The organism is Gardnerella sp. c17Ua_118 (genome assembly GCF_055804255.1).
Genome location: NZ_JANUYT010000001.1, coordinates 1 through 57671, shown reverse-complemented (window position 1 = coordinate 57671; position 57671 = coordinate 1). Strand labels below are relative to the sequence as shown.

Annotated in this window: 43 protein-coding genes and 1 pseudogene (1 of these 44 running past the window's edge); 14 read left to right on the top strand and 30 right to left on the bottom strand. The window is 43.4% G+C overall.

The genetic code is table 11. The features are described from left to right. The 4 genes from NYP69_RS00220 to NYP69_RS00205 form a co-directional block, all read right to left on the bottom strand. Positions 1-741, bottom strand: the 5' portion of a protein-coding gene (locus NYP69_RS00220) for a TrmH family RNA methyltransferase (RefSeq protein ID WP_410294037.1). Its footprint begins 240 nt before the window's first position; the window shows 741 of its 981 coding nt (coding positions 1-741); the start codon lies at positions 739-741; its stop codon lies off the left edge, out of view. 84 nt (positions 742-825) lie between these two features. Continuing rightward, positions 826-1827, bottom strand: a complete 1002-nt coding sequence (locus NYP69_RS00215; protein ID WP_016797139.1) for a cation diffusion facilitator family transporter — start codon at positions 1825-1827, stop codon at positions 826-828. A 151-nt stretch (positions 1828-1978) separates the two neighbouring features. Further along, positions 1979-2968 carry a tRNA (adenosine(37)-N6)-dimethylallyltransferase MiaA gene (miaA, locus tag NYP69_RS00210; protein ID WP_032816129.1) on the bottom strand — a complete coding sequence of 330 codons (990 nt, stop codon included), beginning with the start codon at positions 2966-2968 and terminating at the stop codon, positions 1979-1981. Positions 2969-3040: 72 nt separating this feature from the next. After that, positions 3041-3637, bottom strand: coding sequence for a CarD family transcriptional regulator (locus NYP69_RS00205; protein WP_128813736.1), 597 nt, complete (start codon positions 3635-3637; stop codon positions 3041-3043). A 146-nt stretch (positions 3638-3783) separates the two neighbouring features. Here NYP69_RS00205 and glgB point away from each other — a divergent pair, with 146 nt between their 5' ends. From glgB to NYP69_RS00190, 3 genes are read left to right on the top strand one after another with little or no spacing between them, the layout of a single operon-like run. Continuing rightward, entirely contained in the window at positions 3784-6054 is a 2271-nt protein-coding gene (glgB, locus tag NYP69_RS00200; protein WP_473410434.1) for a 1,4-alpha-glucan branching protein GlgB, read from the top strand. 42 nt (positions 6055-6096) lie between these two features. Beyond that, positions 6097-6846 carry a response regulator transcription factor gene (locus NYP69_RS00195; protein ID WP_004131998.1) on the top strand — a complete coding sequence of 250 codons (750 nt, stop codon included), beginning with the start codon at positions 6097-6099 and terminating at the stop codon, positions 6844-6846. Next, on the top strand, positions 6818-7966 hold the full coding sequence (locus tag NYP69_RS00190; RefSeq protein WP_115761585.1) for a sensor histidine kinase: 1149 nt from the start codon (positions 6818-6820) through the stop codon (positions 7964-7966). Before NYP69_RS00195 ends, NYP69_RS00190 begins: the two co-directional genes overlap by 29 nt. Positions 7967-8038: 72 nt before the next feature. Here NYP69_RS00190 and NYP69_RS00185 read toward each other — a convergent pair whose 3' ends face one another. Beyond that, a complete protein-coding gene (locus NYP69_RS00185) occupies positions 8039-8776 on the bottom strand; it encodes a ComF family protein (protein WP_101889416.1) in 738 nt (245 codons plus the stop codon). 77 nt (positions 8777-8853) lie between these two features. After that, complete coding sequence (locus NYP69_RS00180) at positions 8854-9666, bottom strand: HAD-IIB family hydrolase (protein WP_473410433.1); 813 nt, start codon at positions 9664-9666, stop codon at positions 8854-8856. 118 nt (positions 9667-9784) lie between these two features. On the opposite strand from NYP69_RS00180, the gene NYP69_RS00175 reads away from it, so the two are divergent. Next, complete coding sequence (locus NYP69_RS00175) at positions 9785-10213, top strand: metallopeptidase family protein (RefSeq protein WP_004131993.1); 429 nt, start codon at positions 9785-9787, stop codon at positions 10211-10213. A 24-nt stretch (positions 10214-10237) separates the two neighbouring features. Here NYP69_RS00175 and NYP69_RS00170 read toward each other — a convergent pair whose 3' ends face one another. Together NYP69_RS00170 and NYP69_RS00165 are read right to left on the bottom strand one after the other, a co-directional pair. Continuing rightward, positions 10238-11863, bottom strand: a complete 1626-nt coding sequence (locus NYP69_RS00170) for a DUF5719 family protein (RefSeq protein ID WP_473410768.1) — start codon at positions 11861-11863, stop codon at positions 10238-10240. A gap of 72 nt (positions 11864-11935) precedes the next feature. Continuing rightward, complete coding sequence (locus NYP69_RS00165; RefSeq protein WP_415691502.1) at positions 11936-15250, bottom strand: glycosyltransferase family 2 protein; 3315 nt, start codon at positions 15248-15250, stop codon at positions 11936-11938. A gap of 100 nt (positions 15251-15350) precedes the next feature. On the opposite strand from NYP69_RS00165, the gene NYP69_RS00160 reads away from it, so the two are divergent. From NYP69_RS00160 to NYP69_RS00145, 4 genes are all read left to right on the top strand, one after another. Continuing rightward, positions 15351-16832: an LCP family protein gene (locus NYP69_RS00160; RefSeq protein ID WP_473410432.1), complete on the top strand. Its 1482-nt coding sequence runs from the start codon at positions 15351-15353 to the stop codon at positions 16830-16832. 133 nt (positions 16833-16965) lie between these two features. Continuing rightward, on the top strand, positions 16966-18315 hold the full coding sequence (locus tag NYP69_RS00155) for an LCP family protein (RefSeq protein WP_020757527.1): 1350 nt from the start codon (positions 16966-16968) through the stop codon (positions 18313-18315). A gap of 96 nt (positions 18316-18411) precedes the next feature. Further along, positions 18412-20187: an FtsK/SpoIIIE domain-containing protein gene (locus tag NYP69_RS00150; protein ID WP_346284345.1), complete on the top strand. Its 1776-nt coding sequence runs from the start codon at positions 18412-18414 to the stop codon at positions 20185-20187. Between the two features lie 154 nt (positions 20188-20341). Continuing rightward, positions 20342-20614: a WhiB family transcriptional regulator gene (locus NYP69_RS00145; protein WP_004131981.1), complete on the top strand. Its 273-nt coding sequence runs from the start codon at positions 20342-20344 to the stop codon at positions 20612-20614. Between the two features lie 8 nt (positions 20615-20622). Here NYP69_RS00145 and NYP69_RS00140 read toward each other — a convergent pair whose 3' ends face one another. From NYP69_RS00140 to NYP69_RS00035, 22 genes are all read right to left on the bottom strand, one after another. After that, on the bottom strand, positions 20623-22107 hold the full coding sequence (locus NYP69_RS00140; protein ID WP_004131977.1) for a sensor histidine kinase: 1485 nt from the start codon (positions 22105-22107) through the stop codon (positions 20623-20625). Between the two features lie 169 nt (positions 22108-22276). Next, positions 22277-24304 (bottom strand): dipeptide ABC transporter ATP-binding protein, encoded by a 2028-nt coding sequence (locus NYP69_RS00135; RefSeq protein WP_020973370.1) that lies wholly within the window; start codon positions 24302-24304, stop codon positions 22277-22279. 23 nt (positions 24305-24327) lie between these two features. Further along, entirely contained in the window at positions 24328-25317 is a 990-nt protein-coding gene (locus NYP69_RS00130; RefSeq protein ID WP_016797158.1) for an ABC transporter permease, read from the bottom strand. 12 nt (positions 25318-25329) lie between these two features. Next, positions 25330-26256 carry an ABC transporter permease gene (locus NYP69_RS00125; protein ID WP_016636289.1) on the bottom strand — a complete coding sequence of 309 codons (927 nt, stop codon included), beginning with the start codon at positions 26254-26256 and terminating at the stop codon, positions 25330-25332. A gap of 232 nt (positions 26257-26488) precedes the next feature. Beyond that, a complete protein-coding gene (locus tag NYP69_RS00120; protein WP_116438285.1) occupies positions 26489-28120 on the bottom strand; it encodes a peptide ABC transporter substrate-binding protein in 1632 nt (543 codons plus the stop codon). A 561-nt stretch (positions 28121-28681) separates the two neighbouring features. Beyond that, positions 28682-30349: a CTP synthase gene (locus tag NYP69_RS00115; protein ID WP_004131966.1), complete on the bottom strand. Its 1668-nt coding sequence runs from the start codon at positions 30347-30349 to the stop codon at positions 28682-28684. Next, entirely contained in the window at positions 30342-30824 is a 483-nt protein-coding gene (gene aroQ / locus NYP69_RS00110; RefSeq protein ID WP_162861550.1) for a type II 3-dehydroquinate dehydratase, read from the bottom strand. Before aroQ ends, NYP69_RS00115 begins: the two co-directional genes overlap by 8 nt. Positions 30825-30881: 57 nt before the next feature. Next, the gene (locus NYP69_RS00105) at positions 30882-32585 is read right to left on the bottom strand and encodes a bifunctional shikimate kinase/3-dehydroquinate synthase (protein ID WP_473410431.1); all 1704 of its coding nucleotides are present in this window, start codon (positions 32583-32585) and stop codon (positions 30882-30884) included. Then, positions 32582-33769 (bottom strand): chorismate synthase, encoded by a 1188-nt coding sequence (aroC, locus tag NYP69_RS00100; RefSeq protein WP_473410430.1) that lies wholly within the window; start codon positions 33767-33769, stop codon positions 32582-32584. Before aroC ends, NYP69_RS00105 begins: the two co-directional genes overlap by 4 nt. A 459-nt stretch (positions 33770-34228) precedes the next feature. Continuing rightward, complete coding sequence (locus NYP69_RS00095; RefSeq protein WP_004131957.1) at positions 34229-34678, bottom strand: A24 family peptidase; 450 nt, start codon at positions 34676-34678, stop codon at positions 34229-34231. 452 nt (positions 34679-35130) lie between these two features. Then, on the bottom strand, positions 35131-36288 hold the full coding sequence (mltG, locus tag NYP69_RS00090; protein WP_115761579.1) for an endolytic transglycosylase MltG: 1158 nt from the start codon (positions 36286-36288) through the stop codon (positions 35131-35133). Beyond that, entirely contained in the window at positions 36281-36811 is a 531-nt protein-coding gene (gene ruvX, locus NYP69_RS00085) for a Holliday junction resolvase RuvX (RefSeq protein ID WP_004131952.1), read from the bottom strand. The genes mltG and ruvX overlap by 8 nt, the downstream gene beginning before the upstream one ends. Before the next feature lie 63 nt (positions 36812-36874). Next, complete coding sequence (gene alaS, locus NYP69_RS00080; protein WP_473410429.1) at positions 36875-39556, bottom strand: alanine--tRNA ligase; 2682 nt, start codon at positions 39554-39556, stop codon at positions 36875-36877. 52 nt (positions 39557-39608) lie between these two features. Beyond that, positions 39609-39887, bottom strand: a complete 279-nt coding sequence (locus NYP69_RS00075; protein WP_020757849.1) for a hypothetical protein — start codon at positions 39885-39887, stop codon at positions 39609-39611. Then, on the bottom strand, positions 39887-40321 hold the full coding sequence (locus tag NYP69_RS00070; RefSeq protein WP_473410428.1) for a DUF948 domain-containing protein: 435 nt from the start codon (positions 40319-40321) through the stop codon (positions 39887-39889). Before NYP69_RS00070 ends, NYP69_RS00075 begins: the two co-directional genes overlap by 1 nt. A gap of 119 nt (positions 40322-40440) precedes the next feature. Then, complete coding sequence (locus tag NYP69_RS00065; protein ID WP_101889425.1) at positions 40441-41115, bottom strand: histidine phosphatase family protein; 675 nt, start codon at positions 41113-41115, stop codon at positions 40441-40443. A 102-nt stretch (positions 41116-41217) separates the two neighbouring features. Beyond that, the gene (gene galT, locus NYP69_RS00060) at positions 41218-43035 is read right to left on the bottom strand and encodes a galactose-1-phosphate uridylyltransferase (RefSeq protein WP_101889426.1); all 1818 of its coding nucleotides are present in this window, start codon (positions 43033-43035) and stop codon (positions 41218-41220) included. A 667-nt stretch (positions 43036-43702) separates the two neighbouring features. Continuing rightward, positions 43703-44329 carry a 30S ribosomal protein S4 gene (gene rpsD, locus NYP69_RS00055; protein WP_004113375.1) on the bottom strand — a complete coding sequence of 209 codons (627 nt, stop codon included), beginning with the start codon at positions 44327-44329 and terminating at the stop codon, positions 43703-43705. A 749-nt stretch (positions 44330-45078) separates the two neighbouring features. After that, positions 45079-45840: an ABC transporter ATP-binding protein gene (locus tag NYP69_RS00050; protein WP_422112723.1), complete on the bottom strand. Its 762-nt coding sequence runs from the start codon at positions 45838-45840 to the stop codon at positions 45079-45081. A 1-nt stretch (position 45841) separates the two neighbouring features. Then, positions 45842-47053, bottom strand: coding sequence for an ABC transporter permease (locus tag NYP69_RS00045; RefSeq protein WP_119529230.1), 1212 nt, complete (start codon positions 47051-47053; stop codon positions 45842-45844). Between the two features lie 21 nt (positions 47054-47074). Then, the gene (locus tag NYP69_RS00040; protein WP_102704705.1) at positions 47075-47509 is read right to left on the bottom strand and encodes a DUF4418 family protein; all 435 of its coding nucleotides are present in this window, start codon (positions 47507-47509) and stop codon (positions 47075-47077) included. Positions 47510-47924: 415 nt separating this feature from the next. Then, a complete protein-coding gene (locus NYP69_RS00035; protein WP_473412801.1) occupies positions 47925-50936 on the bottom strand; it encodes an ATP-dependent helicase in 3012 nt (1003 codons plus the stop codon). Positions 50937-51380: 444 nt separating this feature from the next. Here NYP69_RS00035 and NYP69_RS00030 point away from each other — a divergent pair, with 444 nt between their 5' ends. The 6 genes and pseudogenes from NYP69_RS00030 to NYP69_RS00005 all read left to right on the top strand — a co-directional run. Beyond that, positions 51381-51962, top strand: a complete 582-nt coding sequence (locus tag NYP69_RS00030) for a xanthine phosphoribosyltransferase (RefSeq protein ID WP_004574671.1) — start codon at positions 51381-51383, stop codon at positions 51960-51962. Between the two features lie 358 nt (positions 51963-52320). Further along, positions 52321-53613, top strand: coding sequence for a thiolase family protein (locus NYP69_RS00025; protein ID WP_119529228.1), 1293 nt, complete (start codon positions 52321-52323; stop codon positions 53611-53613). A 76-nt stretch (positions 53614-53689) separates the two neighbouring features. Then, complete coding sequence (locus NYP69_RS00020; protein WP_004574673.1) at positions 53690-53887, top strand: hypothetical protein; 198 nt, start codon at positions 53690-53692, stop codon at positions 53885-53887. Continuing rightward, on the top strand, positions 53866-55191 hold the full coding sequence (locus NYP69_RS00015) for a hydroxymethylglutaryl-CoA reductase, degradative (protein ID WP_116285637.1): 1326 nt from the start codon (positions 53866-53868) through the stop codon (positions 55189-55191). The genes NYP69_RS00020 and NYP69_RS00015 overlap by 22 nt, the downstream gene beginning before the upstream one ends. Positions 55192-55314: 123 nt before the next feature. After that, on the top strand, positions 55315-56742 hold the full coding sequence (locus tag NYP69_RS00010; RefSeq protein ID WP_116285635.1) for a hydroxymethylglutaryl-CoA synthase: 1428 nt from the start codon (positions 55315-55317) through the stop codon (positions 56740-56742). Between the two features lie 326 nt (positions 56743-57068). Continuing rightward, positions 57069-57671, top strand: a pseudogene (locus NYP69_RS00005) (hypothetical protein); the annotation flags it as partial.

Genomic DNA, 57671 nt, shown 5'->3' with positions numbered 1-57671 from the left:
AAACGACTTTGGCTTTTTATTTTCCGTGCCATAAATATCAGCAGCAATCACTTTAATCTTTGCATTTTTTGCCCAATCAAACCATTCGTTTTCGCTCATTTTTACTACTGGCAAGTGGAATAACGATCCTGCACTAGATCGAACAAGCTTTGAGTTAAATCGGCTTACGCAATCGTCAACAAAAACAACAGCATTGCATCCAGCTACGTCTGCAACGCGAATAATCGCGCCAGCGTTGCCTGGATCTCTTACTTGCCAACATGATGCAATTAATATGTTTTTGTTTTTGCAAGATTTAGTATCATCGCTGCTCTCTAGCCCAGCTTTATTAGCCTCACTAATCTTATTAAATTCTTTACTAAATTCTTCGTCTAAAACCTTAGAATCACAAAGCGCAACAATCCCCTGGCAATCCGTGCTGATTTTTCGCATAACTTCTGCCGTTGCAGGATGAACATAGCAATTATTTTTTAATGATTCGTCAACGATTTTAGCGATTACTTCTATAGGGCCACCATTACTCGTGACGCCACTATAACTACGATTACTGCCACTATTAACAGCATCTTGCAAAACATAAATGTCTAAAATCGATTTACGCGCGTACCTTACAGCTTCCCTAACGCTTTGCGGGCCTTCAACTAAAAAGCGCCCATCCACTCGCGATTTTGCGCGAATTATTGCACAAATGCGCTTAACGCGATCGCTATGCGCGTTGTCTATTAACTCTTTTAACGGCATAATATCACTCTACTTTACATGTATTTACATTTACATGTATTTACAACACACGTAACTGTTGCAATACAAAACTACTCAACAAAACTACTCGTGATGCTCCGACGAACTTTGAGTAGTATAGCCCTCTGGCTCCAACTGGAATGTTGTGTGCGAAACAGAAACTGGAAAATGCTCACGCAAACAATCTTGAAGCTGGCTTAAAATATCTGCACACTGCCCCATCGTCAAATCGCGCTCAACAACAACATGCGCCATAAAAATAGGCATTCCTGTAGAAACAGTACTTGCATGCAAATCGTGAACAGCAAGAACGTGAGGAACGTGCTCAAGATGGTCACGAACTTTTTCTATATCCAATCCTTCTGGAGTTTGCTCAAGCAAAACTTTTACAGCATTTTTAAGCAAGTGCAACGCTCTAGGAATCATCAAAATTGCTATAATTCCGCCAGCTACAGCGTCGAAACCGCTCCAATTTGTAGCTATCATAACTAATGCAGAAACAACTACTGCTACAGAGCCTAAAGCATCGTTCATAACTTCCAAAAACGCTGCTCGCATATTCATATTGTCTTTAGATTGAGAAACAAGAATTATAAGCGAAGCAATATTTGCAAGAAGACCTAGAATACCAAAGAAAAGCAGCTGACTTACACTGTGAATTTCATTATGACTTGCGCCAAAAAGACGCATCCCCGACTCCACAATCGCATAAACGCCTACAAAAAGAAGCACAAGAGCGCCAGCTGCAGCAGTAATCACTTCTAGCCTTGCCCACCCCCAAGTGCGCTTTGCATTAGGCTTTTTGCGCATTAAAATCGCAGTAACCGTAGATGCAGCTAAAACGGAAATATCCGTTAGCATATGACCAGCATCAATCAGCAAAGAAATCGAATTAGTTAAAATAGATCCGATTACTTCTGCCAAAAACACAATTGACGTTAACGCTAGTGATAGCGAAAGCTTATGCTGATGCGCGTGACTTGCGCTAATAGCATCTTGCAAAGAAGCGGCATTAGTTCCAGAAGTACTTAAATCATTCTTCTCTAAGATTTCACTGGAAGAGTTTGACAAATGATGATTATTCACACAAATCTCCTATGTTCATACAAATAAGTATCTCGATATCGTTTCTCAATATCATTCCCAATATGCCTTATACGCAATGAACCCCAGCCTAAGCTAGGGTTCACGCATAAACATCTAAAGATTAATTATCTAAAAACTTATTCTATTATTACTATTCGACAATTAACGCGCCAAGATGATGAGAAGTTGATTCAGCAATCAAATCATCTTTAAAATTACCATTATCCGCCGCGTCGATTATTTCCATAGCATCGTCAACAACATTTGATTTCAAAGCATTAATCCAATGAATACGCGAGTCTCTTCCAAACCAGCCCATTTGCTTGCGTGCAAGTCGCCTAGTTTTTTGCGCAATATCGTCAAATGCTTCGTCTTCACTACACAAACCGTCTAAATAGTCCATTATTTGCTTGTATCCCAAAGCCCTTATAGCAGTAACACCAAGCTTTGAGCGAATCTCTTTAACTTCGTTTACAAAACCCTGCTCGCGCATCATTTTTGTGCGAAGATCCACTCGTGCATCTAAATCTTCTCTACTTAAGTCCAATCCGATTTGCACGCAATCAATCAAATACTTGTATTTTGGCAAAGTTGCAGAATACGGTTTGCCTGTTAGCTCAATAACTTCTAGCGCGCGAATTGTTCGGCGCGAATTTCTTGGATCCATATTTTTAGCTGCAACGGGGTCTAGCTTTTGTAATTCTTCAAAAAGCGCCATTGCTCCTTGCGATTTTTCGCGCTCTTCCAAAGCTTTGCGAACATCAGGATTTGTGCCAGGAAAAGTTATATCGTCTACGGCAGCGCGAGCATATAGACCAGATCCTCCAACAAGAATCGGGCGAATACCTTTTTCTTGCAAATCGCGTATGCATTGCCTAGCAAGCGTTTGAAACTTTGCAACGCTCATTACCTCTTGCGGGTCAATAATGTCTATTAAATGGTGCTTAACCGCGCTTTGCTCTTCTTTAGTGGCTTTTGCTGTACCAATATCCATGTAGCGGTACATTTGATATGCGTCTGCGTTAATAATTTCCGCTTTTACACCACGTTCAGCAAATTTCTTTGCAATCGCAATACCAAGACTCGTTTTGCCAGATGCTGTTGGTCCTACAATCGAAATCACTTTCGGCGGTTTGCACACAATGCGCTCCTACGTAGCAAATTTAAGCTAATAAAATTTAAGCTAATAAAATTTAAGCTAATAAAAATAGACTTACTTCTTCTTAGCTTTTTTAGACTTTTCCGCAAGCAATCTAAGAGTATCTGCAGCTGCTTCTTCTGGAGCATGAGTATGGTGTTCCTCGTCTCCAGGCAAAGGATTAGCATATCCAAGATTCACATTAAGCAAACGTTCTGCTTGAGTCTCGTCAATCTTTTCCGATAATGCGATTTCCGATATAAGAATACTGCGAGCGCGCGCAAGCATGCGCTTTTCTCCAGCAGAAAGTCCGTGTTCATCAACGTCTCGCTGCGACAAATCGCGAACAACTTCCGCAATCTTATTAACATCGCCCGTGGCAATTTTCTCAACGTTAAGCTTGTATCTTCTAGACCAATTCATTTCTTTTTCAATGATTGGCGTACGCAAAATCTCAAAAACTTTAGCAACTTCTTTGGCGCCAACAATGTCTCTAACGCCAACTTTTTTAACATTATCTACAGGAACGTTAATCTCTAAACCATCTGAAGACAATACGACTAAGCGCAAATATTGCCTAGTAACACCCTTAACAGTACGTTCACTAATTTCCTCGACTCTAGCCGCACCATGACGAGGATAGACGACCATATCGCCGACTTGATAACCCACAGAACCCTCCGTATGCACAGAAAAACTCATTTCAGTTTCCCATAAGGCAAAGACTTGAACGCTTCTAAATTATTTTTTTGACTTATTAGTCAAACTTTGCTCAAAACACACAAGACATACGCAAATAATGTTGTATGATAGACAACATGAGTACAGTATCTAACATCAATGAAGATGCAATCGCAGTTGCCGTTCGTCAGGACGTGCTTGCTGCGGTGAGCAATGCAGAATATTACAATCCTCACGAGGTCCTTGGTGGACATCTCGGAACTGGCAATGGCGCCGGTACTGCCACGGTTCGCGTTTTACGACCAATGGCCAAGAAAGTAACAATTCTCACTAAGAGCGGCGAATACGAAGCTCAGAACGAATACAATGGCATTTTTGTTGCCACTATTCCTGCAACTAAGCACGCTAAAAGCAAAGAATGGTCTGTTCCTAGCTACCGCATTCGTACCGTAGAAGTAGACGGCACAGAGTCTGTAGACGACGACCCATACCGCTACTTGCCTCAAATCGGCGACATGGACATGTACCTGTTTGGCGAAGGCAGGCACGAAAGACTTTGGGAAGCACTTGGCGCTCATGTTAAAAGCATTACTGATTCTTGGGGTCTTGTAAGCCCAGAAACAGGCAAAATGGTTAAAAAAGTTACTGGAACATCCTTTACTGTGTGGGCTCCAAATGCTCGCGCTGTAAGAGTTGTTGGCAACTTTAACTATTGGAATGGCCGCCGTCACGCAATGCGTTCACTTGGCTCTAGCGGAATTTGGGAGCTTTTCATTCCAGGAGTAGGCGCAGGCGAGGTTTACAAGTTTGAGATTATGACTCAAGCTGGAAACTGGATTATGAAGGCAGACCCAATGGAGCGCTCGCACGAAGTTCCACCTAACACTGGCTCTGTTGTTGTTGACTCCGACTTTAAGTGGCACGATAGCGAATGGCTTGAGCATCGCGCAAAGACGAATGCGCACGATGGCCCTGTTAGCATTTACGAAGTTCAAGCAAATAGCTGGAATCGCGATTACGACAATTATCGCGAGCTTGCAGATCACTTGGTTGATTACGTTCAGCAAGAAGGCTTTACTCACGTTGAGTTTATGCCTCTTACACAATATCCATTCTCGGGATCTTGGGGATATCAAGTTACTGGCTATTATGCTGTTGATTCCAGACTTGGAAGTCCAGACGACTTTAAGTACTTAGTAAACAAGCTCCACAAGGCTGGCATTGGTGTGATTATGGATTGGGTTCCAGCACACTTCCCTAAGGATGACTTTGCTTTGGGCAGATTCGACGGCACTGCGCTTTACGAAGACCCAGATCCACTTCGCGGCGAGCACCCAGATTGGGGAACGTACATATTTAACTTTGGCAGACACGAGGTTCGCAACTTCTTGGTTGCTAACGCGTGCTTCTGGCTTAGCGAATATCACGTTGATGCTTTGCGAGTAGATGCCGTGTCTTCTATGCTCTACTTGGATTACAGCCGCGAAGCTGGCCAATGGCGTCCAAACATGTATGGTGGACGCGAAAACCTTGAAGCTATTGACTTTATTAAGGAAGCAAACGCTACTGCATACAAGAATAATCCTGGAATTATGATGATTGCAGAAGAGTCCACTGCATACCAAGGCGTTACTGCTCCTACAGACATGGGCGGCTTAGGCTTTGGCTTAAAGTGGAACATGGGCTGGATGCACGACACTTTGCAATACCTTAAAGAAGAACCGATTAATCGCCGTTGGCATCACAACGAAATCACATTCTCTATGGTTTACGCGTATTCCGAGCATTACGTGTTGCCTCTTAGCCACGATGAAGTTGTGTATGGCAAGGGATCTCTTCTTGGAAAGATGCCTGGAGACGAGTGGCAACAATTTGCTGGCCTTCGAGCGCTCTTGGCGTATCAATGGTCTCACCCAGGAAAGAATCTTCTGTTTATGGGCGGAGAAATCGGCCAGTCTTGCGAATGGAACTTCAACAATTCGCTTAATTGGCACGAGCTTCAATGGCCATTCCATCAAGGAGTTCAAAAGCTGGTTGCAGATCTTAATGCTTTGTATAAGAGCTCTAGGGCATTCTGGAGCCAAGACTTTACGCCAGACGGATTCCAGTGGCTTACTAGCGACGATTCCGACCACAATACATTAAGCTACATGCGAATCGGAGACAACGGCGAAGAAATCGTTGTTGTTGTTAACTTCTCTGGTCAAGCTTGGCAAGATTACCAAGTGGCATTACCTAAGGGCGGAAAGTGGCAAGAGATTCTTACTACAGACGACGCTAAGTATTGCGGATCCGATATTCACAACGGCACATTTACTGCTGCAGCCGAAGAGTATCATTCCAGGCCGTATTCTGCAAGGATTACTGTTCCAGCACTTGGAGCTGTATTCCTTAAGCCACTAGATTAAGTTAATAATTAAATAGCTAAAAAGGAATCTAAACTAGGTAAAATGTTGGACACTCCATTACAAACAAGTGCTCCTCGAACAATTCTTGTTGTAGAAGACGAGCCAGATTTAGCTACAGCTATAGCACAAAGAATTGCTGCTAGAGGTTGGAAAGCTAGAGTTGTTTGCGATGGAGTGTCTGCCGTTAAAGCAGCGTTAAGCTTAAAACCAGACCTTATAATCATGGATATTATGCTTCCGCTTATGGATGGCATAGAAGCAACGCGAAGAATAGTATCTAAATGCCCGATTCCTGTTCTTATGCTTACAGCAAGAGACTCAGAAGCAGATAAGTTGGCTGGACTAAGCGCAGGAGCAGACGACTACGTTACAAAGCCATTCTCCCCTAGAGAGCTTATTGCAAGATGCGGTGCGCTTTTAAGAAGAGTTGAGCGCGCTGCAATAATAGCAAAAAGAGAACAATACAACACTTTAATTAAGTTTGGAAACTTGATTATTGACACAAAGCAGAGACTTGTTACGATTGGCGAAAAAGCAATCCACTTTACGCCTACAGAATTTTCTTTACTTACGACTTTTGCAAATCATCCTCACGAAGTGTTAAAAAGAGAAACGCTTTTAGAAAAAGTCTGGGATTGGCCAGATGCTTCGGGAACGCGCACAGTTGATTCCCACGTTAAATCTTTAAGACATAAGATTGGATCTGATTGGATTCGCACAATACATGGAGTAGGCTACGCTTTTGAGCCACCTAAAGAAGATTATGAGCCAGAATTTGATTCTCAAAAATAGCAAAGATCATAAGAACATAAAAAATAGCAATCTGCTAAAGCGTTCATTAAAAAATTCAATGAAGAATACTCTAAAAAGCCCACTAAAAAACCCACTGCCTCATCCTAAAAGCGCAATAGGATTTTTTACGTCATTAAAAGGCGAATTGTCTGCGATTATTGTTTTTGCAACCGCTATAGCATTTGTTATGGCATGGTTTTTACTAAAAGTTGGATTAAGTGGTTGGATTGCAATGCCACTAACTCTTGCAGTTGCATTAGGAATAACATACGCGTTTTCTAGAGGATTAACTTCCCCACTTAGACAAATGCGCGATGCTGCAGAAACGATGGCAGATGGCGACTATTCTGTGCGTGTTCAAATCGAAAGCAGAAAAGACGAAGTTGGAAAACTCACTCTTGCTTTTAACGAGATGGCAGAAGAACTAGAGCACGCAGACAACATGCGCCGAGACCTTATAGCAAACGTTAGCCATGAGCTTAGAACGCCTGTTAGCGCTTTGCAAGCAATGGTAGAAAACCTTGCAGATGGCGTTGTGGAGCCAACGCCTTCCAATATGGAAGCAATCGTAAATCAAACACATAAATTAGCTGATTTAATCACTTTTCTTCTTGACTTATCTAGAGTAGAAGCAGGCGCAGAAAGCCTTGTTATTACAAGCTTTGACTTTAAAGACTTTATTAACAACATTGTAGAAACAGTAAAAATCGCAGACGCGGGTCACAATCACAGCATAAGTCTTAATATTGAGAACAACATTATGCTTGTTGGAGACAAAAATCGCCTATCTCAATTGTTTACAAACGTAGTATCTAACGCAATCAAACATTCTGCAGACAACACTAAGATTCTTATAAGCGCTAAGTCGAATCACGAAAAAAATATTTTAGTTTGCAATGTTATTAATTTTGGAACACAAATTCCTGAAGAAAATCGAGCAGACATTTTCCGCAGATTTGTTAAGGGAAATCAAGGAATGGGAACAGAGTCTGGAGGAACTGGATTAGGACTTTCTATTGCAAGATGGGCTGCTCTGCTTCATCACGGAAACATTAGAGTTGTAGACGATAAGCGCGGAGTTAATTTTGAGATAACATTGCCGCTTACATATAGCGAATAGAAAGATTGCGCAAACTTTAATAGCATAATCGCGCAAGGCTCATAATCATGCAAGGCCCATAATCACGCAAATCTAAGAGTATAAAACGCTTTCTTTAGACCACACTCCAGCCAGCGCAAAACACGCAAAAACAGCAACACCGCTTTTATTTAGCTCTTTAACACAGTTTTTTAGCGTAGACCCCGTGGTAATAATGTCGTCTATAATAATCACTTTGCACCCGCTTTTAATGCCCTTTACGTTTACAGATAAACCTTTAGACGTGCGCAAAGACCTTTGCCTACTCCCACTTGCTTGAACCGATTTTCCCCTTACATTAATCATTTTAATTGCTTTAACAAAAGTAGCATCAATACCTTGTTTTTTAAGACTTTTAACAACATTTTTAGCTATTGGATCCATATGACTTCTGCCGCGCTTTCTTTTAGATGCAGAAGACGAAGGAACTGGAATAATGGCCACTTTGCTTGAGTTTCCAACAACACTAATAATCAAGCTAAAAAGCAAGTCCGAAAAAGGCTTATCTAAAAGTTGGTTTCCATGATCTTTCCATTGCAAAATACACCTTCTTACAGCCCATCCGTATGTTGCACAAGAATAAATATTTTTGCAAAACACTCCGCTAAACGGATCCATATGCCACTTACTAAACTTTGATTTGCATTCGTTGCAAAGTACGCAATCTGCAATTGAGCAGCCAGCACAAGAAATTGGAAAAGCAAGATTAAGAATGGTCTTAAGCAAATTTACCCAAGAAACGTTGGAAATAAGCCGATTTTGTTTGCTTTTGTTAAGGTTTTTGTAAATCATAAAAAGACGATAGCAATGCTAAAAACAAATAGCAATAAAATTAGAGCAATGTGGTTAAAGGCTTTTTACTTAAAACTTTACTTAAGACTTTCTAATAGCTTAGAGCACAATTCAAAAGTGTTATTAGGGTTTTTTACGCAAATCGCAAGAGCTCCTGTTAAAGAAGTTGGGTAATCGTTACCACCTTTATACATACGATCTCCCACAAAAGCAACAGATTTTAGCGAAATTTCGCAAATACTACAAAGAGAATCAAGAGCATAAGCCTTGTTGTTTCCTTTGCAAACAATATCAACACTTGTCTCTCCGCCAGCTCGCACAGAAAAGTCGGGCAAATATGCAGAAATTTGTTCAGCTAGCTGCTCCTTTAGCTTGCCGCTAGGATCCCAATTCTTTTTAAGTTCGATTGGAGCAAGCTGCCCTAGTGCAGAAAAAGTGATTTGAGTACCACGATTTTCTATTTGACTACCCCAAAGGTCTTTGTCTCCAACGCTTTTTAGTAATCCCATTTTTTTAGCGCAATCTTTAACAACGCAAATAATTCGATTTGCGTCTTTTACGGAAATCGTGTGAGAATACACGCATTTAAGACTGCCATCAACAATTCGATAATAGCTTGTTCCATTAGTTGGCATAATGTGAAAATTGTCTAAATTCGTAGAAGCAGGCAAAACGCTTAGAACTTGACTTTTAACAAGTCGCAAGTCTCCACCAGTAATTAGCGCAATTGGCATTTTATTGATTAAATCGCCAAAAACCTTGCACATTGGACTAGTCATAGGCTTTTTAGAACATGCAAGAGTGTTGTCTAAGTCAAAACCAATAAGCGAACACAAAGCAAGACGCTCACAAATCCCCTGCTCATTGTACTCATGAATATTTGGCTCCAACGCTTTCCTCCTGTACAAACTGTGCAATTCAAGTATTCCATATTATCAACATATTTACTACACCGTTTTGTGTTTGCATATTAATCAAATGCCCTAGCGTACAAATAAAGTTAAGTGTATGACGTCTTTAGTATGGGAACAAAAAAGATATAGAAACCGCCACGGACGCGGCATGCGTGCGCCAATGTTTGGCACGCGACTTCCTAGATACAGAACAGCCAGCGGAATGTTCGATTCAATGGTAGCAGCTCAAATTAGAAGACTTAACAGTGCTTGGTCAAATCTTATAAAAGACGTTCAATTTGCTGTAGAAGATGTTCCTCCAAGCCAGCCAGTTTTGTGGGAAAGTAATAAAAGAATAATGTCTCAAGCTTTTCCTGCATCTAAAGGAATACCACAAAGAATAGTTTTATACCGGCTTCCACTATGCACACACGTTACTAGCAGAGCGGAGCTTCAATACGCGATTAGAGACGAAATAGTGCAACGTTTAGCAGAATTGTACGGAAGAAGACCAGAAGAAATCGACCCAGATTGGGGATTGTAAATAACAGCCTAAAAAGCCCTAAGTCTACTTTACAATCGAAGGATTTGAGCGAACTTTAACACTTATACTGTTAGGGTCAAGCGACTTAGAAGGAATCCATGCAACGCTTGCAAAACCAGCGTCGTTTACTGCTTTTGATTGAATCCTAGACGCAAACGAAACGCCAGACTTAGACTTAAGAGTAAACATAACAGCTTTAGGATTAATATCTTTCGCTAAAATCGTGGAAACAGTATAAGACTTAACTTCAATAGTCTTAGACACTACTTTTAAGCCAGAAGAATCGTAAGCACTAAGCTTTACATTGGCATTATCAACAGATCCGTTTGCAATATGCAGCGAAGTTTCGTCTGCAGAAAATGGGGAAACAAGCGCACTATTTGTAATAGAACGAACTGAATTAACAAAAGCAATATCGCTTTGACCATCTTTGCCACTTTTTTCAACAGAAGACATAGCAAAAATCGGAACGCTACTTTGCGCAAAAATCGCCCCAACGCCCTTAGGTACTTCTGGTAAATCAACAACTTGAATTTGTCTTGCACTAAAATCTACTTGCTTTATGCTCTTTTTTCCAGAATCATCAAGCCAATACAAATCGACTTTTCCGCTTTTATTAGACCAAATATAAGCTTTAGCTTGATCACCCTCAATAACACCTGGCAAAACAGGCTCTAAAGATGCTGATTCTTGCGGAGAAATAACATCCACGCCTTTAGAAACAAGACCAGATGAACGAATAAACTTAACGAACGACGAAACTGGAGCCTGTTCGCTTAAAACTTGAATATAAAGGCCATCCGACTTTTCTGCAGCTGCAGAAATGTTAAAGTAAGCGTCACTATGCGCTGGAACAGTAAAAGTGCTTCCTGTAGAAAGATTTAGTTGCGCGCCCGATTTATTAGTTGACCACGCTTTAACGCTTACAACAGTAGGCTTAGACGAAAGATTAACAGAGTTTAATCTTACAGAAACACCTTCCGCTATTCTTGGAATAATAAAGTTTTGGCGCATTGAAGGAGATACGCAAGAAGTGGCCGATAAGCCTTTTAAGTCGCCGTTTTTAGCCCAAGATGCAACAGATGCAGCAGACCCAGTTCCAGATTGCGCACTTAAAAGACTACTTTCCAAAACTTGAGCGTCTTTATCTACATTACTTTCTGCAAAATAAGCTCTATCTTGGCTTTCGCTTGAATCACTAGGATCACTAGAAGAACTAGAAGGATTGTTAAAAGATTTGTTAACTAAATCTTTAGAATCGCCAGCATATTTTATGCCATTAAGAGTGGACTTGTAAACGCTTCCAAAAGACGCATATCTGGATACTGACTTTAAGTCTCCTTCGGATTCTTGAAACTCGCTATCGCCATATTTTGCTGAATCTGGTAGAGCTATTCTGCTAGGGCAAACTGTTTGCAAATTTGTAGAACCAACACGCTTTTCTACGCTTCCAATAGGAAAAATCGGGTCGTCTGTTAGCTGTTTTAGTGGGCATACGCAAGACGCAACAACTGCACAAGAAACCAGTATTGCTGCGCTTAAAATAGACAAAGACCACAGTTTGAATCTTCTAAAACGAACAGAAGCGCTAATCGAAGCAGCATCTTGTGCATGACGATGACTATTTTTAGAATTCGTATCTGACTTCATTAATCTACCTGCCATTTATCCGTCTAATCAATCATAGCTTCTAACTAATCATCCTAATTATTCACGCTCTAATTATTCACGCTCTATTACGTTATTGCTGTTAAAACGAGGCAAAGCAACCAGGCAATACAATAGCAGCACTAAAGCAAAAACAACAATCCATGGAATTCTCCAGGAAAGTGGGCGCGAATGGCTATAAATCGAAGTTTTAGAAGAAGACATGTCTGCTACATCGTCGAATCTGCAATACGTTCCATGACTAGATGAAACAACAAGCTGAGTTCCTTCCGAAGCGTTTACGTTTGCAATCAACTTTTCTGTTGCGTCTTTATTTGCGTCTCCTTCTAATCCAATAATTGAATTATTAGCCGCTAAATTATTTTTGGCTTTAGAATCATTAACAATGTAAATTCCGCCAATACCAAGCTGCTTTAAGGTTACAATCGACTCATCGCTTGCGTGAGAAAGAAGCTTAGAAGCCGCGTAATAAAGCGTATTTGTGCTAGGAGAATGCCCGTATAAAACATCTCTAACTTGCAAAGATGGAGATAAGTCAACTAAATCGCCACGAGTGGTACGCATAAGCGAAATATTCAACTCACGACTATTCACAGCTTTAATCGCAAGAACGCGATTTGCACTATTCTTATTCAAGTAGTCCGAAACAACCATCGGCAGGCCACTATCGCTTGCGTAAACGGATGTTACAGGTCCGCTAATAATCGCAAATAATCCAAGCAAAACAGCAACAGCAAAAATTCCAAAAGCTAAAATTCCTCTTGCAAGATGAATAATCTTTTTCATCATTGCCTTAGCAGAACGATTCATAGCTGCACGCTTAGAAACGCGCGTAGTATAATCGTCTGGATTATTGTCTTGATTAGCAGAATTAGATTTTCGCAAAGGCTCAAACCTACGAACAGCTTTTCCTGCAACCATGCACATGCATGCAAGAACACCAAGTGCGCTTAAGCTTACGCCTGGAAGAACACTTGCGCTAATAGGACCGTCAAAATCTGAAGCAACAACAACGCGGCAAGCGACTAAAGAAAGCGCCATTCCGCTAACTATTACAACCCACATCATTCTTGAAGCTCTTAAAGCAAAAGGAAGAGCAAGCGCGCATAAAGCCATTAATACAGCTAAGGCTGCAAACACAATCATGATTATTCCGCGAAGTTGCAAAATTAACATTGAACCCGAAGAAAAATGATTCAAATCAATGTTAAACGCTCGAAGCAAAACATCTATATAATTACTAGCCCTAGGAGCACCATTTATTTTTTGAGAAGGCAAAGCCATACTAGCAAAAATTTGACGCCACATTCCAGTTCCAAAATAGCGCACAACGCTACCAAGCGTTGGCAAAAGAACCAAAACAGATGGAACAGGCATTAGCGCAAGCATAAAACGATGCGAGCGCACCATAATTATTGATGCAACAAAAATAACAAACATTGGCAGCAAAAGCTGAGGACTTGCAGCAAGGGGAACCATAAAGCACAAAGATGCGCAAGCCGCGCTTTGGATTGACGCAACTGGAACAACAGGGTCTTCTGTAACGTACATTCCTACAGCGTGGAAAGCGAATGCAAATGCAGCTGGCAAAAATACCATTGTTAGAATCATTGGCAAATCGCCTCTAGCAAAAACGCCAAAAGCCATCGCAATCATTGTCCAACAAAGACCAGAGCACACTCGCACAATGTCTGATCTAGTAAACACGCCTGCTAGCGCCCAAAAACTTAGAAGCATTGCAGGAGCAGCAAGGAAAAATATGGCGTTTATTGCAGCTAACGTATTTCCACCAAACACAATGGAAGCTAGCATCCAAATTATAAGAAGCGGAGATGGAGGAAGAGGAGACGCAAAACCGTCGTCTGGAATATATGCTCCAATCGCAGCATTAAATAAATCACTAAAACTTGTTCCAGTAGAAAGAAGCTGGCTTGAATAAAGCGAAGAGCCAGAAAGAATCTTGTTAATCGGCGCTCCGTAAAGAAGTATTACGGTTGCAAAAACAAGAAGAGATGCACAAATTGCTGCGCTCCATCTAAACAAAACTCTTCTATGCAAGTGTTTTCTTGCAAGTGGACTTAAAATAACACCCTTTTTTTGAGTCTTAAAAGCAATAGTTTTGTCTTTCCAACGCGTAATTTGGCTACGACTTGCTATAAGAGAAGTGAGTCGTTTTAATGAAACTTTTGAAACTCTAGACACTCGTCTTCTTGCAAAAATAGCGCTAGGTAATTGTGCTAACGCAATCCAAGGAAGCATAAGACGCATAAACGCAACATACGGCTGCTTAGCAAACAAAGATTGAAGTGCGCGGATTATTGACATTGGAACAGTGCAAAGCCAAATAAGAGGCCACATAATAACGCTAATATCTGTATACATGTATCTTTGCTTTGCCATAATCGAATAAGCTAAGCCGTAGCAAACATTGGTTTTTTCTGCATCGCGCTCTTCGCCGCTCCTAGTGCGAAGACCATCAAAACGCGCTCTTCTATGCGCAATTCTAGCTTGCGGAACAACAACAACTCGCCCACCGCTTAAAACGACTCGCCTACAAAAATCGTTAGACTCTTCAAAAGTGGTAAGCCAAGGCTGAGTTCCTCGCATTGTCTGCCAAGTGCTAAGCGAAACTAAAGCGCCTGCAAGAGAAACAGAATAAACGTCTCCCCTAAAATCGTATTGCTCTTGATCTGGCTCGCCTTCTACGCTAAGTGAATGCACTTTATGCTTCCACGCATACATGCCAACGTTATGAAGAATTTTTCCTTGCCAATCAACTTGTTTTGCACCAAGAACGCAAGCTGTTGGAGTGTTTCGCCAAGTCTCTCTTAAAGCTTCCAAGCATTTTGAATCGCAAGGTTTTGAATCGTCGTGCAAAAGCCATAACGACTTAACGCCTTGCAATGGCAAAAGTTTTCTTAAAGACTTTTCTACAGCATCTCCAAATGATTTTGCAGACTTAATTGGAAGAATAACAACTTTTACTTGCTTATATTGTTTGTAGGAATCAGTGTTATATCCATTAGCGTACCCATTGGCATACTCGTTACTGTACAACTGATTACTGTTGGAAAAATCTGCACTAGAAATTAATCCCGATAATTGAGTTGGCTCTATTTGAACGTTAAAAGACTTTACTAACTCTTTTTGTGTTCTACTAGCACAATCAGCTACAACAATAGTTCCAGGAAGAACACTTTGATTTATAACCGCTTGCAAAGTTTCTTCGTAAAACCGCGTATCTTGCTCAACGCTCATTATTGAAACAATAGAAGAATCAACCTCGCGAGGCTTTATTCTATTCATAGCAGAAAAGACTTGTAAAACATCGTTTTCAAAAGTGCAAGTTTCAGCGGTTATTGAATCCATACATAACAGTTTACGCAAGGGGTATGTATTATGCATGTTAAAATCTCAATAGAATACACTATAATGATGATTTATATGTGCATTTACGAAAGAAGGAAGCATGGCAGCCTCTCGGTATAATCAAGACCGTCGGTACCAAACTAACTATTGGGACTCATCTGCACCACACCATACTCTCAATAGTCAAATGCTTAATAATACTCGTAAAATCATTTGCATGGCGATTATTGCCGTTCTAGTCTTTTTAACTACAATAATCGCATCCGTATGGCTTGACTTTTCTTCTACTATTAGTTCGCGCGTTATAAAAACCATCTCAACAAGCACCAAACAGATTCAGTCAATAGACCCTAATGCTGGTAAAACTATTAATATTCTTGTTCTTGGTCAAGATACTCGAGAAGGTAAGAATCGCGCTTTTCAGGGCGGCGGAGAAGACGAAAATCATCAATCAGACACAGCAATGATTGTTCAAATCAGCGCAGACAGGTCTTATATAAACATTGTTTCAATTCCAAGAGATTCAATGGTTAAAGCCGCATCGTGCAATACGTCTAAAGGCAGAATTCCAGCTAGACGTAAAGTTATGTTTAACTCGATTTTCGCACTTGGCTACGCTAAGGGAGGCGACTTAGCAAGCGCAGCATCATGTACGCTTGCAACAGTAAACGAAATTACTGGCTTAAACATAACAGATTTTATTGTTGCAGACTTTAGCGGTTTAAGCGATATGATTAACGCGATTGGCGGAGTAACCTTGTGCATTCCTGTAAACACTAGGGATTATTACACGGGCGTTAATCTAAAGCGCGGACTTCAACACCTTGATGGCGTGCAAGCAACACAATATGCAAGAATGAGGCACGACAGCGCAAGCGACGGAAGCGATATTATGCGAACAACGCGCCAGCAATATCTTCTTAAGCAACTTATTCATCAAGCTCTATCAAAGAATCTTCTAACACAGTCGAGTCAGCTTTATCAACTTGCAAAATCAGCTCTAAAGTCACTTAATATGAGCCAGGGTCTTGCAAACCCTACAACACTGGTTGGTTTAGCTGCAAGTCTTCGTAATCTAAAACCTTCGCACATTTACGCGCAAACAATACCGATTACAACCGACCCATACGATGCAAATCGTGTTATTTTAGACGAAAGTGCTCAAGACGTTTGGGATTTAATGCAAGAAGATAAGCCGTTAACTAAAGATTTAGGCGAAAAATCAAGTAAAAGTGAAAAGTCTTCAAAAAAGAACGCAAAAAATGGCGAAAAGTCTGCCTCTAAAGAAAACTCCGATTCTTCTAGTGCAGATTCTAACAACTCTGCGGAGTCTACAAATTCTGGCGAGAATAGCCTTAATTCCTCTAATTCCTATGCAGATTCAAATGCAGTTAAAATTGGGCGCGTGGATCCAAAAACTGGATTAGCAAAAGACAGCTTAGGTAGACTTATTGATCCAAATAGCGGCGGAATTGTTAACCCAGAAGACGGAACAATAAGAAACCCGCAAACTGGTCACTACATGGGAATTGCAGATAAATACCTAAATAATACAATATGCGCTGTTCCAAAAGGAAGATAATACACTAGAAAAAGCACGTTGTTAAATCGTTTATAACTACGTTGTTTTATAATGCCATTGGTAGTTTTCACTAATAATTATGCATACATATAGACGCCATCAATATTGCAAATGTATGGCTTAGGGAGGATAAATGAGCCAGCAACGTCCAGAAGACGCTTTGGGGAATCAAAATAATCCACCTAGCTTTACTCCATCGAATAAACACAATAAAAACGCGAATTCAATACCGAGCTTTCCGCCTAAAAACGCACACAATAACGCGCATAAAAACAGCGAATTAAACAAGCAAGAGACTGTTCAGCGTGCACCGTCGTTTGAGCCAAAGCCTAGAAAAGTAAGCCAAAACTCGCAAAATTATCGCACGCAAAACACTGGCACACAAGCATATAGCGAGCAATACTACCCCGAACAAAGTCAGCGTTTAAGCCAAAACAATGCAAGTGCATCTAGTTTTACTTCAAAAAGAATCCAAAACTTTAGTCAAAACGAAGTTAGACCAATAGCAAGTAATTCTTCTGCTGGAACTCTTGCTTTTAGAAAAAAACATCGCTTACTAAAGTACTTATCCCTGCTTTTAGTAACAATATTGATTCTTGTAGGAGCACTAGGCGTTTTATCTTGGAACTGGGTTGACTCTCAAATTAAGCGAGATAATTGGCTAACGGATACTCCAGATACTCAAGAAACAACTTGGCTAATCCTGGGATCGGATCAGCGAGAAGGCGAAGAAGCAAAAGAAATAACTGGTTTTAGAACAGATACGATTCTTGTTTTAACAAAACCAGTAAGTGGGCACAGCTCCTTAATATCCATTCCAAGAGACTCGCTAGTTTCTGTAAACGGCCAGCAAATGAAGATTAACACAGTTGCACAAGATCTTGGAAATAGAGCATTAACAAAAACCGTTGAAAAAATTACGGGTCACAAAATAGACCACGTTGCAGAAATAAAATTCGCAGGACTTACAAACGTTGTAAACTCGCTTGGAACAATAGACTTATGCTACGATCGCACAGTTAGCGATGTCTACAGTGGGCTTAATTGGACTGCAGGATGCCACAGCGTAGACGGAAACGTTGCATTAGCATTTTCTAGAATGAGATATGCGGATCCTCAATCTGATTTTGGAAGAGCTGCAAGACAGCGAATGGTAATTAGCGCAATAATGAAAAAAGCTTTATCTAGCAGCACGCTTACAAACTTCTCGAAAGTAAAAGGCTTTGCAAAAGCATCGCTTGATTCTGCAATATTAGACGAAAACTCAAATCCTGGAACACTGCTGAACATGGGTCTTGCTTTTAAGGAAGCAACAGGAAAAGACGGCGTAACAGGAACAGTCTATTGGACTAATCCAGATTATTGGGTGTATTCAGTTGGATCAGCCGTTTTGTTAGACGATGCTAAAAACATTGAATTATTCGATCAATTATCTGCTGGAACGCATGCGCCTGGAAACGTTGGAACGCTTGCAGAGCAATAAACATAATTTTAGCTAATCATATTTAGCCAATTTAGCCTTTAACCACATTTATAGTTTTTACTTGCATATTTCTTAATCGCAATACACTATTGCGTTATGGAATACGAAAACAATGCAAATAATACTAAAAGCATAGCTTCAAAACCAATGTTTTGGATGCAAATAATGGCAAATATTGTGCCTATTTTAGCCAATATTGCTCTTGCTATAATGGCGTTTTTGCAAAAAAGTTGGATGATGCTTGCAATGATTGTTCCTAGCATAATGATGTATATTGCTTGCTTAATACCGCAAATTGTTCAATATAATTCAAACAAAAACAACAAAAATTTAGTAAAAAATAATACGAATCAAAGCATTCACTTTAGCAAAACAACAGTCGATTCTCATATTAAAGGTGTTCCAGAAACTCTTGTTCCAATTAACCTAGAAGCAATGCTGATTAATAACGCAAATCAAATTGTTTCTACAAATTACTCCAAAAACATGCAAAATCGTGTTCCTCCATGGAAAAATGTTGTATACGCTTGGCTAGTGTCTTCTAAAAACTCTTTAGAAGCTCCGATTGGAATAAACAGCAGCGGTTATTTTTGTATAGATCTTGTTAAAAATGGTCCGCACGCGCTTGTAGCAGGAACAACAGGGTCTGGGAAATCCGTTTTACTAACATCTTGGTGTTTAGCTCTAGCTTTTAGATATTCACCTAAATTATTGCAATTTGTGTTTATGGATTTTAAGGGAGGAGCTACATTCGATTCACTTTCTACTCTTCCACACAGCGTTGGAAACGTTGGAGACTTAAATCTTAAGCATGCTGCAAGAGCATTGCGCGGATTAGAAATGGAATTAGACAGGCGAGAAAGATTAGTTGCAAATCAAGGCTGCCACGATATTAGTCAAGTAAAACCAAGCGAGCCTTCAATGGTTATTGTTATAGACGAGTTTCATGCCCTTAAAAATCAACTACCCGATTACATGAATCGCCTAATACGCATAGCTTCGGTTGGAAGATCCCTAGGAATGCATCTTATAGCGTGCACACAAAACCCAATGGGACAAGTAAACGCAGATATGAAGGCGAATATGTCTATAAACATTTGTTTAAGAGTTAGAGACGCAATGCAATCGCACGAACTACTTGGGTCTCCTGCCGCCGCAAGCATAAACCCGAATAATCCTGGAGCAGCATATTGCAATACAGGAGACGGAATAGTAGCATTACAATGCTCACAAAGTCAAAACAAAAATTCGCTTATAAAAGCAATCGAATTGGCTGGAAAATTCTATTGCTACAAAACTCCTAAGCAATTGTTTAGCGCTCCCCTACCAAGATACTTAAATAATTCAACGCTTAATAAATACTGCAAAAACACAAAAGATAGCGAGTTTGGACTTTTAATCGGCTTAAAAGACGACGGAATTAACCTAAGCGAAGCAATTTTGCCAATAAATCTTGGAAACATAGCGATTATTGGCGGAAGCAAACGAGGAAAGTCTAATCTTATAAATGCGATTAAAAATGCGATTAGTATGCAAAATCTTGATTCAAAAAACATTCACATTCAAGACAACGCAGACTCACTTTTAGAGCCTTTTAACAGCGACGAAAAGTCTAAAGAATTGCAATGCAAACTAAAAGACACTAAAACAACAGTAATATTTTGCGCTCAAAACGCAAGACACATACGCATACCAGAGCAAGCGCCAGTAAGAATAATCTTCCCAACAGGCGATGCTGCAACAGACTCAATGCTTGGAATACCTACCGACTTACTAAAAACACTAAGCGTGGAAGATTATCAAACACCAGGAAGATGCATAATGGTGATTCCTGGAAAAGCCAATTTGCTGCAAATATTGAGTTTTACATAAAAATATGACTTAAATCACTCAAAAAGATTAAAAAAATTTTGTAAAAGTCTTGAAAAAAAGTTATATTCATGCTTTCCTGGAGTGCGGATAGTTTTATACAAAATCTAGCAAATTTAGTAAAAATATACGCGTATTAAAAAGAGGTTATTTACTTATGAGTAGCGCATTCGACTGGCGTGCAAAAGCAGCTTGCCGAGATAAGGATCCTGAACTTTTCTTCCCAGTAGGAAACAACAGCTCATCCAATCAGCAAGTTGAAGAAGCCAAAGCAGTGTGCAGAACTTGTAATGTTGCCGACAATTGCTTAAGATGCGCTCTAGAAACAAGCCAAGATTACGGAGTTTGGGGCGGACTTAGCGAAGATGAAAGGCGCTCGCTAAAGCGTAGAGCAATGCGAGCGCGCAGAAATCAAAGCACTGAATTTTAAGTAAGAGACTACTCTACTCCAGGCACACGTAGCTTAATATCTAGCAGAACGCGAGTTCCGCCTTCTCTGCGCGATTCCCACTTAACAGTGCCACCAAAATCGTTAGTAACAAAAGTGTTGATTAGCTGAGTGCCTAATCCAGATCCAGAAGACTTTGCCATTCCATGCAAGGATTCGCTTTCGATTCCGCCGCCATTGTCTTCTACAACAATACTAAGGTTGTCTCCGCCACGACCAACAGAAATCGTAATATGGCCTTCGCTCATTCCTTCAAAACCATGCTCAACTGCATTTGTAACAAGCTCGGTTAAAACAAGAGAAAGAGGCGTTGCATCTTGAGCTGCAAGCTTGCCGAATTTACCACAAAAATCAACCGTAATATTTTGATTTTGCGAAGCAAGCTCAATCGTCATTTTAAGCAAGCTAGAAATTACTTTGTCGAAGTCAACAACCTCATCGGCAGTCTGGCTTAAACCTTCGTGAACAAGAGCAATAGTTTGAACTCGCCTTTGAGCTTCTTCTAGCTCTTTTCTAACTTCGTACGACTTGGTTTTTCTAGCTTGAAGACGAAGCAAAGCAGAAACAGCTTGAAGATTATTTTTAACGCGATGATGAATCTCGGAAATGGTAGCGTTCTTAGTCTGAAGCTCCTTTTCTCTTCTAAGAACCTCCGTAACATCTCTGCAAAGAACAACTGCGCCAGTTCTATCGTTAGGCCCATAAAGCGGCAGCGAGCGCATAGAAACAACGGAATTATTTACTTCTAACTCGCAATCAACGTCTGCTTTACCGCTTAAAACTAAAGGCAAGCTTTCGGGAACAACATCGTTTGTGTGAAGAAGACGCGCTCCAAACTCGCACAAGAACTCGCCTTGCATAGTGTTTAATCCGCCAAGTCTGCGGAAGCAGCTGATTGCGTTTGGAGAAGCATAGCGAACAACACCACTTTCTTCTAAAATAATAAAACCGTCTGCAACTCGAGCATTGTGGCGCTGATTTAGCATTGAATCGTGGTACGGAAACTGCTCGCGCGCAATCATGTCGAACAACGTTTTGCCAGCATTAATGCTTTCCGTCTCGTACCTACCGTTTGATTCTCTTGTTGCAAGATTTGTTTCCCTAAGAACAAGACCAAGCGTTTTGCCGTTGTGTCGAACTGGAGCGTAAACGTTGCAAACAGTAGCTCTGCCAACAGTTCTTAAAACCGAAGAGTGGAAACTTGTTTCTTTACTCATTGCTGCTTCTAGCTCATTATGCATTGATTCGTCTAGCTTTACGCCGAGTAAATCTTCGGTTCTAAGTGTGATTGCTGTAGACGGACGGCATTGTTCTGCTACAACGTAATCGCCATTGCCATTTTGAATAACCAAAAGCAAGTCTGCAAAACTTAAATCTGCTATTACTTGCCAATCTGCTACAAGGTGATGCAACCATTCGCGATCCGACTCGTCAAAATCTGGACGCGTTGCAAGAATATGAGAAAAATCAGCCATGATTTAATAATATAAACACGCGAATATAAACACGCGAATATAAGCAGACTAAATAAGCAGACCAAGATTCTAAAGTCTATTAAAGCGCGTTATAAAACAAAAGTGCAGAAGTTCTAACTCCTGCACTTTTATCTACATCTATTAGCTTGCACTAATACGAGTCTTGCGACTAATCCAATCCAAGCTCCAAGTTTCCACCTGGAATTGCGTCGAGAAGATCGCGAGTATATTCCTTTTGAGGATGATCAAACACTTCGTCGGTTGTAGCATGCTCAACAAGCTTGCCGTGTTGCATAACAACAACCTCATCTGCGATTTGACGAACAACAGCCAAATCGTGAGTGATGAACAAGTAGCTTAATCCGCGCTCCGCTTGCAAATCGTTAAGCAAGTGCAAAACCTGATCTTGTACAAGCACGTCTAATGCAGAAACAGCCTCATCGCAAACGATTACGTCTGGATCCAATGCCATTGCACGCGCGATTGCAATGCGCTGACGCTGACCGCCAGAAAGCTCGTTCGGGAATCGAGTCATAACAGAAGCAGGCATGCGAACCATATCTAAAAGCTCGCGTACGCGATTCTGACGGCTCTTTTTACTTCCAATCTTATGAATACGCAAAGGCTCTTCAATGGAACGATAAATCGAATACATTGGGTCTAGCGAGCCGTAAGGATTTTGGAATACTGGCTGAACATGACGACGGAAATCAAGCAAATCCGCGCCCTTTAAGTCAGCAATATTCTTGCCCTCGTAGGTAACAGTTCCACTTGTTGGCTTTAGTAATCTCAAAACCATGTTTGCAACAGTAGACTTACCAGAACCAGATTCGCCCACAATTGCCAACGTTGTTCCGCGCTTAATAGAGAACGAAACATCGTCAACAGCTTTGAAAAGTTCCTTCTTGCGCGGAAGCTTAAACTCGCGAGTTAAGTGGTCGACTGTAATAATATGCTCGCTCTTTTCAAGAGTTTGCTCACCTACTACGTGATGCTCAAGCAAATTATCCGCGTTTCCGCCATGCTCCTTAACGGAGATGATTCGCTGAGAAGCAAGGCTTGGAGCAGCAGCAACAAGTCGCTTAGTGTACGGATGCTGCGGATGCTGCAAAACGTCCAAAGATGGACCAGACTCAACAACGCGACCCTTATACATAACAACAACGTGCTGAGCACGAGCTGCAGCCAAACCTAAATCGTGAGTAATAAAGAGCACAGAAGTGCCGAGAGAATCGGTAAGCGTATGCAAATGGTCAAGAATACGCTTTTGAACAGTTACATCTAGTGCGGAAGTTGGCTCATCTGCAATCAGCAAATCTGGACGGCAAGCCAAGCCAATCGCGATTAACGCGCGCTGACGCATACCACCAGAAAACTCGTGCGGGAACTGACGTGCGCGAGTTGCAGCATCTGGCAAACCAGCTTCATCAAGCAAACCAGCAATGCGGTCTTCAACGCTTGCACCAACAACATACTTTTTGGCGATTTCCCAAGCCTTGTCGTCGTTCACACCGTACTTGATTAAATCGTCTGCAACGCGCCAACGAGTTTCGGAACCTGGAACCCACTCTTTTTTGTAGTATTCCATAGCTTCATTAAACTTTTCGGCATTCGTTTGCTCGCTAAGACCAGCCTGCGCCAAAGCTTGCTTTGCTTCGTCTAATAATGCGCTCAGTTCTTTAGAGCCAAGGAAGATTTCGTCTTCGTTGCTTTTAACTTCTACAGCGTCTCCTGCTAAAGCTTCTGCCAAAGCGGAGCGCTTCTCATGGCTTACGTCAACGCCATTTGCAAGAAGAGCTTCTTTAACTTGAGTTCCAATTCGCCAAACAGGGTTCAAATTACTCATAGGGTCTTGCGGAACCAATCCCATTGCTGTACCGCGCAAAGCCGCATAATCTTTAGGCTTTAGATTGCTTATTTCTTGACCTTTAAGCTTAATAGAACCACCCGTAACGTGACCTGTTCCAGGGAGTAAACCAAGAACCGCCATTGCAGAAGTAGACTTTCCAGAACCAGATTCGCCTACGATTGCAACCCACTGACCTGGGTAAACGTTAAAGCTTGCATCGCGAACAGCGTGTACGGCCTTTTTAGAATCCGTTGTAAAGTCAACTTGAAGATTTTTAACTTCCAGCAAAGGACCCTGCTCGCGTTGCATTGCAATAGTATCTACATTTTTACGTGTTGCTGTGTTCATAATCACTATTCCTCCACGCTAACTTACGCCTTACGGCTCTTTGGATCCAACGCATCTTTTACGGCGTCGCCCATCATAATAAAGGCGAGCACGGTAATGGCGAGCGCAATGGATGGATAGAACAAGACTTCTGGATTTGTAGTAAGAACATTTCTAGCGGTAGAAATATCTACACCCCAGCTAACTGTTGTTGTTGGCAAACCAATACCCAAGAAGCTAAGTGTTGCTTCCAAAACAATGTAAGAGCCGAGAGAAGTTGTACCTACAACAATGATTGGAGCCAGCGAGTTTGGAATAATGTGCTGGAACAAGTTTCGCATTGGAGTAGAACCTAAAGCAGTAGATGCTGTGTTAAATTCAAGATTCTTGGATTCCATAACAGCACTTCTTGCGATTCGAGCAACGCCTACCCATCCAAAGAGAACCATAACAAACACGATTTTCCAAATCGACTTAGATGTGCGGAACATTTGCAAAACTACGATTGCACCTAGCAGCATTGGCAAAGCCAAGAAGATATCGGTGATTCGGCTAAGAACCGCATCAATCCATCCTCCAAAGAATCCAGCCAAAGCTCCAATTAGCGAACCAACTAACACCACTAAGGCGGTTGCTAGCAAGCCAACGCTTAAAGATGTACGTGTTCCATATACAACTCGAGCGTAAATATCGCATCCTTGCATGTCGAATCCAAACGGATGCGCAGCAGAAGCTGGCTCAAGCGAGTGCTCCAAAACACAGTAATTAGGATTGTGCTTTGTAAGAGCGCCTGGGAAGAGCGCAACAAAAATAATTGCAATAATCAAAACTGCAGAAACAATAAACAATGGATTTCTGCGCAAAGATCGCCAAGCATCAGCCCACATGCTTGTAGCTGGAGCGGATTCGTCTACAGAATCAACTTCTTGAAGAGGCGTATCGTCAAGAGGAGCAACATAGCGTTCCTGACCTGGCAATGTATTGTAATTTGCATTATTTGTAATCAAATTATCTTCCATCAAATTATCTTCCATAATGTGCTCTCCTTACGCGTAACGAATGCGCGGATCTAGAGCCGCGTACAACATGTCAACAAGAAGATTGCTGACTACAAATATCAACATAAGAAGCGTAACTATAGAAACAACAAGGTTTCCTTCTCCCTTTAGAATTCCCTGATATGTAAGGAATCCAACGCCATGAATGTTGAAGATTGTTTCCGAAATCATTGCGCCGCTCATAAGAGCGCCCAAATCTTGACCTAAGAATGTAACAACAGGAATAAGCGAGTTACGCAAAATGTGTCGAACAATAACGGAGCCTTCTTTTAAGCCCTTTGCACGAGCCGTGCGCACGTAATCAAGCGATATGTTTGACGAAATTTCCGACCTTGTAAGTCGAATAATATATGCCATTGAAACGGATCCAAGAACTATTGCAGGAAGAAGAAGATCGTAGAATCCAGGATCATTGCTTGCAGTAACAGGCATAATATGCCACTTAACACCAAACAAATATTGGCCAATAAAGCCAGTAACAAATGTTGGCACAGAAATAAGAAGAAGTGATACAACTAGGATTACGCTGTCGTACCACTTTCCTTTCTTTAAGCCAGAGATTATACCGAAAGCTACGCCGAACAAGGCTTCGAAAGCAAACGCCATCAACGCAAGCTTAATGGTTACAGGGAATGCGCGGCCAATCTCGTCAATTACTGGCTGACCAGCAAAAGTATGACCAAAATCAAGAGTAAGCGCATTCTTTAAGAACAACAAATATTGAATAATAAATGGCTTATCCAAGTTATACTCGGCACGAATTTGCGCTTCTACAGCATGGTTAATTGGCTTATCGCCAAACATTGCTTTTACTGGATCTCCAGGCAAAGCAAACACCAAAGCGTATACCAACAATGTTGTGCCGAGAACCACAGGAATCATCTGCAAAACGCGGCGCAGAACATATTTACCCATTGGTTTCTCCTTATATATTTACTTAAAAATTCGCATAGCACACACCCAACTTGTGGCTTGCATATTGATTTAACCCAACCTAAGTAAAAACACAAAGTGCTGCCTCGAACAGCGGATAGAATTTTGTAATTTTATTCGCCATTCGAAGGCAGCAGCACGTTTTTACATGCTATTTAATTATGATTTATTTTTTAATAGCTACTTGATTTTAATAGCTACTTGATTTTGATCTTTACTTGTGGAGCTTGTAGTAAAGTGGCATATTCTGCCAATCCATTACAAAGCCCTTCAAGCTTGGAACCATAACAGCCTTGGCGTTCGAGTAGAACAGTGGGACGTATGGAAGATCCTCAAGAAGAATCTCGTTAGCCTGCTGATAAAGCTTAGTTGCCTCAGCTGGCTGAGAAGAAGAAGCCTTCTTAAGCAAAGCATCGAACTTAGGATTCTTGTAATCAGCTTCGTTGGAACCATTGCCATCCGCAGCAACGGAAGCAAATTCCTGAGTCAAGTAATTTTCTGGGCTTGGGTAATCTGGCATCCAGCCTGCACGCCATGCACCCTTAACCTGACGCTGTTCGCATGCGTTACGGAACTCTTGGAATGTTGGAACTGGAGTTGTTTCAGCATTGATTCCAAGATGATTCTTAATGGAGTTTACAACTGCGTCGAACACAGACTTAGCGTTGCCATCGGCGTTGTAAGTAAAGGTAAGAGGACCATCATACTTAGAGATCTTATCTGCCTTTGCCCAAAGTTCCTTAGCCTTTGCGGCATTAAACTTAAGGTTTTCATGTCCCTTAAGATCTGCCTTGTAGCCTGGAGTCAAAGGAGAAGTGAACTCGTTTGCAGGAGATGCAGTGTTGTTAAGAACCTTCTTGATGATGGTTTCGCGGTCGATTGCCATAGAAACAGCTTGACGACGCAAGCGGCCTTCTTCGGTAGTTACATCGAAGTGTGGCAAGGATGCAGGAATACCAAACTGCTGGATTACAGAACCTGGACGGTTGTATGCCTTAACAGTTGTGTCCTTTTGGAAAGTCTTGGTTTCTGTATCTGGAATGTTGTCCGTCATATCAAGATTGCCAGACTGAACATCGCGGTAAGCAGCGGTGCCGTCGGTGTAAATCTTAAAGGTAACGCCATCATTCTGAGCCTTGCGTGGGCCATCATAATCTGGATTCTTTACAACTTCGATCTGCTTGTTGTGATCCCAAGACTTAAAGAGGTATGGTCCAGAGGAAACTGGCTTTTCGCCGTAAGCCTTTGGATTCTTGTAGAAGGATTCTGGAAGAGGAGCGAATGCAAGGTAACCAACCTTAATGGCAAACACAGAATCTGGCTGGTTCAAATCAACAGTAAAGGTGTACTTATCTACAACCTTTAAGCCAGAAAGCTGCTCGTCGCCCTTAGTATCATTCTTCTGCAAGTCTTCGTAACCCTTAATGGTCTGGAAGAAGGAAGAGCACTTCTGAGCATTCTTAGCGTTTGCTACAAAGCTCCAAGCCTTAGTGAAGCTTTCTGCGGTGATTGGAGTGCCATCGCTGAACTTCTTATCTTTTTTAAGCTTAACGGTGTATTGGGTTGCATCGGCGTTTGGAGTTACGCTCTCGGCATCTTCGTTTACCGTGTTGCCCTTTTCATCAAAAGTGACCAACGTGGAGTTGACCAATACAGCAGGACGAGCACCAGCATTCTCGTTAATGTTTCCTGGAACAAGCTCGTTCTGAGGCTCGGAGTCGTTTACGGTAATAACAACCTTGCCACCATTTGTTTGAGCGGTCTTCGAGGCAGAAGAACCGCATCCACCGAGCAGCATAGCAACCGAGCACGCAGCTGCGGCAAAAAGTAATGCCTTATTCTTCATATGTTTTCTCCTAACGTTGGGTATGGCAGGATTCCATTAATTATCACGAAAAAGTCTCATTACAAGCTTTGCAAAGCCTTTACGCTTTACAGGCTCTATAGGCTTAATAAATAAAATCCACCTAGTATTTATTGCCAGATGGATTCTTTGCAAAGCCAATAAGGAGGCCTCTTCGTTGATTAAAATTCAATCATACGGATTTTATTAAACAACGCAAGCTCAAAGTCTAAATGTAAAATTTACTGTTATTTTGTCTATAAACAGTAAAAACAACTATTGTAATAGAAAAATATTAGATTAAATCGTATTCTATGCGATATTTTGCCAAGTCTTTTACATCTGCAGTGATATTACAAAAATGTAAATTTGCATCTGGAATATGTAACAATCATGTTAAACGATGCAAAATATGCAACAAGATGATTAAGTATTAATCAAAATAAAAAGTGGTGTAAAATCGCACCCAAAGTCACGAGTTTACACCACTTAATAATTTAAGTCAAGTAGATAATCGAATCTAGTCAACTAGTTCGATTTAATCAAACAGCTAGTTTGATTAAATCACTTAGCGTTATTTGTTTGATGCTCAAGAGCAGCCGCCACTAATCCAGCAAACAAAGGATGAGGCTTAGTTGGACGAGACTTAAACTCTGGATGAGCTTGAGTTGCAACATAGAATGGGTGAACACTCTTTGGAAGCTCCACAAACTCAGTCAAATTACCGTCTGGGCTTTGGCCGCTAATACGCAAGCCAGCTTCGCGCAAACGATCCTTATAAGCCACGTTCACTTCGTAACGGTGACGATGACGCTCGGTAACATGCGTAGAGCCGTAAAGCTCAGCAACAATAGAGCCTTCTTCAAGAGTTGCAGGATAAGAACCGAGTCGCATTGTGTGACCCATATCTCCCTTGCCAGCAACAATATCTTTTTGCTCTTCCATAGTTGCGATTACTGGATCTCCACAATCCTTTTCGAACTCTGTGGAATTAGCATCTTCAAGCCCAAGCACGTGACGAGCATATTCAATAACCATAGATTGCAAGCCAAGGCAAAGACCAAGCGTTGGCAAGCCATGCTCGCGAGCGTAACGAAGCGCGCCAATCTTACCTTCAATGCCGCGAATACCAAATCCGCCTGGAATAACCATGCCGTCCATTTGGTCCAGAGCTGCAGCAGCACCTTCTTGAGTTTCGCACTTATCAGCAGCAACCCATCGCACGTTAACCTTAGCCCAGTTTGCAAAACCTCCAGCCTTAATGGCCTCCGTAACGGAAAGATACGCATCTGGTAAATCAATGTACTTTCCAACGATTGCAATGTTTAGCTCATGCTTTGGATGATGAACGCGCTCAAGCAAATCTTCCCACTCGTTCCAATCAACATCGTGGAATGGAAGCTCAAGCTCGCGCACAACGTAAGCATCCAAGCCCTCGTTGAACAAAATCTTTGGAACATCGTAAATGCTTGGAGCATCCACGCAATTCACAACGCCTTCTGCATCAACATCGCACATAAGAGAAATCTTGTCTTTAATGCCTTGATTAAGAGGGCGATCCGAACGCAAAACAAGCGCGTCTGGAGAAATACCAAGAGAGCGAAGCATCATTACGGAATGTTGAGTTGGCTTAGTCTTCAACTCATGAGCTGCAGCAATATAAGGCACCAAAGAAACGTGCACAAACATGCAATTTTCTGGGCCTAAATCGCGGCGAACTTCTCGAGCAGCCTCCAAGAATGGCTGCGACTCAATATCTCCAACAGTACCGCCGATTTCCGTAATAATAACGTCTACATCGTCGCTAGCTTGCGCACGCATACGCGATTTAATTTCGCCAGTAATGTGTGGAATAACTTGCACGCACTGACCCAAATACTCGCCAGCACGTTCTTTTCTAAGCACGGATTGATAAATCTGGCCAGTTGTAACATTTGCTTTTTGACTTAAGAAAACATCAAGGAATCGCTCGTAGTGACCAATATCAAGATCTGTTTCTGCGCCATCTTCTGTAACGTAAACCTCACCATGTTGGAATGGGTTCATTGTGCCTGGGTCAACATTGATGTAAGGATCAAGTTTTTGTTGCAAAACATGAAGACCGCGGCTTCGCAAAAGCCTACCTAAAGACGATGCAGTAAGACCTTTTCCGAGGGACGAAACAACGCCACCAGTAACAAAAATATGCTTTGTAATATGCTCCTGAGAGTTACCATGTTTTCTTCTAACCATGGAACTCCATAGTATCTTCGAGCCTCGACTCGGGTGTTAAACAATGAGCAACAGCTTCTAGTGCAAGCTTGTAGCCATATAGCCCCATGCCTGTAATAGTTCCAGTTGCAACAGCGCTAATAACGCTAATTTTACGAAAAGCATCGCGCGCAGAAGGATTAGAAATATGCACTTCCACTAGCGGCACTCCAGCATCCAAAACCATGTGCGCAGCATCCGCGAGCGCATAACTGTAGTGCGTAAAAGCAGCAGGATTCATAACAACAGGAGTATGCGTATCAGCTGCTTCGTGCATCCAGTGCACCATTTGTGCTTCGTCGTCACTTTGACGCACTTCTACTTGCAAGTTAAGCTTTTGCGCCCACTTTTTGCAAAGCGAGCACAGTGCTTCAAAATCTTGATTGCCATAAACGTCTGGCTGGCGAACGCCTAATCGCCCCAAATTTGGGCCATTTACTACCAAAACCTTGCGCATATTTATAGCGTTTTTTGAATTTTCTCGATTTTGCGCGTTTTCTACATCTACCATTTTCTAACCTCTAATCTTATTAAACGCTTCGCGAATCGCCTCCAGCGGCGGATTATCTAAGTGAATCGGGTTTCCAATCCCGTCTAAAACAACAAATCGCAAAGTGTTGCCTCTAGCTTTTTTATCTTTATGCATCAAATCAAGAACCTTGGCAAAAGCATCGTCATTATTGCCGCCGCCATTCCAAGATATTGGCAATCCAAGTGACTTTAAAAGTGAACGATGATACTCAACGTCTTCTGGACTTAAATAGCCCAAAATTTTCGCAAGCTCCGCCGCAAAAACCATTCCAACAGCAACTGCGTTTCCGTGACGCCAAGAAAAATGCTCTATTTGCTCAATTGCATGACCAAGAGTATGGCCGTAGTTCAAAAACTCGCGCAAACCTTGCTCTTTTAAGTCGTTAGAAACGTGGTATGCCTTAACGCGCACGCTTTTTTCTATTAAATCGCAAACCATATTGTTCAAATGTGAATCGCTTAAAACAGAAGAGCCATCGAGAGTGCGTAATTTGCTAGCATTTTGCGGATTTTCCAGAATTTTTAGGATGCTCGTATCGCCAATAAACCCTGATTTTGCAACCTCTCCTAAGCCTTCAACAAAAATATCGTTACGAAGCGTAGAAAACGCGCAAGTATCTGCCAAAACACCTGCAGGCGTGTAAAAACTACCAACCAAATTCTTGCCAAATGCAGTATTTACGCCAGTTTTTCCGCCAGTCGAAGCATCTACCATAGCAAGAAGCGAAGTTGGGCAATTTACGTAGCGGATTCCACGCATCCAAGTAGATGCAACGAATCCAGCCAAATCTGTGGCTGCTCCACCGCCCAAGCCAACAATCGCGTCTGAACGCGTAAAACCAGCGTTTGCAAGATGCGACCACACAAAATCCGCAACCTTAACGGTTTTGCCAGCCTCTGCGTCTGGAATAAGAATGTCAAAAACATCGTAGCCAGCAGCGCGCAAAATAGTTCTTGCTTTATCGCTATGCCTTTGAACAGGCTGAGTGTGAATCAAAGCTACTCGAACAGGCTCTTTTCCAAGCATTTGCGGCAAAAGACTCATAGCACCAGCGCCAATATTAACATTATAGTTTTCAATATCTTTGCCACTTACATGCACAATTCGTTGCATAATCATATCTTTCAGCTTTCTTGCGGCAGGTTTTGGCGTTAATCCGTAAACGCGAGCGTGCAGATTCGCTACTTTACAAAACACGGGGTCTCTTTTAGCAAACAAATCCAACCACCGTTTTGCTCCGTCTTTGCCGCTTAGCATAGGGCGATTTGAATTCCAGCTTACGCGCTCAATTGCATCGTTTGGATCCACTTGCAAGTAAACAACGCAGCCACCGAGTTTTGTATATTTTTTTAAGACTTCTTGCGTTTGTGGGCGCATTGGGGAGCCGCCGCCGAGGGCGATTATTGGGGAGGATTGCTCAGAATCTGCAAAAATAGCATCTTTAACAATTTTAGCTTCAATATCTCTAAAAGACTCTTCACCAAAATCCTTAAAATACTGGCTAATCGGCATATTGATTTTTTGCTCAATTAAATCGTCTGTATCTATAAAAGGAACATTCAAAATATGCGCTAATTCCTTGCCAACACGCGTTTTTCCAGCTGCAGGCATGCCGATTATAACAGCTAATGGCATTTTGTATTTAGGCACACCGTGAGTGGAACTTTGCAAAGATTCTTCGCTCATCTCATATGCTCTTTCCAAGATTGAACGTAACTCTTAGCATTCCTAGCAGTTTCTTCTAGCGAATCTCCACCAAACTTTTCTAACGCATACTTTGCAAGCGTTAATCGAACCATTGCCTCTGCAACTACAGAAGCGGCTGGAACTGCCGTAAAATCGGAGCGCTGATTAATTGCCTGCGCTGGCTGGCCAGTAAGCACATCTACCGTTCGCAAAGCACGCGGAATGGACGGAATCGGCTTCATTGCAGCGCGCACGCGAATTGTCTCTCCATTTGACATTCCGCCTTCAATGCCTCCTGCGCGATTGCTAAGGCGTGCAATGTTGCCATCTTCGCCTGTTACGATTTCGTCGTGAGCAGCCGAGCCAGGGCGATTTGCTTCTTCAAAACCGTCTCCAATTTCCACGCCTTTAATCGCCTGGATTCCCATAAGCGCCGCCGCCAACGCCGCATCTAATCGGCGATCCGACTCAACATAAGTTCCAACTCCAGCAGGCATGCCGTATGCCAAAACCTCTACAACACCGCCAAGCGTATCTGCATTGGCTTTTGCTTCATCGATGCGAGCCATCATGCGCGCTTCGGCATCTTTATCTAGAGTGCGAACTGGAGAAGCATCCAGAGCAGCAAGATCATCTGGTGTTGGCAGGGCTAAACTTTTGCTTACATATTCGCCGCCGATCCCAATAACGTGCGCAACTGTGCGCACACCCAATGCTTGGTGCAAAAACGCATCAGCTACAGCGCCTAAAGCCACGCGAGAAGCCGTTTCCCTGGCACTCGAACGCTCCAAAACCTCGCGAGAATCACTAAAACCGTATTTACGCATGCCTGTTAAATCCGCATGCCCAGGGCGCGGCCTAGAAAGAGGCGCATTACGGCCTTCTTTTGGCAAATCATGGTCTAGCGGATCTGCACTCATCACTTCAACCCACTTTGGCCACTCGCTATTTGCGATTTCGATTGCAATTGGAGACCCAAGAGTAACACCGTGGCGAACACCTGTAAGCAAACGCACTTTGTCTTGCTCAAACTTCATTCGCGCTCCACGACCATATCCAAGTCGTCTACGCGCAAGAGCAGAAACAATGTCTGCGCTAGTAATCTTAACTCCTGCTGGCACTCCTTCAATCATTGCCACCAGCGCTTCACCATGCGACTCCCCTGCCGTTTGCCATCTAAGCATGCCTTCTCCAATCGCGTTGTGCGTTATATTTATTGTTATACTTCTTGCACTTAATACTGTTCTTTATTTTAAATCAATACTCGATTCTAAATCTGTATTCTACTAACCACTAAGTATTGCTCACAATCCACGTAATCAATCGCAAAATCTGGCAAACTTTTCTAGAAACCACTATCTTTATTTGGTATTGTGTGATTCCTTGTTTGCTGTTGCGCGACTTCCTATTTAGTATTGCGCGAGGTTTGAGTATTTCTCTCCTCGCAGGCGCGCCAACCTGCCGGAGCGCTTAAAGCGTAGCGCGCGAAGGCAATTTGGCGCGCTGAGCAGCTCAAGGCAGAAGCACTGCTTCTGCGCTGCGAAGACGTGAGCGCGCTTAGACCGCGCGAACGAAACATCTCATTCAGGGCGAAAAATCTCGAATCTCCACCTTACTTATCACTATAGAATTGCAGCAAAAGTTCAAAGCATAACAGCGATGAGCGCAGATACAGCTAGAACAGGCACGAACGGGATTTTATTTTGCACATTTTTAGACTTAACGCGGAAAAATCGCCAGCAGACTCTAGAGCAGATTTTCCACACTAAAATCCAAATTAATCCAAATATTCCGACTGATGCAAACCAGTAGATTATGCAATCAAATCCAAATAGCGCCAAAGCTTGAGCGATCATAGAAGCGCATGTAACATCGCCAAATCCAAGTGCTCCGCGCACGCAAAGTTTTTGCACCAAAACATAGATTGCAAAAACTGATACTGCACAAAGCCATCCGCGCAAAAGAAAATTAACATTATGAAAAGTAATCAGCGAAAAAATAAGGTTTGCTGCAGATTGTGTAAAAGCAGCTAGTACAACCCAAAGTCTAGGCACAATGCGGCTTGTTAAATCCGTTGCGCACAATGCAATCATGCATATAAGCGTTGGCGTTGTAAATAAACACGCGATAATAAACTGACTCATTTGATTATGCTAAATGCGCAAAAACTGCGAACGCAACAAATTATGCTCAATGTGGTTAAAGGCTTTTTGTAATTACGCAAATACGCAAAGTGAAGTAGAGAATCTCGGTGATGAAAGATACGCAAAAGTCCTAAATATTCAGAAGGTTTGATGTATTTCTCTACGAGCAATAAAAGAGGAGCGTAGCGACGGGATTTGCGAGGAGAGAAATACTCAAACCTCGCACAACGCTAAATAGGAAAGCGCACTACGCTTTAAGCGAAAAGGCAGGTCCTGTCGTTCGCACGGATTAGCCGTGCGAACGTCTTCGCCGCGCAGAAGCAGTGCTTCTGCTCTAAGCGGCTCAGCGCGCCAAATTGCCTTCGCACGCTACGCTTTAAGCGCTCCGGCAGGTTGGCGCGCTAGTTAGCGTTTTCGTTGGAACGCTTATACTCGTCGCGAATCTTTAAGAAATCGTCGTAGTTATCCGCAAACTTAGTTTCGCCTGTCTTTAAGTTAGTAGTAACAAAATAAATCCATGGACCATTTGCAGGATTAAGAGCCGCCAAAATCGCGTTATCTCCAGGAATGCTTATAGGAGTAGGCGTCAGCCCCTTGTGAATCCTAGTGTTGTACGGGTTGCTTGCATCGTCTAGCTGCGATTGCGTAAGGTTAATCGCCTTAATCCCAATTCCGTACGCAACCGTAGTATCCATTCCCAAAGGCATGTCTTTAGCTAAACGATTTAAGATTACGCGCGAAACTTTGCCGTAGTATTCACGATTATTGACTTCTGCTTCTGCAATGGAAGCAATTTTAAGAACTTTTTGACGCAAATCACCCTTAGGAACGCCTAGAGAATCAAGCTTTTCAATGCGCTTATCTACCATTTTTGCCAATATCTTGCTAGCTGATTTAATGGCTTTTACGTTGTAAACTCCAGGCTCCAACCATCCTTCAAAGCTTCCGCCCGCCTCTGGCGGCAAAATCCCCTCGCCGTCCGCTTTTTGAATCGCGTTAAATTGAGCAATGTCAATTCCCGAGATTTGTGCAGCCTTGCGAATAACCTCCGTTGCGCGCTCCCCTGCTTTAACGTCTAAGAATCCACCAGCCTTGCTTTGGTCGGAAAGAATTTCCACTACGTCCATTGAATTCATGTGTTTTTTAAGCGCGTAAATTCCTGGGTACAAAATCTTGTTATTTGCTGCAACAATATTAGAAAAAGTGGATTGCGACTTTACAACCTGCGCCTTAACAAGGTTATTTCCCACTTCTACAGATCCTTGACCTGGTTCAATCGTAAATTCAACGAACCCACTTCCAGGACCTGGCCAGTCTTCCATAATTGACGACTGACTATTGTTTCTTACATAAACTGCAACTCGATATAAGCCGTATCCAACAACAAATAGCAACGCAAAAACTAGCGTAAGAATAAATGCGATTATGCGATTCCGCTTGTTTCTGCGATTTTTACGCGCAGTTCTTGCTTTTCGCGATTTTGGCGGAACAGGAGGATTGGATGAATTGTGACTCCATTTAGCGTTTTGATTGAAAAAATCGTCTATATTCTCACTCATTAAACGCTTCCTTTCTGATGGAGTTACTTTGCGAGTCACTTTGCGAGTCGCCTTTTACATTTTTGCAAGCATTTCTGTAATCGTCAATCGCAGATTGCAAAATCAACACTGCCGATTGCTGATCAACCATTGGACGATGCTTTTTAGTGGAAAAATCAGCATCTAACAATTGCCTATGGGCAGTAACTGTTGTTAGTCGTTCGTCGTTAAAAACGATTTCTGGAATAAAATCAAGCGACCAATCGCCATAATCAAAAAGCGATTTAATGCGCTTGGCTAAATTAGCACCCCATCTGCGCGCTTTTTTAGCAGACTTTCCTTCGGATCCATCTAACTGTAAGGGCAAACCAACTACGACTCGGCTCACACTATTGTCTTCTATAACGTTAATAACGTCTTCAATCGCATTAAATGAGTCGCCATAAGCTTGAATATTACCGATTGGGTGCGCAAAAGTCAGCTCAGGGTCGGACTTAGAAAGTCCAACCCTGGCATCTCCTAAATCAACGCCAAGCCAAATCATACGAAAACTCTAACTTATTAATTCGGCTCGAGTGTTAAACATCTTAAACATTCAACCTTTTGACTATAGCTTCAAAACTTCGGCTTTCACGGCCTCGAGTGCTTCATCAATCTTAGAAGCATCCGCACCGCCACCTTGAGCAAAGTCTGGCTTGCCGCCGCCACCGCCGCCAAGCACCTTGGAAGCTGTACGCACCAAGTCGCCAGCCTTAGCGCCAGCCGAGCGAGCTGCATCGTTAGTAGCAACAGCAACCATTGGCTTATCGCTCTCGTTTACACCGCACAAAGCTACAACTACTGGCGCATCTTCGCCCAAGCGAGAACGAACGTCAAGAACAGTCTTGCGCAAAGCGTCGAAGGAACCGAAGTTTCCAACATTCTTTACAGCAAGCTTAATCTTTGAGCTGCTTTGCTTAGCTGCATCAACTAATTCTGGAACAGCCTCATTAAGCTGGGATTCGTAAACAGAAGCAAGCTTGCGATCGGAATCCTTCATCTTGTTAAGCAAAGACTCTAAGCGCTCAGCCAATTCGTCTGGACGCGCATTAACCATGTCTGCAAATTGAGCAACCAAAGCATGCTCGCGAGCGCCATATCGGTACGCTTCTTCGCCGCAAAGCGCGTCGATTCTGCGCACACCAGAGCCAATAGAAGACTCAGAAAGGATTGTAACCATACCAATCTTGCCAGTGCTCTTAGCATGAGTACCGCCGCAAAGCTCGCGGCTCCAGCCATCGCCAATCTCTACAACGCGAACAATATCGCCATACTTTTCGCCGAACAAGTGCATTGCGCCAAGCTTGAAAGCATCGTCAATCGGCATCTCTTTTGGAACAACTTGCAAGTCTTCGCGAATACGCTCGTTTACGCGAGCTTCTACGCGTAACAACGCATCTTTATCAACAGCCTTTGGCCATTGGAAGTCAAAGCGCAAACGATCTGGATCTACTACCGAACCGCGCTGAGTTGCCTGCGGGCCAAGCTCTTCTCGCAAAGCCTTGTGAAGAGTGTGTGTAGCAGTGTGGCTTCTAGCCAAAGCAGCACGGCGCACCTGGTCAATATTTGTGTTTACAGGAGCACCAACGCTAAGAGTTCCTTCAGTAAGTCGGCAGCTGTGAACAATCAAATCCTTAATCGGACGCTGAACATCGTCAACTTCCAAAATCGCGCCGTCATCGGAAATAATCTCGCCCTGATCAGCAATCTGACCACCGCGCTCAGCATAGAATGGCGTGCGATCAAGAATAACTTCAACGTTTGCAGGAGCGCTAACACTTTTAACAGCACCCTTACCGGCTTCAACAATCGCCAAAACGTTTGAACGGCTGGAGAAGTCTGTGTAACCGAGGAAGTCGATTGGCTTTTCAAGTTCTTTCTTAATGTCGTCGTAAACGCTAACATCCACATTGTGACGCTTCTTCAAAGCATCCGCGCGAGCGCGACCTTTCTGCTCGCTCATAAGCTCGCGGAACTTAGCTTCATCAACCTTAACACCCTGCTCAGCAGCCATCTCAAGAGTCAACTCGATTGGGAAGCCGTAAGTATCGTGCAAAGTAAATGCGTCGGAGCCGCCAACAATAGGGTCATCCTTGCGTTCTTTCTTAGCTTTTTCAACAGCCAAGTCAAGAATAGTCGTACCCTTTTCTAGAGTGCGGCGGAACGCATCTTCCTCACCGTATGCAGCTTCGCTAACCTCGTGGAAAGTGTTATTAAGCTCTGGATAGCTTGGCTCCATAGCGCCCTTAGAAACTGGGAACAAGGTTGGCAAAACTGGGTCTTGCACGCCAAGCATGCGCATTGCGCGAACAGTTCTGCGAAGAAGACGGCGAAGCACGTATCCGCGGCCAACGTTGCTTGGACGCACGCCATCGCTCATAATCATCAACGCGGAACGCACGTGATCTGCTACAACGCGGAAACGAACATCCGCATCGGCGTTGCTGCCGTACTTTACGCCGCTAAGTTTTTCTGCAGCTTCAATAACTGGATAAACTTCGTCAGTCTCGTAAATGTTTTCCTTGCCTTGCATAAGGTAAGCCAAACGCTCCAAACCAGCGCCTGTATCAATATTCTTTTGATCAAGCTCACCAACAATGTGCAAATCGGTCTTAGACTTTACGTTGTCTACCTGGAAGTTCTCAAAAACCAAATCCCAAATCTCAATAAAACGAGATTCGTCTGCAGCAGGACCGCCATCCTTTCCATATTCTGGACCGCGATCCACGTAAATCTCGGAGCATGGGCCGCCAGGGCCAGGGCCACCAGTAGTCCAGAAGTTATCTTCCATGCCAAAAACTTGCATGTGCTCTGGATCAAAGCCCTCATTCTTCCAAATTGCGCGAGCTTCGTCGTCGTCGGTATAAGTAGTAACCCACAGCTTTTCTGGGTCAAAACCGTAGCCGCCCTTATCTTGAGGAGTTGTTAAAAGCTCCCAAGCGTAGTGAATTGCTTCTTCCTTAAAATAGTCGCCAAAACTAAAGTTACCAACCATTTGGAAGAAGGTACCGTGGCGAGTTGTTTTACCAACTTCGTCAATATCGAGCGTACGTACGCACTTTTGGTTAGACGTCATTCTGCGAGAAGGAGGCGTTTGCTCTCCTAAAAGATAAGGTATGAATGGAACCATGCCTGCAATCGTGAAAAGCGTCGTTGGATTTGGAGAAATCAGCGATGCAGAAGGCACGACCATATGTCCATGATTACCAAAATAGTCAAGATAACGCTTTGCAATTTCTGCTGTGCGCATGGGTACGAACTCCTTTTTTATTTATCAGACTTAGTATAAGACTACTTAGTAACTACTTAGTATAAGACTTGTTTGTAAACGAATCGTCACGCTTATCAGCATACTTACTAGCATACTTAGAGTTAAGCTGCGACTCGTGGGCTTTTCTGCTGGAATTAAAATCATTGTACAAAGACAGAATCGTGCTTAAAGTAAGATTTTTTGGATCTTTATCGAAGAAGAAATTCCTAGCGTTTTGCGGGAACTTTTCCTTAACGTACGCGCGAGCTTTTGTAACAGACATAACTCCCATTACAAAACCGATGCAAATCCAAAATAAACGCTTAAACATCACTCCCCCTTAGGCGTAAACGACTCGCCAGAATTTGCCGCATCCCTAGCGGAAGATTCTGCTGCATCCGTTGGAACAGTAGCCTTATTAAAGAACGCATTAAAAGTGTCTTTAAGCGCGTAGCAAGCAGATGCAATTTTAACAACTGGCTTTCCAAGAAAAGCGCCATACAAATCCGTAAGAGCGCCAACATTTGTAGCTGTAGTGCGAGCAGCATCTGTAACGGCATTAACGTCTTCAAGGGTTTTGTTCACTTGTTTTACTGTGGTAACAGATTCGTCGATAGCAGGTAAAGCGTGCTCGCCCGATTCCTTAACAGTTTGAGAAATCTGATTGAACATTTTACCCAGCCGAATAAGCGGATAAATCATAAATCCCGAAAGCACCGCAAACGAAATCGCCGCAATTAGAGCAGCAATGTCTCCAACGCTCATCGTAACCTCTTTCCTGCTGTTTTACACACGACTACCCACGCAATGTATTAAAAGATTAACGAAGAGTCAAGACTCTTTTTGTAAATTTAGCGAACATTTTTTGCGCAAACTAATCACATTTACTCGTTATATCCCTTAATTGTTATAGCTTGATCAATCGTCTCTGCTGTGTTGAAATCAAGGCGAGTTACACTTCCATTTTGCGGGCGCTCGCTTAAATCGTAACCAGCAGGCGCAAAACGATGCATAAGGCTTAAAAGCGTGTTTCCGTGGGAGATTTGCAAAACGTTGTCTCCGTCTTTTAACGCTGGATTGCTAGCGATTATTTTGAAACCGCCTTCAACGCGCTTCCAATACTCAATATCTGACTCCGCATCGTGGAATGGGTCGGCCTCTTTAAGCATGTCTCGAGTTGCAGCAAGACCAAATTTTTCAACGATTTCGTTATACGTTTTTGCTCCGTGAGGCGCGCCTGCAGCCCACCAAGCCATATTCATATCTTGGCCTTCAAAATAGCCGTAGCATTGCTCACGAAAATGCATATCGCTTACAAGATGCGGACGAATATGCGTATGCTTTTCGTTTTCGCTTAAAATACGCTCAGCTGTGATTTGCGCACGAGTTGTATCGGAGCAATATGCGGCAGCAAAAACAACGTTCTTAAGCTTTTGAGCTGCTAAATCGGCGTCTTTGAGCCCTTTTTGAGTTAGTGGAGAATTGCTCCATCCTTGCAAGCGATTGTAGCAATTAAACATGGTTTGGCCATGACGAACTAAATAAAGATGCAACAACATAACTTAATCATCTCACTTTTTGAGTAAAACGTGTAAAAATCAGAGCAATCAAGACTGACTAAACAAATTAAGACAAGACTAATCACAACTAATCAAGTCAGACTAATCCAAGTCAACATCTCCTAATTCTTGGAATCTGCTTGCAATCAACTCTGGAGTAGTATCGGAAATCCAAGATGCCATCCCTGCTTCCGACCCAGCCAAATACTTGATTTTATTAGCATCTCGCATAAACGAGAAGAATTGCAAATTAAGGCGATAATGCGAGCGGCGAGAATCATGCACAGGGGCTTGATGCCACGCTGCAACGTAAGGCAAATCAACGAAATCGCTGGAATTTGCATCACTCGCGCCAGAAGATAAGTCGAAAGCAGCCGAACTTGCAAACGATTTAGCGCTCGAATCGCCCGCGTTTGAAGACGATAATCCAAAGAACTTATTAGCACGCTTAAGAAGTGTTATGTAGATTTGCGCCAAATCCCAACGCTCTTGGTCGTCAAGCTGATCCAAAGTAAGAACGTCTCTAACAGGAGCAACATGCACCTCTAGCGGCCATCGAGCAGCAGCTGGAACATACGCAACCCAACTGTGATTATGCATAATCACACGCTTTTTAGCTTCAATCTCTGAATTCATCAAATCCTTAAGAAGATTGCTGCCAGTGCGCTCAAAATAAGCCTCAGTGTGGCGCAACTCCTGCTCTAACCTAGGAGCAATAAACGGATACGCGTAAATCTGACCATGAGGATGATGCAAAGTTACGCCGATTTGACTGCCGTGATTTTCAAACGGATAAATTTGCTCAATTCCTTCGATTTGGCTAATTTCTGCGGTTCTAAACGCCCACGCTTCAACAATCGTGCGCATGCGCAAAACAGAAAGATTAGCTGGAAGCATATTCTCGTTTGAACTAAAGCAAATCACTTCGCATCGACCAGCTGCAGGAGCCTGCTTCCACAATGGATTTCCGTCAACGTATGTTGTTGTATTTGGCACGCCTGCAACCTGAGCCATAGCTGGATAGCGGTTTTCAAAAACAACAACGTCATAGTCTTCGTCTGGAATTTCGCCATCTTGATACTCGCATTGCGCTTTTCTGCCAGCAAATGGGTCGATTCTTGATGGCGCAGAACCTTCTGCAGAATCCGCAGAATCATGATTATTTGAATCCTCACCAAGAATCGCAGCTGGCCGCTTTGCCCACAACCTAGACATAGGAATCCAGTCTCCTGTAAGCGGATCTTGGCGCATTTGCGGAACTTCGCTAGGAACTTCGTTGCCTTCGCTATCAACATGCGAAGTAAAACGATACGCCAACTTTCTAGGGTCAATCAGTTCCCTTGTTTTGTGGCCGCTAACGTATTCTGGATTGTCATCTATGTAGAAAAAGTCTCGCCCGTCGGAAAGTTTTGTTGCTGTAATGCGCATATGCTCGCGCGCGTAAGTTCCAGGGCGATACAACTTATACGGATACTCGCCGCCAAAATCGCGAATCGGAGATTGCGTTGCGTGCGGCGGCTCTTGCGGCGTAATACCACTTAAAACCGCAGGTACTGCAGGCATTTGCTGAGTTACATACAACGAATCGCGCACATCGGCAGCAGCTTCTCCTTCGGCTTGAGCTACAAGGCTACTAAGCGAAGAATCCCCAACACCCGTGCTTGTAATCTTGCTCATAACCGTTTCGTTTGCGCCGCTAGCTTTGTTTCTAGCACGAATCGCGTTAACGTCTATTGCATCAAAAGCATCTGTGTCTTCTAGACTTTTTTCGACTTCTCGTTCATCTGCCTTCTTATGCACAGAAGCATCATCAATCTCGAATCCTGCAGCAGCACCACCTTCAAAGCCGCCGCCTGGGCCTGCAAATCCAGCCGTAGTTGGAATATTATGCAACCCGTCAATCTTTTTAGGCTCTACCACAAGACCACCCCTTCAAAAGTGTTATTGTTTAGCGCGTCTTTTGCGTGTTTGTTGATTGCGCATGCGGCAAGTTGTTGTGCTTTTAGCGCATTCGCTTTGGTATTTTGTTGAGACATCTTTGACTCCATCGTCTCTTCTACTCTCTAGTCTTCTTTTATTGCGTATTCTGTTTTACTTGTATTTTGTATCTTCTTTTATTCTTTTATATATTCTTTTGTATCTTAACAACACGCTTTAGACGCTTAGTTACCTATTATATATTTTCTGATTCAACACTCGCACAATGTTATATTTTGTAATATAACGGGCATTAATGTAATTATTATATGTGATTTTGTTTTATTATTAAAGCGTTTTGTTGCATAATGTTCGGTTACTTGCGACCTTTCCCTAACAAAAGTTAATGCGCACCAACACACAACCAGCTTTTACGTAGTTCATACTGATTTTATACAAATGCACTACGATTCGTGCAGTATTTTCCGCACTTTGTAGCTCTAAACAGCGTGTTGAACAACAAAACGCGGAAAAACTTCCGCACTTTGTAGTCCAACACACCAATCAAAATACAAAACACGGGAAGAATAGCAAATAAAACGCATTGACCCCCACTATGCAATGCACAGCAGGGGTCAAGCGGTATGTCCTTAAGAATGAAATCCAGAATTTAGCGAGCGTAGTACTCGACGACGTACTGGATGTTGACTTCAACTGGAATCTGATCGACTTCCGGCTTACGAGTCAAAGTAGCCTTCAAAGAGGCAAGATTCACATCGAGGTAACCAGGAACTGCTGGCAAAACGTCACGATGAACGCCTTCAGCAGCCATCTGGAATGGCACCATTGTCTGGCTCTTAGCGCGAACCTGAATGGTCTGGCCTGGCTTAACACGGTAAGATGGGCGATCAACAAGATTGCCATCTACCAAGATGTGACGATGCACAACAAACTGGCGAGCTTGAGCGGTTGTACGAGCAAAACCTGCGCGCAAAACCAAAGCATCAAGACGGGTTTCCAAATCAGTGAGCATTGCGTCACCAGTCTGACCTGCAGTGTGCGTACCCTTTTCGTAAGCTGCACGAAGCTGCTTCTCGGAAAGACCGTACTGAGCGCGAAGACGCTGCTTCTCGCGAAGACGTACTGCGTAATCGGACTCGGTACGACGACGAGTGCGGCCGTGCTCACCTGGAGCATATGGACGCTTCTCGAAAATACGCTGAGCCTTTGGGGTCAAAGCGATGCCGAGGGCGCGAGAAAGACGCACCTGACGGCGAGAACGCTGAATATTAGTCATTACTAATCCTTTATTCTGTCGTTATCTGAACGGAACGTGAACCAAACTTTTACGATTATTCACGCTGAGCCGGCCTCTCCAGTGCTTCTTCGTGTAAACACACGAACGCGAAAGCATTAAAACGCTTAAATAACGCCATAATTCTTGCGCGCCGACCCACTGATGGGCTAAGGCTCCAGATAATGCCTACGAAAAATAGGCATCGTTCCCTATACTACTCCGCGCCGTAGAATATACGCGACGACCTGCCTTTGTGCTTGAGCGTAGCGCACAAAGGCAATTCGGAGCGCTGAGCCGCTTAAAGCAGAAGCATTGCTTCTGCGCTGCAAAGCGCTCTGACTGAGCTTGAAATTGCATAGCGCGTTTCAAGCTCCTTCAAAGCGTGATTTGGCTCAAATGTAAAGTCCAGTGGACTTTACATGCCAAATCAGCCGAGCGGCTACTAATAGCCGCGAGGAATAGCGCGGCTAATCCGCGCGAATGCTTTAAGCTACAAAGTACGGAAACGGTTGACGCTTTTTGTACGTGATTTAGGCCAAATATGGTACAAAGTGCGGAAATGGTTGACGCTTTTTGTACGTGATTTAAGTCAAATATGGTACAAAGTGCGGAAATGGTTGACGCTTTTTGTACGTGATTTAAGTCAAATATGGTACAAAGTGCGGAAATGGTTGACGCTTTTTGTACGTGATTTAGATTAAATATGGTACAAAGTGCGGAAAATCGCTCTCGCGTTATGCTTTAAGCGCTCAGTCAAAGCGCGCGCGAAGAACGCCAGAGTCCATTGCGTAAACACAGTCAGCGCTTGCAGCAACCGATTCATCGTGAGTCACAACTAAAACAGCCGCTCCAGAAGCCGCACAATCGCGCAGCAAAGACACAACAGTTTGCGTGTTTTGCGAATCCAAATCGCCAGTAGGCTCGTCCAAAATCAACAAACGCGGCTTATTAATCAAAGCGCGCGCAATCATAACGCGACGCATTTCTCCGCCAGAAAGCTCGCGCGGATAGCAATGCGCAAGATCGTCCACGTTAAGTTGCTTAAGCAAATCCATAGCGAAGGAATTTAAATTCGCACAATCTTCTGTCTCAAGTTTTTGCGTAAAATCGCCTACTCGCTTAGAAGAAGCACGCGCAATCATAACAGGCAAAATAACGTTATTTATCACATTCAAATTAGCAAGCAGCGTCTGCGATTGCGTAACAAAACCAATGTTTTTTGCGCGAATCGCAGAAATTTGCTCGTCGCTTATAGAAGACATCGAAATATTGCATCCAAAAATCGTAACACTTCCGCGCGTAGGCTTTAAAAGCCCTGCAATCATGTTTAATAGAGTTGACTTTCCATTTCCAGACTTGCCCACAATCGCCGCAAAGTCGCCAGCTTTAAGCGAAAAATCAACATTGTCTACAGCAATAAACTTGCGATTTTTGCGCTTAAATTCGCGAGTAACGTTTTTAAGATTTACGACTAAATCGCCTAAATCGTTACTAACCACTTTATTCGCCATCTTACTCGCCATCTCTTAAAGTCAAATACGCTTCCCTGCTTGCGATTCGCCCAACAATAATCGCAGAAGTTACCAAAACACTAGCAAGCGAAAACGCTACAGAAATCGCAGCAAGCGCGCACACAAGCCAAACATTCGATTCCAAGTACGGCAATTGTAACTGGCTAGAAATCGCAATATTGTATGGGAACAAAATAAGCGAAGCAAACGCAACGCCAATCACGCCACCTGCAACGCCAATCACAGCCGATTCGCGCGAAATCATGACAAAAAGCATGCGCTTATTTGCGCCCAAAATCCTCAATGAAGAAAATTCCCTCTTGCGCTCCGATGTAGATGCCGCAAAAACGCACACAAGAATTAACACGCCCACAGCCCAAAACGCAAAAACGCCAAGGAAAATCGCCTTGTTTAGCACCTCTAAACTCTTTTTAGTCTGCTCTGTAATTCCGCCTGGAAAAACCATTCCAAGACTTTTAATTCCGCTAGTTTTACGAATATTTTCCGCAACACTCTTAGCGCTAAAACCCTTGCGAACTTTTACAAGAACAGCACTAACGGCCTTGCGCGCGTATTTTGCAGGAATCGCAGTGTGCCCAACTTTAGAAGAATACTTAACAACCGCTGGAATCGTGTCTCTGTTTACAAACACTGAGTTATCTAGGCTAGTGCCCGTTTTAGCAAGTTGCGCAACAATCGGCCATTCGTGCCCATACAAGCGAACCGTGTTTTGGTAAGAAACAAGCACATTTGCGCCTGCAATCATCTGACCTTTTTTAAGCTCGTTTTTGTGTTGTGAATAAATCCATGGCGCGATTACAAAGTCACTCGTAGGGTCAAAACCTATGATTTGCAACTTTTCCGCGCAGCATCCAGCAGATAGAGAAGATATGTAAGTTTGCATGCTTGCTTTTTCAACGCCTTTTGATTTTCGCACAAAATCTTCAATATTGTTCGTAAAGTAAAACGTGCTCGATCCGCCATTAGTTAGCAACGCTTCCGCGCGATTGTATGTGTTTTGCGGAATCACCATAATATCCGCGCCAAGGCGAGCGCGCATGCTATTTAGGCCGTTTGAAAGATTTAGGGAGATTAGCGAGCCGCCAAAAAACACTGCAGCTAGGCACGCGGAAACCACGATTAACGCGGCGGTTCTTAGCGGCTTTTGCTTTAGGTTTTCTAGCGGCAATCGCTTTAATGTAATAGTGTGCATAGTAAATTACTTAGATACACACTAGCAAGCAGACTTAGTATCGAGATACACGCTAACGGATGCAAACACCAACGCTAGTACAGATAACACAATCAACGTTGGACGCATAACAGATGCGCAATGCATCATTGGGCTTTTGCAAACACCAATAAGGAATGTTGTAGTAGCAATCATAAACAGAGAGTTAGCAATTACAGCAATATTTAAGCCAGCGCGAACGTGTTCTTTAACAAATAGCGCAATAATGCCTAGAATCGCTATAACAACGCCAATTCCAATAGCCACGCGGCTTGTGTAGTAGCATGTCATAGGTTGCATCATCATAGGCATTTTAGCCATTTTAGACATTTTGCCCATGCCACCAGTTGAGCATGGTTTTGCAAATGTTAATGGCGCTATAGCAATAAGAATTCCAAACACAATTGCGTGAAGCGATGTGAATAATTTGTTCTTCATAATAAATACCTCATTAAATCTAGTTATTATTTTTTAGTGTTGCTTTTTGTTTAACGCAACACGCTTTACGGCACTCACATTTGCAAGCGCCACGCCTTTTAAATCTCGTTTATAACTACAATCGCAAATATTCAGAACTTAATCGACTTCCCCTTGAGTCTAAAATCTTGAACATTTGCAGTTTTTACTTTTATTCTTTTTTACTTTTATTCTTCTTACTCTTATATTTTTCTTGCGCTTATATTTCTCTTACTCTTATATTTTTTCTTATAGCTTAATAGAAAACAAGTCTTGAATATTTTGTTTTAGTGTATATAATCACGCACTAGTTATAACAATATTACAATTAACAATTTAAAGTAATCTTCAATAAGATCGCATTATTTTAAGTGTAAAATTTATAAAACGAAAAATTTTACAATTTCTCAATCGGAGCAACTCTTAGCATAAGTCGCTTTACGCCATCCGAACCAAAGTCAACTGTAATAATTGAGTTTCTGCCCTTGTCTTGTGTTTTAAGAACAGTTCCAAGGCCGTATGTGTCGTGCGAAATTTTATCGCCTTCATGAAAATCGTTGATGTTTAGATGATTGTCTTTTTCTTGCAAACTTTGCTTTTTGTAAGATAATGACGATGCTGACGATTGCAAATTTGAGGTGGACGATTGACTTTGGTACGATGCGCTTGATTTTCTTGCGATTCGCGTGGTGACTTTGCCAGATTTTGAGCCATACGACTTGCCGTATGAGCTGCCATACGAACTAGAACCATACGACTTTGAACCACACGACTTGCCATAAGACTTTGAAGAACCATATGAGCTGCCATAATGCGATTTGCTGTAGCGAGATCCGCTATAACTCGAGACTCCGTAAGTTGTGTACGAATCGTCGCTCCAACCGCCGTCGCTTCCAAAATCGTCGGAGAAATCGCCAGCAAAATCGCGGTCAAAATCTCTGCCTGCTCCCCTTAGTCCAGCTCGCATAACGGCCGCTTCTGTGCGTTTCCAGCAAATCAAATCCGCAGGAATCTCGTCCAAAAACTGGCTTTGAATCATCTCCGCAGATTTGCCCCATTGAGATCGCTCAGCTGCCCAAGTAACGTACAAAATCTTCTTAGCACGAGTTATGCCAACGTATGCAAGACGACGCTCCTCGCAAAGCTCCTTTTGATTGTCAACACAGCGCGAATGAGGAAAAGTGCCCTGCTCCATTCCAGTCAAAAACACAACAGGATACTCCAAGCCCTTAGCTGTGTGAAGCGTCATAAGCGTAACTTTTCCAGTATCTTCGCCCTGGTCTGGAAGCTGATCCGAATCAGCAACCAAAGCCGTAGTCTCCAAAAAACCAGCAACATTAGCATCAGGCGTATTCTGCTCATACTCGGCTGCAACCGATTGCAATTGAGACAAGTTATCTACTCTAAATTCGTCTTGAGGGTCCTTAGACTCTCGCAAATCCTGCAACAATCCGCTTTCGTTAAGCACGTTCTCTACAACCTTAGAAGGCTTGGAATCGTTAGCTTTCATAAAGTCAATAAGCGAAGTCATAAGATCCCTAAAACTCTTAAGCGCGTTAAAAGTCCTAGATGAAATACCAATTTGCTCCGCAATCTTATCTATTTGACTAAGAGCAGACCAAAAACTTATAGAATTTTCTTTTGCATAAGACGTAATCTGCGACTCAGCACGCGCTCCAAGACCACGCTTTGGAACGTTCAAAATTCGGCGCATATTAACATCGTCATCAGGGTTTGCAATCGATTGCAAGTAAGCAAGCGCATCTTTGACTTCGCGGCGCTCGTAGAACTTAGTTCCGCCAACAAGTTGATAAGGCAAGCCAGACTTAATAAGCGCATCTTCTAAGCTACGCGATTGCGAATTTGCGCGATACATAATCGCAATATCCGAGTAGTTTACGCCATCTTCACTTGCCAAACGCGCGATTTCTTGAGCAACCCACATTGCCTCGCCTTGCGCGTTATCTGCTACGTAGCCGACGATTGGCGAACCTTTGCCTAAAGATGTCCACAACTTTTTAGGCTTGCGATTAGTGTTGTTAGAAATCACAGCATTTGCAGCATCCAAAATGGTTTGCGTAGAGCGATAATTCTGCTCCAACATAATTGTTGTAGCGTTTGGAAAATCCTGCTCAAAGTCTTGAATATTGCGAATATCTGCACCGCGGAAAGCATAAATCGACTGGTCGGAATCGCCAACAACCGTGATTGAAGATTGCGGAAGTTGAGTGGAATCTGGTGAAGCTGCGAAATCTGGTGAAGCTGCGGAAACTTGTGGAACTGCGGAATTATCACCCACACCTGCATCACCCACACCTGCAAGCTGGCGAATCAAAACGTATTGCGCGTGATTTGTATCTTGATACTCGTCAACCAAAATGTAGCGGAACTTTCGCTTGTAATACGCGCTAACTTGCGGATTTTGGCGCAAAAGCTTAACCGTTAGCATAATCAGATCGTCAAAATCAACAGCATTCGAAACGCTAAGCCTATTTTGGTACTCCGCGTAAACAGCGGCGTAAAGCGCATCGGCATTGCCAGCAGCATTAAAGCTAGATGCGCCAGATACAGACGCGCCTGGCTTATAATCTGGTGCGTAATTTTTAAGATTTTCCTGCCATGTAACCAAATTATTTTTGAAATCAGATATCTTAGACAATAAAAGTTTAGGCGTAAACTTTTTAATATCTATGTTCAATTCGGAGGCAATGATTTTAACAAGACGCTCGCAATCGGAAGAATCATAGATAGAAAAGCCTGATTTTAAGCCGATTGAATCGCCATGAGCGCGAAGAATTTTAACGCAAGCAGAATGGAAAGTAGAGACCCACATGCTATTTGCACTATTGCCGATTAAGCTCGCCAAGCGCTCGCGCATCTCCGCTGCCGCCTTGTTTGTAAACGTGATTGCAAGAATTTGGCTCGGCCACGCTTTGTGATTAGCCAAAATCCACGCGATTCGGCGCGTAAGAACACGTGTTTTGCCGCTGCCTGCGCCAGCTCCGATTAAAAGCGCGGGGCCAGTGTATTGGACTGCCTTGGATTGCTGGGGATTTAAGCCTTCTAACAGTGTTTGAGGGTTGATTTCGGGGAGGTTGGAAGATTGTGCGGATGTTTGAGCGTATTGGACAGCGGCAGAAGATTGAGCTGTTTGGGAAGATTGTGCGGAATTTGAATATTTTGCGGAAAAATCGAAAGCCGCCGTAGAAGCAGAAACTTCGCTCGTCATATCTTCATTAATAGGAGCATCACTAATAGGGGTATCACTAATAAGAGCATCACCAGTGAAGGCATCGCCAATGGGAGCATCACTCTGCTCGTCGAAAACTTCATTAATAGTAGCATCGCTCTGCTCGCTGGCAGCTTCTGGATTGCCAAACAAATCAAAATCGTAACCGTACTTGCTCAAAAGCCACTCTCCCCCGTGTTCCAAATCGCAAAAATTAAACTCTAACCAATTTTAACGGACGGCAGCCAAACACAAATCGTGCGTTTTGCACTGTACGCATTACGCAAATCTGTAGTGCGATTGTACCTAATTTCGGTGTTTTTTGGTACAAACGCACTACATAAACATGTAAAACTGTAGTGCGATTGTACCTAATTTACGGCGTGTCGTTATACAAACGCACTACAAGGCAGGTACTGTCGTTCGCGCGTTACAGCGCGCTCACGTCTTCGCTTGCGTTGAAAGCACACCGTGCTTTCAACCTTAAGCAAGCTCAGCGCTCCGAATTGCCTTCGCGCGCTACGCTTTGAGCGCTCAGGCAGGTCGGAGCGCGGTCAAAGCGGGGGGTAAGCTATACAGATACCGCTGCACACGCAAAATACGCGCAATTTGAAAGGAATAATCGTGCAAGAACTTGAAGAACGCATCCAAAAAGAAGGCATTGTTAAGCCAGGAAATGTTTTGAAAGTCGACGCATTCCTTAACCACCAGTGCGATTGCGCGCTTTTTGACGCAATGGGAGCCGCTTGGGCACAGCATTTTCAGAACACGCAAATCAACAAAATCCTAACAATCGAGTCTTCGGGAATCGGAATCGCGTGCGTTGCTGCGCGTCATTTTGGAAACATTCCAGTGGTTTTTGCAAAGAAAGCGCAATCAATAAACCTGGATGGCGATCAATACGTGTCTACCGTATTCTCGTTTACAAAGCAGCGCGAGTTCCCTGTAATTGTGTCTAGAAAATATTTGAGCGCAGACGACCGCGTTTTGATTTTGGACGATTTTTTGGCTAATGGCAAGGCTTTGCAAGGGTTGATTGACATTTGCAATCACGCTGGGGCCACGGTTGCTGGCATTGGCATTGCGATTGAAAAAGGCTTCCAAGGCGGCGGAGACGCGTTGCGCGAAGCTGGATATGACTTGGATTCGCTGGCGATTGTGGAGTCGATGGATCCTAGCGATGGCTCAATCACATTCCGCAAATAGCGATACTTTCGCATTTTATACCACACGATACTTCCGCATTTTGTACCAAATTCAGGCCAAAACACGTACAAAAAGCGGAAAAAATTGACGCACTTTGTACCAAAATCAACCCAAAACACGTACAAAAAGCGGAAAATGCGAAAAATGTGATTGTGCGCAAATTGTGAAAAAATTAAACATAATTCTTCACAAATCGCAATTTTGCGTAAAAATACGATAAAGTAGTTCGGTTGGTGTTTGAAACCTATTACTCTAAATGTGCTAGTTTTCAACATGCAATTTTTAATAATTTTCAATAAGATAGCTTGATCAAGATAGCTTTAATCGGCTAGTTTTCAACTGATTGGCGGCTAAACGTATGAGTGATGTTGTGATTGTAAGCGCAGCGCGCACACCGATAGGCAAATTCGGAGGCGCGTTGAAGTCGCTCACATCTGTTGAGTTAGGAACAATCGCAGCAAAAGCCGCAATCGAACGCGCAGGAATCAGCCCAAAATCCGTAGATCAAGCGATTTTTGGCAACGTACTTCAAGCAGGCAGCGGTCAAAACGTTGCGCGCCAAATCGCCCTTAGATCGGGGCTTGACGAGTCAAGTTGCGCAATGACAATCAACGAGGTTTGTGGGTCTGGTCTTAAAGCCATTCGCCTTGCGCAGTCGGCGATTTGCATGGGAGACGCACAAGTCGTAGTTGCTGGCGGCACGGAAAGCATGAGCAACGTGCCGTTTTACGCGCAAAACGTGCGATTTGGTGGCATTCGCTACGGCAACAGCGCGCTGGTTGATGGACTAAAAAAAGACGGTCTTTGTGATGCTTTTACTGGCAAAGAAATGGGCGTTACTGCAGAAAACGTGGCTGCAAAGTTTGACATAACGCGCGAGCAGCAAGACGCTTTTGCACTAAAATCGCACCAGAAAGCCGTTTTTGCGCAAAATAACGGCGATTTTGACGCGGAGATTGCTCCCGTGCAGCTTGCGGATGGAACTTTGATTAGCCGAGACGAGCATCCGCGAGCCAACACTTCTATGGAGAAATTGGCTAAGCTTAAAACGTTGTTTGAGGCGGATTTTGGAACGCGCGAAGCTGATGGAATGCGTGGAGCGAACTGTGGCTTGAGTGAGGCGGATTCTGGCAGTCGCGAAACTGGTGGAATGAGCGAGGCAGATTCTGGCACAAAACACTCGCCTACCGTAACCGCTGGAAACGCGAGCGGTATCAACGACGGCGCAGCAGCACTCGTCTTAATGAGCAAAGACTACGCAATCGCGCACGGAATCGACTATTTGGCAGAAATCGTGGGATTTGCCGAGGGCGGAATCAGCCCAGATCTTATGGGATACGCGCCAAAACACGTTATGGAGCGCATGCTAAAAAACACGGGCTACACCGTTGAAAACATTGACCTTTTTGAGATTAACGAAGCGTTTGCTGCGCAAAGCATAGCCGTGTGTCAGCAGCTGAACATAAGCGAAAACAAGCTGAATGTAAGAGGCGGCGCGATTGCGCTCGGTCACCCGCTTGGCGCTAGCGGAGCCAGGATTTTAACAACACTTCTTTACGCGCTTAAAGACAATCACATGCAAAACGGCGTTGCAGCGCTGTGCGTGGGAGGCGGAATTGGAGTGAGCATGCAAGTTAGGATGCGAAAGTAGACGTAGCAATGCGATAAGTGCGGAGTGTGCGTATACAAATGACACAACTTACGGAGTGTCGCGACACGCACGAATTGTGGCAGAATGCATACGGAGTGTTGAGACACGCGCGGTTGCTGGCGACGAATATGGCGGCTGCTTACGATTCGCGGTTGCTGCGACTTTAATCGCGTCAATCGCATCAAAGAGACATTGCAAAAGTGAAAAACGTAAAAATGAAAATCGTGAAAATAGCGCAAAAAATGGAGAAACATGGCAGCTTTTCGAGAATTAAGCGTAGAACAGCGCATAAAAACGCTGAAATCAGAGTGCGCGCTTAGCGGCGATTTTGCGCAACTTCTGCTCGAACAACTCGCGCAAAGCAGCGAAACAAACATTCCTGCAAGCGTTGCAAACAGCATGGTCGAAAATCAAATCGGGCGATTCAGCCTGCCAGTAGGCGTTGTGCGCGGCCTAAAAGTAAACGGAGTTATGCGAAACGTGCTTATGGCTACAGAAGAGCCGTCCGTAATCGCTGCCGCATGCAACGGAGCAAAAATCGCGTCAAAAAGCCTAGAAAACGGCGTTGTTGCACTCAGCGAGCATTACGTTACGCGCGCGCAAATCGTTTTTGAAGATGCGGACGGAAGAGTGGCCAAAAAACTAGATAACATAATGCGCGACGAGTCAAAACGCGCGGCGATTAGTGAGGTTGCGCGCTCCGCACACCCATCAATATACCAACGCGGCGGCGGATTAGAACGCGCGCAGGCGGCGGCGTTAACAGGCTTCGCCAAGCTAACACTAGACATAAACGCGTGCGACGCAATGGGGGCAAACATTGCAAACACCATTGGCGAAGCTGTTAAAACCCAGCTGGAGAGCTGGGTTGGGCGCAAGGCGCTGGTGGCAATTCTTGCCAACTCCAGCCGCGCGGCAACAGTCGCCGAAGTGCGCATACCCGTAGAAGCGCTTGTGCCTAGCGCAAAAACTGCCGCAGCTGGAGATGCCGACGGCATGCGCCTTGCGCGCCGCATCGCCGCCTTAAGCTCCCTGGCCGCCGTAGACGCGGAGCGCGCTGCAACACACAATAAAGGAATCCTAAACGGAATAGTGGCTGCAGCACTCGCATCGGGCAACGACACGCGCGCATTGCAAGCCGCCGCGCACGAATGGGCTGCAAAATCTGGCCGCTACATGCCTCTTTCAACGTGGACCTTGCAAAATAACGACCAAATCCTTTACGGCCGCATCGAAATCCCGCTGCAAATCGGCACAGTGGGAGGCGCAATCGCCTCACTCCCAATGTCAAAAATCGCGCTGCACCTTGCTAAAGTCAATAACGCCAACGATTTTCGAAACGTTCTAGCAGCCGTAGGACTCGTGCAAAACCTGGCGGCTCTTCGCGCACTCGCAGGCCCTGGAATCCAAGCTGGCCACATGCGCCTTCAGGCCGCAAACATCGCTATAGCTTCTGGAGCGCGCGGGGACGAAATTCAAAAGGTTGTGCACGCGCTTCTAAACGAAAATTCTTCCGATTTGAACACGAATTCTGCAAGAATAATTCTTGATGATTTGCGCAAGCGCAGGAACACGTAAAACCGCAAAAACGCGCGGTTAATGGCCATTTTTCCGCGGAAAAGTCGGAAGCTTCCGCGCCGTAAAATTTACACCACTAAAATTACACTTAAAAAAATCGCACTTAAAAAAAAATAGGAAACCATGAGCAACACACAAAAAATACCGAGCAACACACCCAGCACGCCCCAAATTCCGCCAAAAGTCGGTATCGACCGTATAACTTTCGCAACCCCAAATTGCTACCTAAGCATGCGCGACCTTGCGATTGCGCGCGGAATTGACCCTAACAAATTCACAATCGGAATCGGCCAAAGCCAGCAAGCAGTGCCGCCAAATCATCAAGATATCGTAACGCTTGGCGCTCAAGCTGCTCTGCCACTGATGCCGTCCATCGACAGCAACCGCCTAAAAATGGTGATCGTTGGTACAGAAAGCGGCGTCGACGCCAGCAAATCCAGCGCGCTCTACATTCACAAATTGCTGAACATTAGCGAGTGGGTGCGTTGCGTGGAAGTAAAAGAGGCGTGTTATGGCGGAACTGCGGCGCTTATGATGGCTCGTGATTACGTTTTGGCGCACTCTGGCGCGCAAGTTTTGGTGATTGCTGCAGACATCGCGCGCTACGGCGTTGGCACTCCTGGCGAGGTGACGCAAGGCGCTGGTGCTGTGGCGATGCTTGTAAGCGAGAATCCGCGCGTGTTGCAAATCAACAACGACAGCGTTGTAAAATCGGCGGAAATCCAGGATTTTTGGCGGCCCGTATATCAAAGCACGGCTTTGGCGCGCGGAAAGTTTTCAACCGAGCAATACATTCGTATGTTCTGTGATGTGTGGCAGAAATACAGTGCGGAAAACGCCTGCAATTTCAACGATTTTGAGGCGATTTGCTTCCATCTTCCGTACACAAAAATGGGGCTTAAAGCGCTTCGAGCTGGGCTGGAGGAAAATTCTGGCGTGTTGCACGCATGCGATGGCGCGCCGCACTCATGCGATGGCGTTTTACACACAAATGACGGCGTGTTGCGCGCAAATAACGACGCGTCCCTTACAAGCGATACTCGCGAACGTCTTCTTGCGCGATACCAAGACAGCACACAATACAGTCGCCGAATCGGAAATATTTACACTGGCTCACTCTATTTAGGCTTAATTTCTTTACTTGATTACGATTATTTTAGGAATTCTTGCGATTCATCAGAGTCTGCTGGCGATTCGTCTGCGGTTGCTTGCGATTCGTCCTCCGCAACGCACACAAACGAATCGCCGACGCGCCTGTCTCCCCTACTCCCAGGTCAAAAAATCGGCTTATTCTCTTACGGTTCAGGCGCTGTAGCAGAATTCTTTAGCGCAACACTTGTTCCAGGATGGCGAAGCGCGCTGTTTTCCAATCAGCACATAAAAACATTAAACAATCGCACGCAATTAACCGTTTCGCAATACGAGGAGATGTTCAACAGCGCAGCGCCTTATTCTCCGCAAGATTTTGTAAGCAGCCAGAAGAATCGAAGTGGCGCGCGATTCGTGCTTGACTCCATCAAATCTCAAGAGCGCAACTATCGTTCTATCTAGCTGTAGTGCGATTGTACCTAATTTCCGTGTTTTTTGATACAAACGCACTACACAAACAAACAAAACCGTAGTGCGATTGTATCTAAAATACGGCAGGTCGTCGCGCAAACGCACTACACAAACACGTAAAACCGTAGTGCGATTGTACCAAATTTCAGCATTTTTACATACAAACACACTACACAAACAAACAAAACCGTAGTGCGATTGTATCTAAAATACGGCAGGTCGTCGCGCAAACGCACCACAAAATCATTAAAAATAGCCTTTAACCACATTGATAAAAATCTATTTACAAGAAAAACGTTGCCACTTATTATCAGTCTATGAAAAATAACAATGTTCTATACAACACAGAGACATCTTGTAGAAATACAGATATCCCTGCCAGACTCATGAACAATTTACTTGAGTCGGAGCGAAATAATTCATGCCTAATGGCCTCAAAAGTCAACTCTCGCAATAATTTGCGTCCTAATTTCAAATCTGGAAATTTAGTTGAACCGTATCGCGGTCTATATGTAAGAACTGAAATTTGGAACAACATGCACTACAAGGACAGAGTTAGATTTGTTGCTACGGGAATTTCACAAAAAATAAAGATGAAAAAATGGAAATTCACAGCATCAACTGGCGCAGCATTGCTTGGACTGGAAGTTGTTGCACTACCAACAACACATGCCAACAATATAGAAATTTTTATAGCATGTAGCAAAAAAGCTAAGCGCAATCATGAGATAAATATGCGCAAAATCAAAAATCCTGTGTTGCGAAATCAGATTAAAAAGATTGCAATTCAAGATATTATTAAAAATCAAAACGGAATTTATCTAGATTCAGATGCTGACAATTTTAATAAATTAGATGAGAATACGAATTTTTTGACAGCATCGTCATTTGGGCATATTGCGACTGATGAAGAACTTGCT

Bases quoted from the DNA above. Each gene is read 5' to 3' on its own strand.
- glgB (WP_473410434.1), top strand. From the start codon at position 3,784: ATGAGTACAGTATCTAACATCAATGAAGATGCAATCGCAGTTGCCGTT.
- NYP69_RS00195 (WP_004131998.1), top strand. From the start codon at position 6,097: ATGTTGGACACTCCATTACAAACAAGTGCTCCTCGAACAATTCTTGTT.
- NYP69_RS00190 (WP_115761585.1), top strand. From the start codon at position 6,818: ATGAGCCAGAATTTGATTCTCAAAAATAGCAAAGATCATAAGAACATA.
- NYP69_RS00185 (WP_101889416.1), bottom strand. From the start codon at position 8,776: ATGATTTACAAAAACCTTAACAAAAGCAAACAAAATCGGCTTATTTCC.
- NYP69_RS00175 (WP_004131993.1), top strand. From the start codon at position 9,785: ATGACGTCTTTAGTATGGGAACAAAAAAGATATAGAAACCGCCACGGA.
- NYP69_RS00170 (WP_473410768.1), bottom strand. From the start codon at position 11,863: ATGAAGTCAGATACGAATTCTAAAAATAGTCATCGTCATGCACAAGAT.
- NYP69_RS00165 (WP_415691502.1), bottom strand. From the start codon at position 15,250: ATGGATTCAATAACCGCTGAAACTTGCACTTTTGAAAACGATGTTTTA.
- NYP69_RS00160 (WP_473410432.1), top strand. From the start codon at position 15,351: ATGGCAGCCTCTCGGTATAATCAAGACCGTCGGTACCAAACTAACTAT.
- NYP69_RS00155 (WP_020757527.1), top strand. From the start codon at position 16,966: ATGAGCCAGCAACGTCCAGAAGACGCTTTGGGGAATCAAAATAATCCA.
- NYP69_RS00150 (WP_346284345.1), top strand. From the start codon at position 18,412: ATGGAATACGAAAACAATGCAAATAATACTAAAAGCATAGCTTCAAAA.
- NYP69_RS00145 (WP_004131981.1), top strand. From the start codon at position 20,342: ATGAGTAGCGCATTCGACTGGCGTGCAAAAGCAGCTTGCCGAGATAAG.
- NYP69_RS00140 (WP_004131977.1), bottom strand. From the start codon at position 22,107: ATGGCTGATTTTTCTCATATTCTTGCAACGCGTCCAGATTTTGACGAG.
- NYP69_RS00135 (WP_020973370.1), bottom strand. From the start codon at position 24,304: ATGAACACAGCAACACGTAAAAATGTAGATACTATTGCAATGCAACGC.
- NYP69_RS00130 (WP_016797158.1), bottom strand. From the start codon at position 25,317: ATGGAAGATAATTTGATGGAAGATAATTTGATTACAAATAATGCAAAT.
- NYP69_RS00125 (WP_016636289.1), bottom strand. From the start codon at position 26,256: ATGGGTAAATATGTTCTGCGCCGCGTTTTGCAGATGATTCCTGTGGTT.
- NYP69_RS00120 (WP_116438285.1), bottom strand. From the start codon at position 28,120: ATGAAGAATAAGGCATTACTTTTTGCCGCAGCTGCGTGCTCGGTTGCT.
- NYP69_RS00115 (WP_004131966.1), bottom strand. From the start codon at position 30,349: ATGGTTAGAAGAAAACATGGTAACTCTCAGGAGCATATTACAAAGCAT.
- aroQ (WP_162861550.1), bottom strand. From the start codon at position 30,824: ATGCGCAAGGTTTTGGTAGTAAATGGCCCAAATTTGGGGCGATTAGGC.
- NYP69_RS00105 (WP_473410431.1), bottom strand. From the start codon at position 32,585: ATGAGCGAAGAATCTTTGCAAAGTTCCACTCACGGTGTGCCTAAATAC.
- aroC (WP_473410430.1), bottom strand. From the start codon at position 33,769: ATGCTTAGATGGCAAACGGCAGGGGAGTCGCATGGTGAAGCGCTGGTG.
- NYP69_RS00095 (WP_004131957.1), bottom strand. From the start codon at position 34,678: ATGATTGCATTGTGCGCAACGGATTTAACAAGCCGCATTGTGCCTAGA.
- mltG (WP_115761579.1), bottom strand. From the start codon at position 36,288: ATGAGTGAGAATATAGACGATTTTTTCAATCAAAACGCTAAATGGAGT.
- ruvX (WP_004131952.1), bottom strand. From the start codon at position 36,811: ATGATTTGGCTTGGCGTTGATTTAGGAGATGCCAGGGTTGGACTTTCT.
- alaS (WP_473410429.1), bottom strand. From the start codon at position 39,556: ATGCGCACAGCAGAAATTGCAAAGCGTTATCTTGACTATTTTGGTAAT.
- NYP69_RS00075 (WP_020757849.1), bottom strand. From the start codon at position 39,887: ATGTTTAAGCGTTTATTTTGGATTTGCATCGGTTTTGTAATGGGAGTT.
- NYP69_RS00070 (WP_473410428.1), bottom strand. From the start codon at position 40,321: ATGAGCGTTGGAGACATTGCTGCTCTAATTGCGGCGATTTCGTTTGCG.
- NYP69_RS00065 (WP_101889425.1), bottom strand. From the start codon at position 41,115: ATGTTGTTGCATCTTTATTTAGTTCGTCATGGCCAAACCATGTTTAAT.
- rpsD (WP_004113375.1), bottom strand. From the start codon at position 44,329: ATGACTAATATTCAGCGTTCTCGCCGTCAGGTGCGTCTTTCTCGCGCC.
- NYP69_RS00050 (WP_422112723.1), bottom strand. From the start codon at position 45,840: ATGGCGAATAAAGTGGTTAGTAACGATTTAGGCGATTTAGTCGTAAAT.
- NYP69_RS00045 (WP_119529230.1), bottom strand. From the start codon at position 47,053: ATGCACACTATTACATTAAAGCGATTGCCGCTAGAAAACCTAAAGCAA.
- NYP69_RS00040 (WP_102704705.1), bottom strand. From the start codon at position 47,509: ATGAAGAACAAATTATTCACATCGCTTCACGCAATTGTGTTTGGAATT.
- NYP69_RS00025 (WP_119529228.1), top strand. From the start codon at position 52,321: ATGAGTGATGTTGTGATTGTAAGCGCAGCGCGCACACCGATAGGCAAA.
- NYP69_RS00015 (WP_116285637.1), top strand. From the start codon at position 53,866: ATGGCAGCTTTTCGAGAATTAAGCGTAGAACAGCGCATAAAAACGCTG.
- NYP69_RS00010 (WP_116285635.1), top strand. From the start codon at position 55,315: ATGAGCAACACACAAAAAATACCGAGCAACACACCCAGCACGCCCCAA.